Source organism: Prevotella sp. Sow4_E9_plate (assembly GCF_052116205.1).
GTDB lineage: Bacteria > Bacteroidota > Bacteroidia > Bacteroidales > Bacteroidaceae > Prevotella.
The window spans coordinates 1-57,671 of the sequence record NZ_JBQKLN010000022.1 but is presented as its reverse complement, the minus strand read 5'-3'; the positions used below and the strand labels follow the sequence as shown (position 1 = coordinate 57,671).

The following is a 57,671-nucleotide window of genomic DNA, read 5'->3' as shown; positions in this document are numbered from 1 at the left end:
CGAACTTCAAACTCTCATTGACTATTACAAGAAGGAAGTTGAGAAACTTAAAATAGAAAAGAACTATGATGAATGGAAGTGAAATCATTAAGAATGAAACAATGACCTCGCTAGAGATAGCCGAGGTAACGGGTAGAAATCACAAGGATGTGATGCGTTCTATAAGAGAAATGGAAGACGCATGGGTTAAAGTCAACGGGCGCAAGTTTGCGCTGGTTGAGTATAAGGATGCTAAAGGTGAAATGAGACCATGCTATTCACTCAGCAAGACCGAATGTCTGTATATTGCCACCAAGTTTAACGATGAGGCAAGGGCAAAGCTGATTCTCCGATGGGAAGAGCTGGAAACCAAAGAAGTATCCCTCATCAAGGTACCTAAAACATTCGCTGAAGCATTGAGACTGGCAGCAGACCAAGCAGAGAAACTTGAAGCGCAAGAGAAAATGCTTGAAGCCAGTTCAAAGGAGATTGTTGAACTTAGTGGTACAATTGCTACCATGCAGCCAAAGGTCACCTATGTTGATAAGATTCTTGCCAGTAAGGAGACCGTAACTACTACTCAGATAGCGCAAGACTACGGACAATCTGCAAAGGCATTCAATATTCTTCTCAGAAACTTTGGCATTCAACATAAGGTTGGCGGTCAGTGGATTCTTTATGCAAAATACCTTCCAAATGGATATGTTCAGTCAGATACCATCCCAATTGAACACAAAGATGGTTCTTCCGGCTCTGTTATGCACACTAAGTGGACTCAGAAAGGAAGACTATTTCTGTATGAGGAGCTGAAGAAGCATAACGTATTGCCAATAATCGAGAGATAAATCAATAAACATAATATATAATGAGTAAATTAGGCACAAGAATTAATGTGGATGCAGAACTTAACTGCTTCCCGACCAAAGCGCATCCTACAGATGCAGCTTATGATCTCTTTGTTCGACAGAGTGTTGAGGTCTATCCTCACAGCCGTTTCTTTGTTCCGCTAGGTTTCAGAATACAGCTTCCTTCCAACATGAAAATGCTGATTCAGCCAAGAAGCGGACAGTCTGGCAAGGGAATGCTACTGGAAGTATATTTCCCGAAATGGCTAGGGCATGATTACTTAGGCAAGGTAAGAGAAAACCTTGATGTAATTCTAGGTTTGATTGATTGCGGCTATGGCGAAGAATCCCATGCTATTGTCAAGTCGGGCAGATGGAAATTGAAGCACCGCATCATGCGACTGCTTGGCTTCAAGTTCTATATCGCATCTGGCTCACGTATCTGCCAAGGCGCTTTCACCTACGTTCCCGATACTAACCTGGAAGCAGGAACAGTCAACGGAACTCGCATCGGTCTAGGCTCTACAGATTAGCTTATGGACGAGCAGTATATCATCGGTAAAATCGTAGAAATGATGCCAGATGAACACCATAAGCCGTGCGGAGTGCTTTATACAAGGTTGAAGCTGGCAATACTGCAGGACGTGTCTTCTATTCTTTCCCGTCTGTTCAAGGAAGGAAAGATAAAGTACAACAGAACGCTAAACGATATTTTAATAAACATAAACGACAATGAGCAGAAAGAATATCAGACAGAATCACTTCAACCGAATCAAGAAGGAACTTGATGAAGTTGATAAGGCAGGAGACAACTCCAAGCACTTCCGGTGCATTGTCTTGATGGGTGACAAAAACGTTCCGAAGGCTTACTCATTCCTTCATGCGTCACCCGAAGACCTTAAAAACCTTATCTTGAACGCCATGCGAAACAGTGACCAATTCACTTACGCAACTGCAATGGCATTCGAACAGTACGATAAGGAGTTAAGAGAAAAAGAAACTTTAAAAGTAAATAAAGATGGAGAAAATACAGTTCAAGAAGCTTAGACTTCTCAACTTTTGCGGAATCCGCAATTCGGAATATGAGTTCGGTGAAGACATCACCGTCATATCGGGCAAAAACGGATTAGGAAAGAGCACGATAGTCAACGCTATCATGTATGCGCTATTCGGAAAGGACATCAGCGGCAATTCGCTCGACATCAAGACATTCGACAAGGACCACAACATCATCAAGGAGATTCCTCATGAGGTGGAGCTTACGGTTAAAATATTCTACACTGGCACTGAGCCAGCAGGGCAAGACAATATTGTCTTGAAGCGTACACTTACGGATTCATGGAAGGGCGACGAGTGCAGAAACACCTTCAAGTATTATGTGAATGATGAAGTTGTTACTGCTGGCGAGTATAAGAAAACGGTGGATGCCATCTGTCCGGAAGACGTTTTCCGTCTCTGCTCTTCAACAAAGGATTTCGTTTACCGCCCTTGGCAGGAGCAGCGCAATAAGCTGCAGGCACTTGTAGGCGATATTACCACCGATGATATTACGGAAGGCAACAGAAAATATGATTTTGTTGTTGAAGCCTTGAAGAAGCAGGATATTGACAAGCTGGTCCACCACATCAAGTACAAGCGAAAAGAGGTGCAGGAGCAGTTGGATGCCGTGCCTATCCGATTGGAAGAGCTGAATAAGTCACTGCCCGAAGCACAGAACTGGGAAGCCCTATCCAACGAGAAGGCTCAGCTCAACGATAAGCTTGTGAAACTTGCCAACAAGATTCAGGACATTCGTACTGGTGGAGCTGACAAGGCAAGACTTGATGGCATCCGTAAGAAGATAGAATTTTCCGAGAAGCGCAAGCGAAACATGGAGACGAGCGCCATGAATCTCGCTACCGAGCAGGCTACCAAGCATCAGAGTGATGTGATCACATCGGACGTTGCCATCAAGAAGGCTCAGAGCACAGTGGACGAGTTGAAACAGAAGATGAGCGGTTACAGCGAGACTGATATACACGCCAAGCAGCAGAAGGAAGAATGCGAGAAGAAGGCAGATGAAATCAACGATAAGATAGATGAAGCTACAAAACGCTCATGGGTTTGGAACGCAGAAGATGGAATCTGTCCTCATTGCGGTCAGGCTCTCCCTGCAGAAGACGTTGAGAGAATCAAGCACGAATCAGAGAAGCGCTTCAATGACAGAAAGGCTGACGATTTGAAGGCTCTTGATGAAGACTTCAACAAGCTTCAGCACACCTACACGGAGTTGAAGAATCTGCTGGAGAAGACCGAAGAGGAGCGCAAGATAACTACCAACCAGTTAGTGGAAGCTCACAAGGTTCTCAAAGAAGCTGAATATCACAAGCTGGAGGTTGATGCTGAGGTTCCGGATACCTACGAGCAGATCCTTGCCAAGAAGGAAGAATATCAGAAGGTCGTTAAGGAACTTGCAGACTTGCAGGCTGAACTCGACAAGCCATCCGATACAAGTTCGGAAGAAACCGCAAAGATGCTATCCGAACTCGAAAAGGAGCGTGAGCCCATCGGAATCAGATACAATGAGGTGTTGGAACTCCTTGCTACAAAGGAAACGTTTGACCGTATCAGCACCCGCATTGAGGATATAAACAAGGATAAGGAGACCTATCAGAATCAGCTTGACGAACTAGATGAGAAACTTGAAATCGCCAACGAATACAATCAGAAATCTTGTCAGTTGCTCGAAGACCGTGTAAACGGACATTTCGATTATGTGAAGTGGAGTCTGTTTAAGACTACGCTTGATGGAGAGAAGAAGCCGTCCTGTGAGTGCTACCATGTTGGTGTACCATACAGCCGACTCAACACCGCTGCAAAGGTGAATGCTGGAATCGACATTGCCTACACCTTCGCAAGATACAATGAAGTCTCAGTTCCAATGCTGCTCGATGAATGCGAGAGCGTGAACAGACCACTGTATCATGGCGGTCAGCAGATTCGGTTGAACGTGACAACAGACGATGAGTTGAAGTTTGAATATCCATCCATTGCGGTTATGGAATAATACTTTAGTAAATAAAAAAATAAATTTACAATCATGACAGAAACAGCAGTAGCAAAGCAGCCTTCACAGAAGGCGCTGGCAGTTAAGAATTTCAAGGCAGTACTCGATAATAGTTACTACCAAGAGCAGTTGAAGAACGTAATGAAGGAGAATGCAGGAACCTTTGCGGCATCACTTCTCGAACTTGTCACATCAGACGAGAAGCTCCTCGCATGTGATGGTCGTCTGTTGATGGCAGAGGCAATGAAGGCTGCATCCCTACACCTTCCTCTCAACAAGCAGTTGGGATATGCTTACATAGTACCTTACGGAAATACCCCAACGATGATTATAGGTTACAAGGGTCTCTATCAGCTTGCCATCCGATCTGGACTCTATAAGAACATCAATGCAGATGTAGTTTATGAAGGAGAGTATCAAGGCTACGATAAGATTTCGGGTGAGCTTCATCTTGATGGGGTGAAGAGTTCCAACAAGATTGTCGGATATTTCGCATTCTTGGAATTGACAAATGGATTCCGTAAGATGATGTATATGTCACTTGATGACATGTGCTCATACGCTAAGAAGTATTCCGCAACTCTTCGCAACTGCAAAATGACAAATCAGCAGTTGGCAGAAATGGCTCAGAAGCAAGCCGAGTCTGGACCAGGAAATACTGTTGGATGGTATGGCAATTTCAATGACATGGCAACAAAAACGGTCCTTCGTCGCCTTCTTTCTAAGTATGGCTACCTTTCCATCGAAATGCAGACCGCAATGACAGTCGATGATGTTCCTACCGCAGAAGAACAGCGTGATTCTGAGTTTGCAGAGGATAAGAAGGTAATCGTAGTTGATGCTGAGACAGGTGAGATTAATCAGCCGGCAAATGACGCCAGCGCTGCCCCTGCAGAACCTCAGACCAGTAGTCATAGAAAGTTAGTCTAGTATAAAGATAATCATTATCGGTTCTTCATCGCAAGGCAATTCGTATGCCATTCAATCAGATTCAGGTGAAATCCTGCTGATTGAAGCAGGAAGGAGGTTATATTTGGAAATTTAAAAATGAAACTATACATAATTAATTCCGGGTCTCTTGGTAATGGATATTTACTAGAGGCATCAGACGGTGAACAGCTACTTATAGAAGCAGGCAGACCTCTGAAAGAGTTTTCTAAGTATGGTAATCTTAAAAGAAGTCGTGCTCGTGGTATGTTGATCAGCCACGAGCATGGCTAACAAAGGTGACCATTGTAAATACGCCAAAGAATTTATCAAGGCAGGTATTGATGTTTACTCATGCAATTCCGTTGCCGACAAAATCTCTGGTATCAGTCGAGTTGAGTCAGGCAAAACATATAGCATAGGAAAATTTAGAGTAACCCCTTTTGAAGTATCACACGATTGCGAGGACTATGGGTATATTATATATCATCCAGAGGTTGGAAGCATATTTTTTGCAAGTGATTGTTATAATTTAAAACAAGCAATAAGAGGTTGTGCTGTTTATCTTATGGAATGCAACTATGAAGATGAGCTTTTACGAAAGGCTGTAAATGAAGGTAGAACTATTGCTAGTCAAGCTGACCGCATCCGTCTATCTCACATGAGTCAGTCTCATGCTATAGAGTTTCTTCAATGTTGTGAGGCAGATAAATCTGCCCGCAAAATCATTCTCATCCACGGTTCTGCACGCCACCTCTTCCCGAATGCAGCAGTAAGTAAATTCCAGCAAGTTCTAGGCGTTCCAACCTATTACGCCAAGGCAGGACTTGTAGTAAATCTAACGTAATTATTAGAATAAATATGAGTGTATACAATCTCAACAATCCAAACGACTATCTACGTTTCTTCAAGGACATTGAAAGATACAAGGACAACAAGCAGGTTATCGAAGTAAAGAAGTTCCATCCTCAGCAATCTGACAAACAAGCCCGATACATTCACTTCATGATAAGCTATTGGGCATGGAAGAATGGGGAAACCTTCTATGATACTTTGCATAAGATTCAGCTTCACATATCGCCAGTACCTTTCTATACAGGGGAAAAAGACAAGCATGGAAACGATGTCTTCAAGCCGCTTTCTTCCCTTACTACAGCAGAAGCAAGCAGCGTTATCCGCAACTTTCTCGACTTTGCTGGCATGAACGGAACTCCTATTCCTGAAATTGACGACAAGGTTGGCTTGGCTTACTGCAAGAAGGAACTGGAAAGTGCAGATGGTTGGGTATAACTATTTAAAACTTGAAAGCTTATGAAAACATTTATTGAAATAATCAAAGCGGCGAAAGTATATTCTGACCAGATACCGCTGCAAGATGCTTTCCGAGAAGGTGCACGTTATGCTGTTACTGGAAAGTATTACAAGCCTTCCGAACTGTTTGATGAATCAAAGAAGGCTCTTACAGAAGCCGATCCTATTTTTGAGGTACATAACGATTCCTTTGAAGATTGGTGGAACATGTATAACAAAAAGCGTGGCAAGAAGAAAGCAAAGCAGAAATGGGATAGACTCACCGTAGACCAAAAGGTCGCTTGTTTGAAAGCAACTCCTAACTACGTAGCCTCCACTCCCGACCCAGTATACAGAAAAGACCCACTCACTTATCTCAATGGCGAGTGCTGGAATGACGAAATAATCCAAAAGCAGAACAATGAACAGCAAAGAGCTATCAACCTCACAGCCAAGGCAGCAAGAATCCTTGGTTCCGATTATCAAGGATAAGCCGGGTTACGTTCGCCCAGTCTCATACACAGATGCTATCACAAAGAGTAAAGCCACCTTGCTTGACATTCAGAAGCAGGGTGGGCTACGCTCTCTGGTCGGATGGGTTAAGGGCAGACTGATAGAACTCTTCACCTTCCTTGGAGTCTTCGACATCGTTACAGAGTTTCAGATACAGATGCTTGCCACAAGAATCTGTGTAAAGTATCACTATTGGACCACAGCAGAACTTGACTACGCTTTCGTTCAGTTCATGGAAGGTAAGTACGGTAAGCTCTATCAGCACAAGCATGATGAGGGCAATACTACAATCAATCCGCAAGAGATACTGGTTGCCCTAGACTCTTACGAAAAGGAGCTGCTTTCAGAGCGTGGTAGGGTAGAGGACGAACTAAAGAAGCAGGAAGAAGCAAGGAAAGCAGCAAAGGAAGCGCATATCCCACATGGAATAGAAGGTTTCAAGGCATATTGCGCAAAGAATGGTTTGAATCCTGCTACTCATCGTATAGCATCGGTCAACATGAAGGAGCATGACATCAATCAGATTCTCTACAAGACCGATGCAGAAAGGGAAATAGCGGAAAGAAAGTTCTACCGGGAAGATAGACAATAGTAATTCATCTAAAAAAGAAGAAATCATGAATGCAAATAACATCACAGTTTTCACGCTGGCAGTATTGTGGCTGGCAGCAATAGCAGTCGTAGTCTACGACCGCATCAAGTATAATAAATATTATTCAAGCCAAGGTAAGCTGATCGTCCTTCGCTTCAACGACTCTACCGCAAGAAAGGCATTGGAAGAGCAAGGTTTTAATCTATGCCACTGTGCCTACTTCAACACAAACCGTTATCTCTTCACCACCGAAGGTGACCGTATCTGCGGTTTCACGGAAGAATGCACTCATCTTATTGAGGATTCCATCAAGCATCATCAGGAAGTGATAGAGTGTGATAATGTCGGCATGTTTATCAGTGAAGTTAAGAAACTCAAGCAGGAGTATGGAATTAATGAGTAGGGATAATTATGAAAACATTTGTATTTGATGTAATGCTCAACGGAAGATTCATCTGCACATTAAAGTATAAATATTGTGCACTCTTCCGATTGACTTTGAAGATTTAGAGAAGTTCGTCCTTAAAAAGAGACCTACTTTGAAAGGTAAGGATTTTAGAATTGCGTTTTAATAGGGAATAATTTTAAAGATATGACAAGAGAAGAAGTTAAAGAAATGTTGCCAGTTTTGCAAGCTTTTGCAGATGGCAAAACAATAGAAAGCAGATGTATCAAAGGTGAAAAGTCATTATGGTATGATGAGGAAGACCCAAGCTTTGATAATGACTTTGAGTACCGAATAAAGCCAGAGATAAATTACAGACCATTCAAGAATGCAGAAGAGTGCTGGGATGAGATGAAAAAGCACCAGCCGTTTGGATGGATAAAATGCAAAGAAGGTTATTTCAATATCGTTTATGTCGATGATGACTATGCCGGCTTGGCAGATCCAGATGGTAGCTCCATCTTGCTGGAATCAAAAAACAGCTATCAAGACAACACATTTGCAGATGGCACTCCCTTCGGTATGAAAGTGGAGGAATAGTATGGCATGGGTAGAAGTTGATAAAATTTGGCTTGAAGCTATCTATGAAGGAAAGCCTTATAGAGCTAATGATTGTATATGTATATCAACGCTCTCTTATGTATGTCTCCAATCATGTAGCATCAAGAAGCTCATCGAGAAGAAAATCAAGGATATTCTTGGCGATTAACCCACAATCCCCACCCAGCTATCACAGCCGAGTGGGGATTTTTTCGTCGAAGACAATTAATATAATAAATTTAAACCCTATGAAAAACTAAAAAAGTAAAATTAAATCAACTTATCTATGTATTCGTCCAAATCCTTTTCATACCAAACCAGTTCGGTCCATCCTTTGCGCTTCTGCCCTTTTGGAAGTCTTCCTTCCTTGACTAACCGGTCAAAGGTAGCCCTGGAAACACGGACATAACTGCAAGCCTCAGCCTTGCTGATCGGTTCATCCTTATTGGCGATTTCGTGCAAGAACTTCAACATCATTTTGGATTGAAGCTTGTTTGTCAAGCATCTTCCACTCTGAATGCGCTCATGAAATTCCATCAGGAGCGAATCAATCATCTTGAGTTCTTCGCTAATCTCAGCCATACGCTAGCATTTTTTATTATGATACCAGAATGCAAATCCAATTCCGACAACAACCACTAAGAAGAGAAAGGCAATATAGAACCTTCCTAGCGTCATTAACCTCTGCTCGCTTTTGGTAAGCGTCCGCTCACATGGCACAGGAACCTCAATAGAATCATTCCTAAAGATAGTGTCAAGCTTCACCTTATATATATTATGGTAGCTGTCACGATAAGCAATCTTGCTAATCATAACCGTATCACCCTTCTGATGAACAAACACCGAATCCATTAAGTATACGCTGTCCGTCTTGGCAACAGTGTCGGTTCTAACAATGTATTCCGTGTGATATTCGGGAACCTTGATGTATTCCTTCGTCTTGCAGCCAGTAAAGGCTAGCAGGATAACACCAATAACCAAGGCTATACACGCCCATTTCCAAAACCTAATATCATACAATTTCATGCGCATAACTCCTTTTTCCAAATTCTTAGCCATCTTCCTCGGTCTTCCAGACCGTTTGTTCCACCGTTCACTCTTCTCGTGATCGCCTCGAAAGCATCCTTGTCGGCAAGAGCATTCAGTTTATGCTTCATCCACCACCACATACCGCTCTTGATAGCACCAATCGGTTGTTCCAGTAATTCCGGATTCTCCATGATGTCGCCCTTGCAATATCCAGACTTCTGATAAGCCTTGTAGTTGGCTCTGCCGGTAAGGTGCAGCAAGCCGCGACCCTTGTATTTATCACCGTCTCCATCCTGAGTATTGCCAAGCATCTTGCCGAGTTTTCCCTGCTCATATTTCTTGAAATACTTGGAATTTCCCTTCTCTTTCAGGAATTTCAGACCGCCAGTTTCGTGACAGCATTGTGCCATAAAGTGTGCAGCCCTCATAGGAGTATTGATTTCAAAGACATCAAGATAGATGTTGATATAATGTAGGAGAATGTCAACTTTATCAACATTTCCTACAGCATTCACCATTTGTTTTCTAGTTATCTTCATACTTTTGCCTCCTTGTCTGCTTCCTTCATTATCTCCAAAAACGCCCTAGCCAAGTCTTCCTTGTTCTCCAGAAGTATACTTACCGTCTTCTCCTGCTTCCGTATCTCAGCCTTCTGCCAGCTCTTCTCTCTTACGCTTACAAATTCACAGAACACGCAATAGCCAACCCAAATCATTGAGAAAATCGGGAATGGGAGAACCGTACAGGCTATCAGGTCTATGCAGACCGTCACCATGAAAGGAGAGAAGTACTTCCTTGCCTTGTCGCAAGTCTTCTTGAATCCTGTACTTGTCGTAGCCAGTCCGTTCTCTTTCGCTTTCTTGATGCCGAAGAACAGGTCCACGCCCATAGAAATGATAAGAGCACCCATACAGATGGCAATGATTAATGCCGACCTATACAGGTGCTCTTGCAAGAATGTATGAATTATTTCAGCCATATATCATTTATTTTTGATTAATGGCTACAAAGTTACATGACTTCCAAATACGTTTTGCGGTGTTCCAAACTAGCTATTCATGTACCACCAGATTTTATCAGTAGGATGGTTTGTTGACTCATCGCAAAGGAAACTGACAGACAGTTCAGAAATCCTTTTTCTTGTCATTTCCTTGCTTTTGGACCATCTACCTACTACATCAATGTGGTCAGCGTACATATTATTCATCGTTTTGTAGCATGCGGAATGCAGATTTTGCTACGTGATAGAGCGATTTTGATAAATCCATAAGCGTATAGCATTAAAGTGAATATAATGAACACATGGTGCATTTCCAGCTGCTCTGGAGTGATGAGCCAGTGATGGTAATAAAGTCTGATGGCATTTATGCCAAAGAAATAGAAGAACGGAATGCGATAGATCCAGCAGTATCTGAAAAAGAAACTCACGGGAATCATAGATAAAGGCATATAGATATACGCCATCACGTAAATCCAGATGATGCAGTTACCGTTATATGCAGTATCTGTGATGGTAGGTCTAGGGATAATGCCCATAGTCCCATACTCCATACCAATGACCAAGCATCAACAGTATTGGAGCCCACTTAGACAGGAGTTCGTAAAATCTCCAAATCTTTCTACTCAATAATCCTTCCATCACGAAGGCTCTCTCCTCTTCCGAAAGAGGCTCTACTTCTTTAGTCTTCATTTCCTTATAAATTTTAGATTAACTAAGTTATTTTCTTACAGTTTATAGATAAATTCTTCAAGTTTAGAATAATTCGGTTGCAAAGTTACTATTTTTCTTTGTTTTCCGATAAAAAATACCCATAATATTAAACTTCTTTAAATCTTTATACGCTTATTTGGTAAGAATCTAAATAAATAGTATATTTGCACCATCTTAACTAGCGTGTTTATGACGAAGACAAATTTCGAACTGATTGAAAGACAGAGGGATGACCTGATGAAGGCGTATCGGGCTATAGCCCCTACCTGCCATTCACAGCAGGAAGCATACGAGAAGGTGGTGAAGTCGCCAGCTCCGAGGTATTATGTATCTCCAAAGCAGGCGTACAGAAAGCTTCAAAAAATGGTTGTTGGTGATTTCTCAACCGTTGACAACATGAAGCCCAACAAGAGGAGAATGTATTACTCCTTATATGATAAGCTTATGGAAATGTCACAGAAAAAAGAGTTCCTTGGGAAATCGCTCTGGTTCATCTGTCAGTTCTTGGTGAGTGAGCCGGCACCGGAATTCTTCATCAAGCCAAAGAACATGATGTTCATCTTCAATTATTGCAAAAGATATGGAAAGAGTTATAGGGAAATGGAACTTCGTAAGAAGAAACTTTCTGATCAAGCTGATTCTTAGTCTCGTATGCCTGGTTCTATGCACTTGACAGAATCACATCTTATTATAAAAATCAATAACATGGAAGAAATTTGGAAAGATATAAAAGGATTTGAAGGATTGTATCAAGTAAGTAATTTTGGCAGAGTTCGAAGCATGAAGGCTTGGAACTCAGAGAAAGCTATGCACTTAAAGCATGCAAGTATAAACAAAAACAGTGGCTACCCATTTGTGACTTTATATGATGGTAAAAGGAAGACTTATGCGATGTTACATAGACTGGTTGCGGAGGCTTTTATACCTAATCCAGAAAACAAACCGCAAGTCAGCCATTTAGATGAAACCAGGACAAATTGTAGAGTAGATAACTTAGCATGGGCTACAGCTAAGGAAAATTGCAATATGCCTCTTTTCTTAAAGAGAAATGGGGACTCACACAGAGGAAAGAAATATGGTTCAAAAGGTAAATACAATCACATGTACAAAACTATTATACAAATGGACATGTCTGGAAAAGAGATAGCAAGATACGAATCTATTAAGGATGCAGAAGTGCATTTGGGCGTAAAGAGAGGAAATATTAGTGCGTGTGCAAATGGAAAAACGAATCATGCTTATGGGTATAAATGGAAATTTGCAGAAGAAAATTAAGGAAAACATAAAGGACAAGGTTATTGTCTTCATTATGAGTTTATTGGCTTATCCATTTAGTGCGATTATTGGATTTTGCAATAATGGGAGCTGGTATAATCATTTCCTTTATATGTTTGGACACGCAAATATATTTCATTTAATAATTAATGCAAGTGTGCTTTTTTCGCTACAGAATAAGATTAGAATATTCCCATCTTACATTATATCTGTTCTAGCAAGTTTTCTACCCATGTACGTGCAAGATCCAACAGTTGGGCTTTCTGCATTTTTGTTTTCTTCAATGGGGCAAATGTGGGGAAAGACCGGAAGGTGGAAAGAGGCTGCTAAGAAGGCAATGCCGTTCATTCTCTTTACCATGCTGTTGAATGATGTCAACGGACTTCTGCATTTTTGGTGCTTCTGGTTAGGATATTTTATAGGATTTCTTCGTAAAATGTTTCATAGGTTTAGTTGATTTTTTAGTTAACTGCAAAGGCGACTGCTCATCACGAGTAGCCGCCTTCTTTTATGTTATCAACTTATGGAAGAAGAATTTTATCTTATTTTGTCTTCTCTTCTGTTCTGCACTTCAACGATGCTTCCTGCAAAGGAATCTGTTGCCTTGAAGTTCTGCAGCGTATACTTGAAAGTAAAATACTTCCAAGGCTTACCTGCCAAGCTTGGCAGCTTGCACCAGTGCTTGCAGTCGTTGCTTCCATATATCTCCAGCCCAATCGTACCTTCGTCCGAATCAAACAGATGCTTCACTGCCCTGAGTGATTTCAAGGTCATGCTACCGCCCAGCTTCAATGGTCGGGTAGTGAATGATCCTCTGTAGTTGTCCGTATCATCGTTGATGTCTGGCTTAGCCATGAGCGAATATACATTTCCGTCGATGTCTTGAATCAGGTTGTCGGGATAATCATTCACTACCGCCTTTGCCATTATTCCGCTGTTCGCTATAGAGAAAGTCTTGTCTACCATATTATATATATATTGGTAGTCCTTGTCTTGGCTGAATATTCTCAGCAGGGAATCCCGATAATCGTAGGCAATAAGGCAATTCGCCAAAAACTCCAGGAACTTTCCTTCACCCACGGATATGAAGTTTCTTGGTGTTCGTCCTCTCAGCTGTTCGCTCATGCACGCTACCTGACCACCGCTAGAAGCCATCAATCCTCTCTTTGACGTAAAGTATACCAGTCTGTCTGTAGGCACAAATGGTGAATCTTCATTACATACTTCTCTTGAAATTGGGTGACTGGCACTATACAAGCCTTCTGAATTTACCGACATACCGTAGATACCTTCGTTCGTAAATACAATCAATGGATATTGGCCAAACTGTCCTTGGCTTACAGCCTCGGTGTTGGCTGCAATGCCCAATATTCTGCCGGTGCCTACTGTATTGTCTCCCGATGCTTCAAACACAAACGGGTTGTTCACGACAGACGTAAATATCTGAGAGTTTAAATCTTCCTGAGCACCGTTGTCAGTTGTAGGAATGCTTATGCTTGTATCCCAACTTACATCATTTTCCAGTTTCCCGAAATGGTAAGCACCGTTCAGGCGAGGATGCTGCTCCAACTCAAATCGGATTCCTCTCTGATGCTGTGTATCATATATGATTACTTCTGACGCATTAGGATCAGGATAATAGAACCAACCGGTCAGCGCACATGTTCTTCCGATGCCTGCCTCAGACTCTACCCATGTTGACATGGAGTTTGCTTCAATCTTCACGTAGTATTTGTATTCGTTTCGAGGTTCTCCGTCTAGAGCAGTGAAATGATTAAACCCATCGAAAGGCTTTCTCTTTGCGCCATAAGAGTTCAGTCTCCCGTTGTATGCAAACATCTTGTCAAAAACGTAGTGTGCCCAGCCGTAGTAATCATCTTTCTGCAGCTGTTCCTGCGTCTCCAGATTAGACAACACGCCATCCTTGATTTCTGCCTTCTGCGTAGTGCCGTCCAGCTTCGAAGAGTTGATTCCTATCTGTTCTATCTTGTAAAACACAGTTTTACCCAGAAGTTCTTCCCTAATATCATCTTCCGTCTTGTATTCGGGCATGATTCTCATACATGGTTCGCCCGTTGAACTATTTCTTGAATATATAGACTTCTCGTATACATCACCACTTAGGGAGTCATGCCAGGCTTTTCCGTATACTTCGTCGGGGTATGCAAACTTCCAGTCTTTATCCAGCTTGAATGGTTGCACCCCTTTTGTAGCAAACAGACTGATTTCCTTGACAATATCATTCCAATCTTCCTTGTTAGGTATTGATATGGAATATTGCAGCCTGTAGCCATACATCGTGATGCGTGCAGCCTTTGAGCGAAGCTGCGAATTGCAGTTTGCTGTTACGCATGGATAGCAGATGACCGGGTTCGAAATTCGCGCATACGTTCCATCAAACAGTTTGAGCGCACTCCTTACGAAAAATGGAAATAGGAAAATGTTGTCTTCTGCAGCTTTATTGATGATGGAAGAAACATGACCTACTACAGCTGTCTGAAATAGGTCCTTGTTGTTAGCGTTATCTACCGTAACGCTGTACCCCATGAATTTTTCAGTTTTTGCTGCCGGGTTTGTCGTAACAGTGACTTTGCTCACTGCGTTATCACCATTGTTCATGATGTATCTTATCTTTTCGATATAACACACATCACCATTCGCATCATATCGGATTTCAAGTTCTTTGCTATTCACGAACCCTTCGTATTTAATACTGCTGTCAGCCTCAACGTTCCCAGCGTAAAACATATAGAAATGCACTTCCGGCTTAGGCAACTCCGTTCCAAGGTCCTTGTATTTGTTACCTTTATATTTAAGGTAATGCAATCCATCCTCTGTAGCAACAATCAGCGTATTGCCTGTACTCTTGATGTCCTTTACTTTTCCAACTTCAAAACTTGCAGAAACTCCATTAGGAGGCATTTCGATTCCGTTGCTTCCCCTTACATACCAGTATATGGTCCGGTCTTCATCGTAGGCAATGATGTTCTCATAATCTGCCATCTTGTGAACGTACATGATCTTCTGCCCAGCAATCTCACCAATCTTGACAGGATTCTGAATAGGCTTCATTTCCCCATCACGAAAGATAAAGCCGTCAGATTCCAGTAATTCTGAATCGTCTGAAAGCAAGTCACTCGGTACGTTCGTCATACCCTTGCCAAAACTCAAAGTCTTTCTTTCCAAGTTTCTCTCCATAGCTCTTTTGTTTATATTTTTGCAGCAGTATATACACCGTCACCACCGCTTCTTGTTTTTTCTTTCTTTTTCCATTGAGGCTTATCCATGTCGTTGGCACTCACCCAAAGACCGATTGCCGTACTCATCAGAACGTCATCATGGTTTCCGTTGCCAACGATATTACCGAGACTTCCATCATCATGTCGCTCATATATTCTCAGCTCATGATACATTTCCTTGTCTGGCTCATCCCAAAGCATATCATCCACAAACTGCTCCAAGTTGTCAATTATCCATCCCTTTGTCAGTTTGTTGGTCTGGAAACCGTACTTTGCAAGTACATCATCAGTCACGTCTTCCGGGCTTGTGGTTCGCTGATAAAGATTATCGTAGTAGTCGGCAATCTCGTTCAGGATACTTCCGAAGTGGTCACCTTCCGTATTGTTGTTCTTCTCTCTATCTGCCGTATTACTCTCAATCACCAGCAGGGCATCATCATAATAATGGGCTAGGGCAGCAGCCATCCACGCCAGCTTGTCGTGTCTTACATGACCTCTGTATCTAGCTACTACCTTCGGTTTTCCCTTGACGGTCGGAATCATCCCGAATCGGTCTATCACCGTCATGACTGTATAGTCAGAAGTGGCACTCTTACCGCCAATATCCACGCTCACCAAGTATCTGTTATCAACCTGCAGAACGTTAGGAACAGCCCAAATCTTCAAGTCTCCGTCACCATCTGTCCTGATGCTCACCTTCGATTTCTCAATGGTTGAGTCATTCTTGTTTCCGTCAACTATGATGTCTGCCGTATAGAGAGGTTCACGCTTGTACTTTTTCTGCAAATCATCAATACTGTACGGATTGAATACCAGATTACCTGAGTTTCTGAAAGCGTCCTCTTCGTCCACTGGCGCCTCTGTAGCACAGAAGGAATGGGTGGTAAACTTGTTGCGGAAGTTCCTGTACCATTCAATGGCTTGGAAGCAAGCACCCTTTTCCCACATTCGCCAGAAGAACTTACCAGTCTCTCGGTAGCCCTTCGGGTTGCTACTCTTGTCTCTGTTCTCCAATAGCCATCTTGCAAATGCTCGCTCATTCTTCACCTCTTCCATATCATGCTCGATAAAGAAGCAAGGAATGAACAGAAACGAATAGGCATCATTGTTCTTCGGGTCCATCGCCAACTGGCATTTCTCATAGAAAAAACCAGAGTTACCTTTTCCGGTACTCTCGAATACCTCTAGGTTATCCTCTTGGTTTCTGATACCACCAGATATTGACGAAATCACACCCTCTGGGTCATGCTCGGGAGTCTTCTTCCAATAAGCAACCTCGGAATAGTGGGCGCAGTGGAAGTTGCTACCTCGCACGGAATCGAAGTTCTCGAAAGAAGCCACGGTCAGTGTACTTCTTCGAATTGCCCTCATTCCGTCTGTAACTTGGAAATCGTCTGGTGAGTTCTCGTAAGGAGAGAATTGAAGCTTCGCTCCAGGTCTGCCAATCGTCCATCCCGGTTGGTTCTCCAAAGCCTTTCGATACATAGCCTTGATTTTCTTTGCCGTATTCTTCTGCTGGGCTAGTACAATAGCATTCCAACCGTCCTTACGGAAATCCTGCAACCATTTGATGTAAAGCTGGGTGAGGGTAGAACCGCCCCATTGTCTGGCTTTCAGGATAACTACACGGATAGCCCTGCCGCTGGTTCTCAAATCCTCAAATATCTTCAAGAGTTTTCGCTGAGGATAGTTCAGCTTGAAAGGAATCATGTCACCGCTTACCTTATCCTCAATCTTGTCGGTAGCATAAAGGGCAAATTCAGGGTCTTCTCTGAATCTGACTTTCATGATTTCGAAGGTGAGCACCATTTTAAGCTGTCTGGTGTAATAGCTTTTCTCTTCATACTGCTTACCCCATGCCTCGATGATATATTTCTTCATGCTGCCAAGCTGTTTCAGCCCCCTATATAATAAGGTTCGCATACATTCTTTGGGGACCCACATCTTCGGAATCATGAAGTCGGGAAGTTCCAGGAGTTCACGATGCTCGAAATCATAGCAGCCTTCGCCCGTCCAAGGGTCGTAAGTGCCATAAATCTCATCGTATCGCCTTTTGTTCTCGGCAACGAGTTCGTCAATATCTACTTCTCTAACTAATGCCATCGCCCAACTCTTTTATTTCTTCAAAATCCGCATCCGTTATCTGCGGCACTTGCGTAACGTCCAAGGCATTGTTGTCTGTCTTGGTCTGTGCCAGTGCTGCCAGCTGCTTGAAGTCTTCGTCAAGTCCATGAGTCACGCTTACCTCGCTCTGTTTAGGAATCATGTGTTTGGTCAGGTCCTTGTAGATGGTGACGTATGTCTTAGGATCATATTCTGCCAGCTGATCCATGCACTCTTCAAACTTTTCCTGATTCCTTGCCAAGAAATCTCTGATATATTCTTTCTGCGCACTCTTCCTTGCAGGAAGAATGGTCTTGGCTTTTTCCTTCTTCTCCTTCTGAAATTCCCTTACCGATTTAAAATCGTCATATTCCAAATCTTCCATAAGCCTTCCTTTCCTTTTTATCCAAATGGCTTCAATGTATGAATCATTCCACCTGGCTTGCTGGCATTGGCTGCTTCTAGAATCTCCAGCTCGTCGTCTTCCAGCTGTGTAGCCTTGTCAACGGTCAGCGGGTCTTTACTTGTCAATGTCAGCAGGAAGTATTCATACAGAGCACCGGTTGATATATAATGATGTATTGCCTGCACCAGTTCGTCCAGTCTTGCATCGTCCCAGTAATCTGGCATTCTCAGCCACATTTCCTTCTCATCCCATTCCTTCAAGGCATTGTCTCTTACCACGCCCTGCGGTTTCATGACGTAGGCAGAAAGCAGACCTTCTACCTTTTTCAGGTATTTGTCGAACCATCTATAGAAAAGTGGTCTTTCCTGCGTGTTCTCACTTGTCGGAACGGTATTCGCAATGTTCGGGTCGCTCTCCTGTCTTACTCTGCCCATCATGTGGGTTGTTGCATCTATATCATACCAAAGTTGATTGGAATAGATAAAGATATGCTTGTCGAAATACACATGGGCAGGACGTGGAGGCTTCGGAAGGAAAGGATTTGGCTCAGGCTTCCATCCTTTCTCTCTTAGGAAATGCGTAGGGTGTAATGAATTGAACTCCATCTTATACCTCCTTTGCTATGGTTACTTCTATTTCCGTTTTCAGGTTGTCGCTGTGGCGTGAGAATAATGTCACGTAAGCCACTCCGGTGTTCAACGGTCTCAGCCAGAAGGTATGAGGCTCCTGAGTTCTGTGAACTTCCAAGATACAAGGGTCGCTGCTTCTTGCCTCAATATCGTCAATAGCACCATCGTCAATAGAGTAGGATAGGGTCACTTCATAGTTCTCTACTGCTATTGTAACGCCACCGTCAGTGTCGCTTCCGTCAACCTTGGCGGTCAATGTGGAAGAATAAGGAACCTTTGGGACCAGAGGACCACTCATCACGAAGCACTTTCTGATGGCTATCTCATCTGATGCAAGTGTAGCTTGGTATGGCTCCGCTTGTTTCAGGTTTGTTGTTTTTAGCCACCACTGGTATATCATGTAGTCCTCCACGTATCTTGCTGACAGCCTTGCTAGTGCATCGGTCAGCGTTCCGTTATAACGTCTTGATACTGATAGGGTGAACTCCACTATATCATCCGTTCTGCTTCCATAGTAGATGGAGTTGTCGCCAATAGTTTGAGGCGTTGGCACAAGATAGTCTACGAAGATGGTCTTCAATACTTCCAATGCTGTATCAAAGTCGTGGGTCAGCGTTCTTTCGTGAACCTCATCGTCGCCTGCAGCCTCGTTAAAGCTTATTTTCGCTGCTTTTTCGTCTGCCGCAGTATCTATCTTTGCTTTCAGGTAGGTTGTCGACTTTACTGCCTCCATCACTACCGATTTGATAATTTGAAATTTTATGATCATAACTTATCCTTTTTAGTCAATTATTATTTCGCCTGTCATGTCTGTCAGACTTGTGTTGCTGCTTGCCGGTGGGGTCTTGTGAAAAACCAGCTTGATGGCGGCATTCAGATGATTGGTCATGTCGCTCTCATACTTCTTTGCCAGCTCCGGATAATTCATTCCCAGTACGGCGTTTGCCACGTAAGCCACAACATAGCCTATCAGATTCCCTTCGAATGGAACCGTTACGCTCGTCTCTGTCCCTGCCCAGCGTGAATTGTTTATCTTAAATATCAGAAAATCACCGCTATCATAATAGGTTACCAGCTGCGCCATTTCTCCCACAAAGGTTTCCACGGCAGCATTGATATATTGCTTCATCACGTCCTCTTCCGCACTTGATAGTGTGATTCCAGCAAAGGCAGTGTTCCCTTCCTGGTTCTTCTGCCTTTTGCCCATGATGGAAAGATGCTTCTTTACCGCATTCTTGACATGACTCCAGTCTATCGTTATCTGTAATTCCATACATTATGCTGCTTGATTGTTATACAAATTCATAGCCTGTGCTACAGCGTTCTGGTCTGCGCCCTGTACTATTCCGTCTACTACCTGACCTCCTCCTTGCTGTTTAGCTATTGCCTGTTGCTGCTGATACATCTGTTCAAGCTGCGCCTGCTGTTCCTGCACGCTGGCAAGCAACTTGTCTGCATAAGGCTTGTTTACGTTCTGCAAGTACTGGATCAGGTTGATTGCACCCATCTGCAGCAACTCCTTCAAGTCGTCATTCTGCAAAGTGTTGAAGGCAGCAGATGCAGCCGCATTCTTGATGCTTATCTTGAAATGAATGTCTCTTGCAGATAGCCTGTCATAGCTGTAGGTGTTCAGACCGTCCTTGTTGAAAATCTTTCTTCCGTCCTCGTAGAACTGCTGAATGATTGAGCATTTCTTCATCGCCAGCTTCTCCGTAAAAATCTCCATATCGGATAGGATTGTGTAAAGCGAAGTAGTTGCGTTCTGGCTCTCCTGGGCGTATCTTGCAGCAGACGTACCAGCCGAAGGAGTCTTTCCCTGCAAGGCACCGCTCACGTTTGTCACCTCTCTGATAAGGTTCAGCTCTATCTGCAATAGTTCGTTTGTTCCGATGTTCACAGCATTCGAAGTGATAATCTCTGGTTTCACATTAGGCATTGTTCTCTTTGGCGTATAGAATATCCATCCATCGTATTCTATTGCCTCTTCCATGAACTGCTCTGGTGTTCTTCCACCCAGTACGGTTGTAGGAATCATCTTGAATCCCTTGAAGCTGCTTCTGATACTCATGTCGTTCATTACGATGAGGCGGTTGATGTAGCGCTGCTGGTCTATCACGTTGGTCATGAAAGGATGAATCTCTCCGTTGATGAACGGATAAAGCTTCATGGTGTATGGGTGACTCTTGAAATCGTATGGAGATTCTCCACGACATAGGACCGTACCGTCAGGAGCCATGAAGGTGTAGTACCAGTATTTATCAGAAAGCTCTTCCGATGTGATGTAGGCACGGTCTTCTTCCGGCACACCGTATTCATCATACTGCTTCTTTCGCTTCTCGTTTTCCTGAATCAGCTTGTTTATCATAGCCGTGTCTTCCAAATCCACACGGAACCAAGCATTGTTCATATTCTTGGCAATAGGGTCGAAGCATTGTAGTCTAGGCTTGGTTTCCGTACTCCATACCTCTATAACTCTTACGTAGTGTCTGCCCTTGTTGGTGTAATCGAAGCTGAGATTGTCCAAAGCCTTTTCCTCGTTGAACTCGTAGCCATAACTGCTATCGTCTACATCATGAATGTCAAAAATCCTATTCAGATCATCAACCGTCAGTCCGTATTCCCTTCTGGAAAACTTCTGATACAGGTCTTCCTTGCTTACGTCATGCAGACAGCCTATCAGACAAACGTCATTGTGTCTTGGGTCACTTCCGCACTCAAAGAACATGTGGTCCGGTTCCATTGCGTCCGTCCAAGCGTCAGGCATTTCAAGTTCCCGGTCTTCCCAGCTCTCCCTTACGAACATCTGACCGCCCTGCAGATAATCCTTGATGAGGTGATTCAGCAAATCCTGCATGCCGGTTGTCTGCCAGTTGCATTGCATCGTAGCACTCATCATGTCGCTCAGTTGTCTGGAGTCATTATCTCTTGCAAAGCAGACGGGTTCCGTTCCCTGCTTGGCGTAGAGACCGGCAATAGATTCCAAGATACTTATCATGATGTTGTTGCTCATTGGTGTCTGATTGCGCTTCTGCATGTAGGTCTTTTCTGACATTTCTTCCCAATAGCCACGATGATAAACTCTGATGGTGTCGCTCCATTGTTCACCGTTACAGTATCTCATGGTTCTTGCTCTCGTCTCCCTTACGCCACTCAGGTTATTCCAGTCGTTCCTACATCGGGTAAGAAGCTCCCAGTCCTTTCCGTGCTCCTGTCTCCGCTTTCGATCCTTGACCGAATCATATTTGTTATGCCGAGGCATCACTCTACTAAGTGTTAATAAATTTGCCTTTGCCATATTTCTTTACACATTATTAATTATAGGCGCAAAAATAGGTAAAATCATTGCTTTCTTTGCGGTGTTCCAATCGACTGATATATACTGGTTTGGAACACCGCAAAACTTCTTTGTTTTCTTTGCATTTTTGCCGAAAAGTTTTCAAACAGTTATAACTATGACAAAAGAAGAATTAGAAAAAATGAACGCAGAGGATGCTACGCAGCAGGAAGCTCCAGCAGAGCAGGAGACTCCACCTGTTGACGAGCGACCTAATCGTACAGCCTTCTCCAAGCGTTTCTCGCAGCGCCATTCTGACATCGACTTCGAAGACAAGGAAGCCCGTTATGCTGCCATGAATGATGATGCTGACAGACTCGGCGAGTATGAAAAGAACGGTCAGGCATTGAGTAAGATGCTTGACAACAACAAGTGGCTTGGCGCCATGGTTCTTGATGCTACACGCAAGGGCATGCACCCATTGGAGTGGATGGCTTCGCAGGGTATCGACATCAAGGCTGCTCTTGAAGACGAAGAGCTTTCCAAGAAGGTTGCAGATCAGATTACCAAGTTCCAAGAGAAGGTAGCCGAGCAGGAGAAGCACAGCCAGCAGTTGGATGAAAACCTTAGAAAGTCTTATGAGGCTTTGCTGAAGTTAGGTCTTTCCGATGATGAGGCAAACGATCTTTACGGTAAGGTTTGGGGCGTCATTCAGGATGCCGAGGAAGGCAATATCTCTTCCGAGACATGGAATCTCTTCAAGAATGCCTACAACTACGATTCTGATATTTCTTCCGCACGTGAGGAGGCTGCCATGCAAGCCCGAAATGAGAAGATTCAGAATAAGGTCCGCTCTTCTGCAACAGAGGGCATTCCTCCTTCGCTGTCTAGTTCTGGTGCAGGAAACAAGCCTGTCATAAAACAGAAACGTGAAAGTTTCTTTGATGATATTAGAAGTAATTAATCCATAAATATAAGTATAAAATGAAGAAAGTAATTAATTATTTTTCTACTCAGTTCATCTGTAAGATGATTCTGATGATTCTTGCAGTAGTTACAGGCGGTGGCGCAATGGCTGTGGCAGATCTCGTTGAACCTCAGATTGGTGACGAAGGTCCTAATCCTGCAAGCGATGCAACAGTTAAGGCTACCGAACCAGTAGAGGCAGGAAAGTCTGATCGCCTTAGTCCAGGCGGCAAGAAAGATGGTCAAGACCTTACAGGCTCTCAGGCTTCTTCTACTCAGCTTAAAGAGGGCGGTTTGCTTGAGAAGGAATGGGATAATGAGATTGTTAAGTTCTATCCTTATAAGACACCGCTCCTTTCAATCGTTCGCCGTATGGCTAAGACCGTCACAATCAGAAACTGGTCAATTTCTCACATGCGTGTTGGTGGTGATACTCTTGATGGTCAGGTTACTGTCAAAATCAATACTGGAGACACCATTGAGATTAACTCAACCAATTTCTCTGGTTCTATCCGTCCATTCTACAAGGGCACTACTGTTATAGTTCCAGAAGTAGCTGGTTACGCAGAAGGCTCTCAGGAAAAGCGAGAGGGTTATCTTATGCTCTTTGTTATCGAAGCTAACGGTAAGAAGGCTACTCTTCAGGCGATTAATGGTAAGCCAAAGAATTCCGGCGATACACGCTTGAATCTTGACAACATGACCTGTCCTGAGATTCCTGTTGGCTCCACATTCCTTGCTGCATCTTCTGCTGCATCCGAGTCTCAGCTTACAATTACACCAGAGAACTATCAGCCACGTGAGAAGGAAGTATATGTTCAGAAGAAGCTTTTGAACATTGTCTTCACCGATGATTACGAGAAGGTTAAGAAGGAGCAGCCTATCACTGTTGCCGACCTTAAAACAGACGCAATCATCAAGTATAATCTTCGTGCAGAGCGTACTTACCTCTTAGGCTGTAAGTCTCGTTTCAAGGTAGAAACTGGTGATGGTCAGATAGAGGACGTTTATACCTCTGAGGGTATCATTAACCAGTTGACTAATACCTACGGTATTGACGATACCTATACATTGGCTGACCTTATCGCAATTTCTAAGCTCCAGTTCACTGAGTTCTCAGAGAATAACCGCTGCTTCGCATTCTGCGGAAAGAATGCTATTGAGCGTTTGGAGAATATCAAGCTAGAGGGTAGCCACCAGAATGACTTCATCAATCATAACGAGTTTGATCTTAACTTCAAACGTTTCAAGGATACTTTCGGCTCGATTGATTTCGTCTGGTGTCAGACTCTCGACCTTATGGGTATGTCAGACTTTATGGTAATCTTTGACCCTAAGGCTTCTCGACGTTACGTAAAGATTGGCAAGAAGGAACAGACCAACGACATGTCTAAGGGTGGTGGCGAAGTTCGTGATGCTAAGCGTTGGATTCATCAGGAGGCAGATTCTGTTGCACTTCGTGGCTTCAACTCTATCTTGGTTGGTCCAAAGGACAGAATTGCAAAGATTGCAACTGAATCGCTCAATGCTATCATTTCAATGGGTGAACTTCCTGGTACTCCTGCAAAGGGCATGAAGGTTGCTCTTACAAAGGACTACGTAAAGAAGGGTTCTAATTCTCCTACTGATGATGTTACGTACGAGGCTGGTACTGTATACTATTATACCGGCAGCGCTTGGACTATCTATACAGGTCAGGATGTAGCTCAGTAACAGGAGTCTCTATCATCCAAATATATATCCACGGGGGCAGAGGTTCAAATGCCCTGCCTCCGTTTTAAAATTAGAAAACATGATTAAGACATATAAAGCAAGAGTAAACAATAACAATATTAGCTACCTGCTTCTTGGTAAGCACGGTAATCAAATGCGATACAATTTTACGAATGGAAATGTGGTAACTAACAAATATCCATCAATTACGCTTCGTAATCGTTACGCACAGGATTTACTCGAGTCTAGCTTGCTTTTTGCCAACAACACCATTGTTCTCGACCATGAGGAAGAAGAGTACCCTGGCGAAAAGGCAAAACTTGAAGAGGAGAAGGAAGCGGCATTAGATCCGAATGTTGAGCAGGGAATAGTTAATGAGCATGTCAAGAAGGTAGCTCAGCCTCCAATGAACGAAGAGATAAGAGACATTCGCACAGCAGACGAGGTTATCAATTACGTAAATAATCGTTTTGACAAGGAATGCAAGACCCTTGCTACTGCCATGAAGCATGCTTCTAAGGCTGGTCTTATTTTCCCAGACTTTAACGAGTAACATATATAATAAGGTGTAATGAGTGTAGAAGAAATCATAAAGGCAGTACGTTGGTGCATAGACGAGGAATCCAACAACACATCGGAAATCACCGATGAGAAGGAAGATTTGTATATGGATAATATCATCAAGTCGAAGATTAACGATGCTTTGCATTGGCTTACCATCACGGCATCCTCTTCCGCTGTCTTGGCTGATTCCAAGAAGATTGGCGCTACCACTTCTACCTTGCAGGTTTCAACATACAATGAGCAACTGGGCATTGGAGTAGTCTCAATGGATGCCGGCACAGAGATTATCAATGTCTCTCGCATTCGCGGCAAGGACTGGTTCAAGGCTGTTGTCCCAGTAGAAGATACTTCTGATGAAGCACTCATGATGTTCGATGATACCGCCAAGGGAACAAAAGACCGTCCTCAGGCTACAATCCTTCGGGAAAATCCTATCCGGATTCTCTTGCAGCCAATGGCAGACGAGGCAACCGTTTCTTTTGTCGGCGTTCCAAAGAACATCAATACTGAGTCTTCAACTGATATTGCCGTTCCGGATATGCTGAAAAATGCTTTCATCTACTACATCGCTTATCTGTTGCTCTCTGCATACGATGATACAAAAGCCACTCAGATGTACGCTATTGCCTTACAGCAGCTTGGAGCACAAACTTCTAAAAGCTAGAAAATATGAAAAGAATTCGCATTCATAATGACATTCACGTCAGTTGGGGAATCACAACAAACGGCAAGCAGGAATCACTTGAAACAAAGACCTTGCAAGTGCAGCTTGTCGTATATAATAAGGTGATAGCCATCCCCGATTTCTCCATCAAGGGAAATGTTATTTCTTTCGAGTTTTCTGGTTCTCAGCAGAAGTATTGTGGAGTCTATACCTTGGTGTGCCGTGATACGACTAACGGAAATCTGAGCACCATTGATAAGACCGAAGCTTTCGAGTTGGTTCCTCATAGCGAGGAAGAGCAGGGCACGGACAATCCTAACGTTGCTCTTGAAGTCGTAGCTATCAATACTGATCGTGATTCATCCACCATCGGAAAGGCTGCAACTATTCGTGTTGGCAAGGTCTATACACTCCCTGCTGGCTCCCAAGGATATGTCATTAACGTTGGCACCATTAACGATGCTGTCTTGGAGTTTGGTATCCCTTGTGGCTCTGACGGAAACAATGGATACGATGGAATGGGCGTGATAGCATCTCCTTCATCTGTCATATTCAATGTGCAGAAGGATGGCATCATACCTTCTGCCCAAGACAAGCTGATCCGAATGAAGCTTCTCGTTGGCGGGCATGTGATGAATGATGCAGAGATTGTCAGTATCACGACCACAAACATGGTGTCTGACATTCCGATTGAGTCCGATGGGTGCTCTTTCTACATACGAGGGAGTAATATCTCCACAGTTAATACAACCGACTTGAACGGAAAGCCTATTGTCATACCTTGCACGCAGGCTGAGGCTTATGTCGTTTGCCGTATTCCGGACAGCGATGTTAAGTATGCCGTCACCGTAAGAGCTTACACCAATGTGCAAAGCTTCTATTCTACACTCGTAAGTAATCAGCGTGAGTTCAAGCAGACCTTCACGGAGCTTCGAAACACCGTGAGCGACCAAGGAACAAAGCTGGAGAGATACCACTCTGAGTTTCGTCAGACAGCCGAGAACATTTCCTTGTCAGTCTCAAAGGTCAAGCAAGATGTTGATGGTTCCCTGGAGGATACTAACTCCCGTCTGGATTTTACCGCCTACAGCATCACGTCAACCGTAGAGAAAAACAAAACGGAGCTGAACGACAAGATTGAGAAGGCTAAGAGCGAAATCAAGCAGACTACCGACAGCATTACTGCTAAAGTAGAGGAGTATAAGGCAGATACTGATGGTAAGATAGAAGCAGCGAATTCTAAAATCGAGCAGACCGCTGATAAAATCACCGCTACAGTGGAGTCCAACAAGGAATATACTGACGGGCAGATTGAGAAGGCTAAGAGCGAAATCAAGCAGACTACCGACAGCATTACTGCAACCGTTGCAAAGAACAAGCAAGATGCTGATGGTAAGGTCGAGAACCTAAAGTCCCAGCTTACGCAAACCGCCAACTCATTGTCTTCGGCAATACAGTCAAACAAGGAATACGCCGATGGCAGGATTGACGATTGTAACTCTCGCATCACACAGACCTCTAACAGCATTTCGTCAACGGTCGAGTCTTTACGTAAGTCTGTAGATGGTGATGTGGAGCACCTCCAATCGTTAATCTCACAGAATGCCAGCAGCCTTGCTGTTGTCGGAAATCGCTTCAATTCCGATGGCACACTCAAAAACACCTCTGGACTTCTCACCACTGCCGACAAAGCATCCCTCGTTTCCAAGGAATATGTTGATGGTAAGGTCGTGTCTGCTGCAGAAATCTCCACGATGATTATGAACGGAATTTCAACGGCAAAGATAGACGCAGATAACATCAACATAACAGGCAAGACAATGCGATTTAAAACTGGTGAAATATCCATAGAATCCAATAATTTTACTCTTGATGAAAATGGAAACATAAAGATAAGCGGTGACCTTATTGCAAGAACAGTTCGTTTGAATGTCTCTAATAGCAATGATGTACTGAGTGGTTCGCTACTTTTAGGTTCGTCAATATACACAATGCCAGAATTGGATAACAATGAATTTGTCAATCTAAAGTTAGTTGCTCCATTGGAAACAAGGGTAGGTGTTACTCCACGTTTGTATCCTACAAATAGTAATGTGTTTTTTTGGTGCAATGGTTGGACGAGTGCGCCTATATCAGAGGTGCTAGTACTCGATAATGGAATATTTGATATTGTTGGGTATGGAGCTCCTAACGGAAAAACATATTGGATAATCTCTAAATAAGTTTTTGTCATGAAAATAATCAGAAACAGCATCATCCCTCCAAAGGGATTCATTGCGATAAACCTCTTCGGAGTGTTGTTTGTCAGAGGAAACAAAACCCTCTCGCATCAAACGGTAGTTCATGAACAAATCCATACCAAGCAGATGCAGGAAATGTTATACGTCTTTTTCTACCTCTGGTATGTGTTGGAATGGTTCATTCGCCTCTTGGTTATCCACAACCCTCACAAGGCGTATCGGGCAATCTCTTTCGAACAGGAAGCACGTGTGTATCAGCAATACACCGGCTATCCTTCAAGCAGGACTCATTACAGTTGGACGAAATATCTTACAAAGCAATGGAATACGTAGTTTCAACATACAGCGAAGAGGAACGTGCGTGGATAACCCGGGAGATCCCCTTGCAGCGAGACATCTATTTGATGATTGAACTCAAGCGCCCAGGCAAGCTAGTCATCCGTCAGGATTCTGTCGATGGGAAAAAGCCAAGAGTACCTATCCAAGCACACAAAGATATGGATAAGTTCTATCTCAGAATGAGAATTATCCCAGAGAATGTTAAAATCCAAATATTCACTTCATCAGAACCAAAAGAAATTAAATATGCCTACATTCAGAAAAGACATAAAGTTGGGAACCATGGTTCCTCTTGTCAAGACAGATGATATTGATGATAAGACTTTTCGCAAGTTTCAGGAATCTTTAGCTGAGACGGATGAAGCTCTTGCCAAGGTCAACGGTGTCATTGAAGATGCCAAGTCAGCGACCAAGGACGCAAACAAAGCCTCGCAGGATGCAATCAGTGCAACGCAGGGTGCCAATACTGCAACCAGTAATGCCAACGCCGCCACGGCAAAGGCTAACGAGGCTGCAAACGAGGCTACAGAGAATGCTTCCGCTGCAAACGAGTCTGCAGGCAATGCCAATTCTGCAGCGACAAAGGCTAACGATGCAGCCAATGCGGCGCTTTCTGCTGCAAACAACGTGTCTGAAAGCGTCACAGCCGCCAATGCGGCGGCGAAAGAAGCCCTCTCTGCTTCCGAGCGTGCCAACGATACAGCCCGCCATGCACCTTACGTAGATTCAGATGGCTATTATTACCGGTGGAATCCGGACACAAAGACATACAACAAGACTGATGTCAACCTAACAGGTAAGTCTTTCTCCATCAAGAAGGTGTTCTCTTCCATTGAAGAGATGAACCAGACTGACGTGAACACATTCGCAGAGAACGATTTTATCCTCATCAATACAGTCGATATTGAGGATGAGGACAATGCCAAACTTTATGTCGTGGCTACCAACAGCAAAGGCAAGAAGTTCTACAGCTACCTCGTTGACATGTCGGGCTTCAGGGGCTTCACCGGTAAGACGCCGCAAATCACGATTGGCACTGTTACAACCCTCCCACAAGGCTCGCAAGCAACAGCTTCACTTTCTGCCAACGGAACTGATTCCGATGGCAACCCTATCTACAACCTTAGCTTTGCCATCCCAAGGGGAGATAAGTTCACATTCGATGATTTCACCGAGGAGCAAATCAAACAGTTACAGAAGCCAGCTTTGGATGCTGTGGAGAAGTGTGATACAGCAACAGAGCAAGCTAAGGACGCAACCGCCAAGGCGAACACCGCAGCCGAAAATGCCAATTCTGCAGCAGAGGATGCTACGCAGAAGGCAAATGCCGCAAAGTCAATCAGCGACAGCGTACAGAATGCTGAAGACGACCGTGTAGCAAGCGAGAATACCAGAATTTCTAACGAGTCCAGTCGCATTTCTGCTGAGACTGCTAGGGTGGATGCAGAGAAGAAACGTGAGAGCGATGCCGCTTCATCCATCGGAAAGGTGAATGATGCCGTTAACAATGCCAACGATACCGCCAGCCATCCTACCAAGGTTGGTCCAGACAACTATGTTTATACATGGAACTCTACTACCAAGGAATACGACAAGACCGACATTTTTGTCAAGGGTGACAAGGGTGATCAAGGTGAGAAAGGCGACCAAGGTATCCAAGGCATCCAAGGTATCAAAGGCGACAAGGGCGACCAAGGTATTCAAGGAGAGCGAGGTAATACTGGCGACAAGGGTGATCAAGGCGAAAAAGGTGACAAGGGAGATAATGGTATGTCACCAAAGATTATTGAAGGCAACTGGTGGCTTTACGATGACGCCAGGGGTGACTATTACAATAGTGGCGTTTCTGTATCCTCAGCCTACGAGCTGACAAAGACGAACGTGGAGAATGTGCTCACCGGAAACATCACCACCCACACGCACGACCAGTACGCACTGGAGTCTGCGCTGGCAAGCTATGCCCTCGCTTCCGACCTTGCAAGCGAGGCTGACCGTGCCAAGGTTGAGGAAAAGGCTTTGCGTGACATCATCAACATCATCAACGGCTCTTCCGAGGTGGAAGGTTCGTTCCGAAAGGCTCTCTCTGACCTGATTGGTGGAGCACCAGAGGCTCTGGATACTTTAAATGAGATTGCTGATAAGCTTGCAGCGGACGATACCTTGCACGCCACCATCCAAGATGCCATCACGAAGAAGGCAGACAGGGCTACCACTTTGGCAGGATATGGCATCATAGACGGATATACCAAGAAGCAAATTGACACTATACTCGCCGATTACCTCAAATCCGCAGATGGCAAGGCTGCAGATGCCGACAAGTTAGACGGTGTTCACTTGGATGGGATCTTCACCAGCCTCACAAACACCGACAGCAACCAGATTTCCCTCGCCATTGGTGGGGTGACGAAACTTCTCACCGTGGCTTTCGCTAGCTCGGCAGGCTCTATTGCTTGGGAAAACATCACAGGAAAGCCTGATGCTTATACCCCTAGTGCGCACAAGCATAGTGCAGAGGACATTAATTCTGGTGTGCTCGCAGTTGAGCGTGGTGGTACAGGAAAGGCTACATTGAATGATGCTTCAAATGCACTCGTCAACGCATTAAGTACTGCTTCTTCTGACAGTATTCCTGAGGATGGGGATTACTATGTGTCACAGTTCGCAGGAGGTGGAACTACTACCGTTACTTACCATCGACGCCCGATGAGCCAGCTCTTTGCCTACGTCAGGGGAAAGCTTGGTACGCTTGCTCTAAAGAGCGCCATCGATTGGACCGAGATTCAGAACCACCCGACAAAGGTAAGCGAGTTCACGAATGATGCTGGCTACCTTACCGAGCATCAATCCCTCGCCTCTTACCTCACCAAGACGGATGCAGAGAACACTTATCAGCCAAGGGGAAACTACATCACCTCTCACCAGTCACTCGATGGGTACGTCAACGATATATCCGTTACAGGCACAGGTAACGCCGTGACGGACATCACCAAGACAGATAAAACTATCGCCATCACAAAGGGAGCGACTTTCTTAACCTCCCACCAAGACCTCTCTGCATACGCCAAGACCTCGCAAATACCAACTAAGGTATCACAGCTCACTAACGACAGTGGATTCCTCACATCTCATCAAAGTTTGGCGGCATACATGAAAACAGTCGATGCCGACAAAAAGTATCTCGGCAAGACGGAGAAGGCTGCAAGCGCATCAAATGCGGACAATGCGGCAATGGTGAATAATCACACCGTCAATGCAAATGTACCTGCAAATGCTAAGTTTACAGATACAGAATATGTAATTCCTACGCTCTCATCTGCTCCTACATCAAGTACGCTCACATTTACAGACAATGGAGTGACACGCTCGTTCAAGGTAGGATATATGTGCCGAGTAGCGGACAGTTCCGCAGAGCATGGGTATAAGTTCTATCAGCTCTACGACATCTCAGGCAATAATGCCGTATGGGGAGAGATTGCTGGAGGTGGAGGTGATTACAATGAAACTGTGACAGTGACACTTAAAAGTACAGTATCATCATCAGATAGCAAGCTGAATGGTGCTGTTGTGACTGTAAAGAATACAATGACTAACGAAACTCAGACACAGACTTGGAATGGAACACCTCTTGTATTCAAGATTCCTTCGGTTAATACGTATACTGTAAGTGCAAGTAGCGTAAGTGGATACACTACACCAGTAGAACTATCCTATACTGCTGGCGTAGGTACAAGTAGAGCTGTTGTGATGACATATAAATATATCTATGTCGGTGTATATATATATGATACGGATGGTAATTTCACCAAGCCTGATGATTGGAATACCGCTAATAACGGAAAGGCAGTAGGTGTATATGTAGGCACAGAGAATAGTAAGTTCGTGATTTCGCCTACTTATCCTACTTCTGGAAGTGGCTCTAGATGGGGCAATAATAATACGACTGTCCCTGAAATTATAACTACTGAAAACGTTAATATAGCTAGAAAAGACTATGCTGGCGAAGAAAATACAAATAAGATTATTTCTAAGTTCGGAGCAACTTCACAAATAGCTGCAACTTACTGCCGTAATTATACCTTTAAGAACGGAAAGAAAGGATATTTGTGGTCATTAGGTGAAGCCTATGATGCTTTTAATAATATAGATGCAATAGAAGGGGCACTGCAAAAAATTGGCGGTGATATTATTGAGTTAAGTGATCATTGGACGTCTACTCAGCATTCCGTTAACTATGCGTGGGTGCAGGATATGATTGGTGGTGGTAGTCCATACCGCCAAAAGAACGAAACAGGCAGATTTTCACGTCCAGTGTGCTCTTTATAATCATTTAAAACTTTACCCCTTTCTGCAAGCAAGCAGGAAGGGGCGTGTAAGGGAAATATAATTATTGTTAGAATTATGGTAAAAACGTTTGGAGAATCAGCCGATTTTGCGGCTTTTAAGGTTGTGGATGGAGACATCTACAGAGTTGCATGGGCTAAGACCATGCAGATTGATAAAACAGAGGATGGGCAGGAAAAGGAGTCCTCGCTCTGTGATTATATGCTTGAGCGGTATGACTACAAGCCGAGCATGGATTTGGTGTTGAACGACATCTTGGCGAGTGGAGAGCAAGCAAGCATGGAGGAGATTAGAGAGATTAGTGAGGGTCTTGGCGCAGAGCCATTGGAGTATATGAAGAAGACGATGCTTGCCTACATCGAGAAGTACGATGCTTCTTCGTCCGTCAACTCTTTCCTGCTTAACGGAATGGAGGTATGGCTCGACAAGGTTACACGTATGGGGCTGATGAACTCTACCACCATTGCCAAAGCATCAGGGCAGAAAACAACAACATTGTGGCTTGGTGGACTGAAACTAGTTGTGGATTGTGACAAGGCAATCCAGCTACTATCAGCCCTTGAAATGTATGCACTGGAGTGCTTCAATGTCACAGCAAGCCACAAGGCAACAGTAGGAGAATTGAAGACTATTGAAGAAGTGGAAGCCTATAACTATAAGACTGGCTATCCGAAGATGCTTGAGATGAGTGTTTAACTAATTAAAATGAAAAGATTATGTATGTACTAAGTATTATTTCGTTTCTTCTCTTGGGAGGATTTCTACTTCTCGCAGCGATGCGCTTTAGTGTCCCTTCGATGGTGAGCGACGTATATTATCAGCTACAGAACTGTGCTGGTAGTGAGGTAATTGGTGATAAGCGCAAGCGAAATTATGGCTGGGTGTTCACGTTGGTCATGTTTCTGAGTGCTATTCTTATGCTTATTCCTTTGCTCGACTCGGGTAAGGGTATTCAGTTCCTTGCGTTCCTCGGATGCGTAGGGCTGATGTTCGTAGGTTTCGTTCCTCGATACCTTGATAGTACGGAACATATCATTCATAAATCAGCAGCTATTACAGCAGCTATCGGGTGCGTGGGCTGGTGTGCGAGCGTGAGCATCATTCCTACCCTTGTCATACTGACTGCCTATCTCGCTTATGCCTATCACAGTCGCAGGGACAAGGCTAGCCATCCTTGGTATTGGGTTGAAGTCTGTGGTTTTATAGATGTGTTTGCAACGTATGCTATCATTCATTTATAGATTTTATATAATTCTTTTGCAGCAAGCCTGCACCAATCCACCAAGCAAGTAGCAAGCCTCCTCCCCATACATATTTATCAAAAACTGCTCGGAAATATGCTGAACCACATGCAGCATTTCGTGGCAGAGGCTGTTCATGTATTCAGCCTTTGAAGTAGCCCATCCTATAACAACCACCGTTTTTCTAATATTAACATTAGAATATGTTATCCCTTTGTTCGCTTCACATTCGAGCACGAGATTACAGGCATCTTCGAGAGGAATTCCGATGCATCCCAAATCCCGAAGATACCTTCTTACCTTCATGGCATCCTTTGAGTGAACATCATACATCACATGTACCGTCCAGTCGTACCTTTCCAAGTAAATCTCCTGCTCTTTCATATTTTACAATATCTCTTCCCAAGGAATGCCCACACCATTAAATGATGTGTCTGCATAGAAGCGGTTGAAGATAAAACCGTCCTGCTGATCCTCATCATCCACGTAGTCCTTGATGAACTGAGCCATCTGTTTCTCTTCCGTGATAGACGAGCCATAGAAATCGGCTAAGCACATGTGCGCGATGTAGCAAGCGTCATAGCCCACATTATTCTCCAGCACGATATTGTTCTTCTTCAGGATGTCCTCAATATCATCCTTGCTCATCATGCGGATAGGATTACCGTTCTTCCGCATCTGCTTCACTGCCCACTCACACATCTTCTTATTGAAGTGCCAGCCGTTATGTCTCAGGTAAGCCTTCATTTCCTCAGGCTGGTAATCGTAGGCGTTCAAAGGTTGTCTGTATTTTCTTTCCATAATCTCAATCAATTTAAGAAAGGGGTATGCCCACTTTTGAGCACACCCCAAACTAGTTAGTAATCTTCTCCGTAATCACTTCTGTAATCACGTACACGGTCTTCACGTTGGCGCATGTCGTCGTACTCTTCATGCTCTCGCATACCACTTCTACCTCCACGACCTCTATAATCGGGCATGCGGTTGCGCTCGCCGTATCTGTCACGTCTGCCTTCGCGCTTCATTTCATCAAGGCAGCTCATAGCCTTTCCAAAGTAGCGCAAGCCCTTCTCCACGTTCTCATACAAGCCATCAAACTTGTCTTCTGTAATCTCAATCATTACCATAATCATAAGATTTTAAAAGTGAATAGATAGGATAGGAGATTACTTGCTTGCCACCTGTTCGAGCAATCCCATCATTCTGTCAAGCTTGCCCTCCATGCCTGAAACCTTGCCTTCCAGCTTGGAAATCTTCTCAGCCTGTTCCTTCTCCTTGGCTATCTGGGGGTTGAGCTGCAGTAGCATTCCCTCACAAGATTTAACGACTCTCTCATGGTAATCTACGTTCTCCAGTATCGCCTTGGATTGTCTCAACATCGCATCGACCTCCGCACTCATGGCTTCCTTGTTGTCGCTGACCACAAGGTTCTTGTCGTTGGCTATCTGTCCGTTGGCAGGCAACTGTTTGAAATCCACTTCCTCGTCATTGATCTTCACCTTCACATCAACCACTGTTTCCATAGGCTGAGGCGTGAAGCCATTGTTAAAGGTAGGGTATTTCGTCTGAGGGTTGCTCACCGAAACAACCTGACCAATCTGCAAGTTCGGGTTTTCGCCCTTGTCGAGCACATAGAATAAAGAATTTGTTCTTAAACCTTGAAACATAATGTAATCTCCTATTATCTATTCTGTTTGTTAAACAATACCCGTCATCAGCTGAAGGGTGTTAGTATCTCGCTCGAACCAGAGCTGAACAACTCCAGTTCCCGGCACGTCTGCAACCGTCAATGCTTCACCATTGAACTTGGTTACATCCTGTGTTACTCCGTTGGTCTCGAAAAGGATAGGCAGCGTACCAGTCGTTCCAGTCGGAATAGCCTGTTTCAGATTCACGAAAATCGTTCCCCTGTAGTTGGCATTCACGAAGGCGTGGTTTTTAAAGGTGAACACCACATTGGCGGTATTCACCTTCACGCCAGTAGAAGCGATAGCCGCCGAACCGTTACGATTCACCCAAGTAAAAGGTCTTAACCATAACATAGCAGCCTCCTTTCTTTAACCCCAGAATCCTGCACCGTTAGCAGCATTCAAACCATACAGTCCCATCTGTGCCGCAACACAGTTCGGGACTGCTGTTGCTTGCGAATAATTCAGAGTCACGGTCTCAGGCATCTTGCACTTGATACCAGCAACCTCGTTCTGCAGACCAGCCAATACCGCATTAATAGGTGCTACAGCCTGACCAACGATTTGTGAAGTCATTGCGGAAGCCTTGAAGGTACTGTTCTCATCACGCAGAGCATCAATCTTATTCTGCATTTCCCTAAACTCAGCGGCGGTTTGACCAGCCTTCAATTCTGCTGTTGCTTCCTTAATGGCGTTATGCAAATCGCAAGTCTGGTCCTTGGTAGCATAGGCAAGGGAAGAAACCGCACGCTCCTGACTTACAGCCACGTTGTTGATGGCATTCTGCAAAGTACCAGTCTGCTGGCACATTGCCAAGCGGTTCTCGCAGCAGCAGTTTGCAATCTGCTGAGCAATCTGCATGTTACCCTGCTGCAAAGCATTGATGGTCTGCATACCGCTCATACCAACCTGATTACCTACACTCTGAACCTGTGAAGTCAAGGCAGAAATGGCATTCTGAATCTGTCCATCGGTACAATTGAGCTGAGTAGCGAGATTACTGAGTGCGTTACGATTACCGCCGATGGCATCCATCAAGAGGCTACGACCGTAGTCATTGTTAATCTCGTTAGCAAGACCGCCACGACCGTTATTGCCGAAGCCGCCCCAGCCATTGCCGCCCCAACCCATAAGGAAGAAGAGGAAGATAACCCACATGAACCAACCACCTTCACCGCACATTCCGTTGTTACCCTTCATGGCGAGAAGCACATTTGGATCCACACCCTGCTTCTGGAGCAGAGGAGCAAGAAGTCCAAGCATTCCGTTTGAACCTCCGTTTTGGTTTTCACCAAAGATGTATGTCTTAGATTCTGACATATTAAATGATAGATTAATCGTTTCGTCCACTATTGAACTTGGTGCAAAGTTACGAAGAAAGCATGGAGCTTCCTAACTATGCTCAAATATTATTTTCAGCGAGGTAATTTTCTGAGTGCCAGTAATATATACTGAGTAATCTGCTGCTCATACCATAAGCCCAGTCGTACCACGTCTAAAATATTAATTCTCGAAAACAGTTAAATGATGTGAAGTGCCGATAAACAAAGGGGATTCCAAAGATAATGCGTAGAACTGTCGCCGAACTGTTGTTGATAGGTTTACGCTATACTGATTTCTTAACTTTTAAAATTACGCTTATTCCGAAAAATCGTGCTATCTTTGCACTCGTAAGTTCGTGAGGTGAGAGGCACAAACAGACAAAGAATTAATGGATTTTATCATACAATATACAATGCCCTGTCTGCACCTCTCACACTAGCGGATGGGGCATTTCTTATGCCCTTTCATTTGAGGTTGAATTTAAAAATATATATAAGTATGAATGAGATTACATTAATCAGTAAGTCAACTTTCCTTGGTAAGGAGATTGATGTGTATGGGAATGCAGAGAATCCTCTGTTTAAGGCAAAGGATGTTGCAAAATGGTTGGAACTTACAAACGTTTCAGACATGGTTAGTAGAGTTGATAATGATGAGGTGACTAAGTTGAACTTAGGCAGCTTGGAAGGTGAAACATGGTTCCTTACAGAGGATGGTCTTTACGAAGTCTTGATGCAGAGTCGCAAGCCGCAGGCTAAGCAGTTCAAGAAGGGAGTGAAGGAAATCTTGAAGTCTATCCGTCGCACAGGATGCTATTCTGTCACGAATGTAATCAAGGATAGAGTAGAGGCTGGTATGATGTGGGTGGAAGGCTGCAAGCGAATCCTTAACCTCAGCGATTCATCAACGCTTGCATTGATACAGAAGGTAGCAGAACCTCTTGGCTTGCCTTCTCCCGACTACGTAGCCAGCGAGGGCGTGATGCATTCGGCATCCGAACTATTAAAACGCTTCGGCTCTAAAATGTCAGCATTGAAGTTCAACCAACAGATGGTTAAACTCGGTTTCTTGAAAGAAGAAACCCGACAGGGAACCACAAAGATTCACAAGTTCAAGGTAATTACCGAGAAGGGTAAGTCGTATGGAGAGAACCAGGTCTCTCCAAAGAACCAGAGTGAGACGCAGCCACGATGGTATGATGATAAGTTTGAAGAGCTGTTGAAAGCTATATAATTAATAAGGTGGGTGATGGCTGAATAATTAGCCAGAGCACCCACCTTGTCTATTTCTTCTTTTTATCATATTTTTCTATATCCAACAAAACCTTCTTTCTGAATACCGCAGAAGGATGATCGTCCTTTTTGGAAGTCTTTTTATATCCTTCCATTGCTGCAATTTTATCAAGAACGCATATCCAGATTTTTGGGTCGGCTCCAATAAATTGCATAAAGCGATAGGCTGCTATATCTGCCTCAATCTCTTGCTCTCTAGAATAGCGCATCTTATAATTGCTAGTTGCAAGATAAGCATCCCTATCAAAGGCGTGACCGGCAAGCAAAACGTTTTGCTGATATTGTTCATTGTTAGAAGAACTATAAGTTGAGTTGTATGCACCTGAGTATGCAACGGCTGTAGCTGCCAATGCGCCACCAAGTTCTGCCCACATCTTGTTATTGCTCTCTTTCTTGTTTGCGGCGTATATGTGGTTAAGAGAATGCTTGCCAACGAAATGTTGTATTTCATGTGCTAGTACGGCAACAATCTCCATTGTGTCCAGCTTCTCAATTAATCCTGTGTTGAGAAAAATTAATCCAGTAGGGTAGGTGGATGCATTAAACTCGTTGCTAGGATTTATATGAACCTCAATATCGCCATCAATCTTATAGAAATTGAAGATGTTGTTAAGTTTATCTAATAGCCCCTTGTATTTAAGGTCGCAATATTTATTAGGTTTAATCTTACTTTTTATGGTGTTACATGTTAGAACGTACTCTGACATAGATCTTTTGGCAGTCTTTGACTTTGCAGAATATATTCTGTCTATCTTTTTGTCATACCAATGTCTCTTCCACCAAAACTCTGCAACCTTATTTTTCGGAAGACTTTTTAGTTCTGATGGTACATCGTATTGTTTGATATAATTCTCACATTCCCATGAACTTTGAGCATGGCACATAGAAGCCAAAGCTATTATGGTTACTATTGATAATATCCTTTTCATAAGCTTTCATTTAAATAATCAAATTCTCCATATTTAATACTAACCAAGTATCCTGATTTTGGAACTTTTGTAATATATAATTTAAATGCATAATCACCAGAATTGACAGGAGAAGTGCCGCCATAATAACATTTAAATTTATCTCCTTCAATTTCTTCCTGCATTTCGTATTTATTACCCAGGATTCCCTTTAGAAATTCTCGCTTTCTTTTTGCATCATCAGCTGTGTCCGCAAAGAACCCTAAAATACATTCATTAAAATAGCTTCTTACTCCATCGGTTTGGAAAGAAAAGTAGCCAAAATCAAATGTTATGCCAGCATATCTTATATTGTCAAACTCTAGCAAATTTAGCTCATCCATATTTGGATCACCGTATTTTGCCGTAAGAATTGAGCGGGTTGTGGGTCTATCCGACCCAAATTCAACACCACACATTTCTGTCACAACATCATTTTGCGCAAAACAGCTAGTCGATGCGATAGCTAACAGAATGAATAATATAATTTTCTTCATAAGTTTAATATTTATGTTATTGCAAAAGTACAAAAAATAGCGGTAGGTTGTATCGCCTACCGCCACTTTTCTTTGTAGTTTATACGGATTCTAATTTAACTTATCCAAGTCATTCACAGCTTCCTGCATCTTTCGATTGATGTCTTCGTTAATCGACTTGATTACGTCTGGATTAGATACCTTGTTTAATTGTCTCTTCTTCTTAGAGATATAACTATCAGCAGCTTTCCAGATGTTATACGCCTTTCCTTCCTTGCCATGAGTAAAGTTGAACTTCTTGGCATTGTTCTCCATGTTCTTCAAAACATCAGGCGTATTAGTCTTCAACTGCTTGATATTATATTCAGTCTGCTTCAACTCGTCGGAATAGTTATACCATTTCGATCTAGTTCGCTGCATATCCTGACCCTCTTTTGGAGTATAGTTAAACACTCTGTAAAGAGGGATTTGATTTTTATCAAACTTTTCAAATTCATCAGAGAATCCCTTGCTGAATCCTTCTTCGTTCTTTGCTCCAGATACAACGCCCTTACCAATAGCTTCTAACGTTTTGTAAGTTCTGCCAATAGTTGAACCCATACCACCGGTGTAACTATCTATCAAATGTTGCCAAGCGTAAGGTGCAGTAAGATAATCAAGGGTTTCATTTCCCTTCATGTCTGCATTAGAACTATCAATACCATTTGTGCCTTGGTTAGCCCATTTATTAATACTCATATAAATATCATTGGTATTATCGTATGCCCTCTTCCATCTTGGAGCCTTATCTAGATAGTCGTAATCACGATAGAAAGGTCTGCCTGTCCAATCTCGATTGAAGGCAAGTTCCATGGCAGGAGAAATAGTTGTTGGCGTTACTGCAAGTAGCGCATCCTCTCCAAGTTCCTTAATGCTGCTGCTTGGCGAATGGTGTCCAAGGAAATCCGAGGCTGGTACTAATTGCGCCATCTGTCCCAAAATATCATAACCGATAGGTGTACTACTCTTCAACTTATCATTCACAACATATCCAGCCGCAATATCACCCAACCCGAAGAACGCTCTTAACTCGATGGCAATAGGAATAGTCTTAAAGTTTCCGTGTCCAGTATAGATACAGATGTTGTTTCTGCGTTTCCATTCTGGCAACTCTGCGTATGGGTCCTTCACGCCATTTCTGTCCTTCTCGTCCTCATTGTTAATCAGGAATTGATTGATTAAAGCTTGCGCAATGCCAAGTCCTAAAGGCAACATTCCGAATGATACGGCTGTGGTCTTCCATGCACTCTTGTAATTCTTGAAAAATAGGTTTGCACCTTGCACGCCAGCGTTATAGAACTGCGTATGATTCTTCATCCAGCTATTGAAGAAACCAAGAGATCTACGGAATATCTTATCAATATTACTATCTGTCGAAGTTTTCAATTTCCTGATGGCATCTCCAGAACCGTGCCGGTTGAAGTTTGTTGAAACCTCCTTGGCATCATATATGCTTCGACCGACGCTACGCCCGTGCTTCCGTGAAGTACAGTAAGTTGAGTAACGAGCTACGTTTTCGATGATCTCGTTGGCAGTCTCAATAAAGGTTCCACCTTCCTTAATTTTCTTGACAAACCAGCCATCTGCATCCTTGCTTCCTTTCTTGATCAAGTTATCATATTCATCTATAAGGCTTTCCAGTTTCTTGATTTGAACAAAACCAGTCTGACCGCCATTATCCATAAACTCCTTGAACATTCTTTCACGTTCATTATTTATATCAAGCTTACCGTCTCTATATTTACGGAACATAGTAAGATAGTTTCCGCTACCTTTTCCATTTTTGATAGAGATTATGTTTCCTGCATATTCTTTCAGGAAATCCTTGGTGTAGGCAAAGCCTTCCTTGGTAACATTGGCTGATGCAAATGTTAAGTCACGGAGCATATTAGACATCATGAAATCCGGATTCAGCGATGTGTTGAATTGTGCAATCTTTCTCGTAATCTTAGCATCAAATCGCGTTGCCACATTTCTGGTTCCTGAATCTTTCACAAGACCGTTGAGAGCTTGAGCTGCTCTTGGGTTGCCTTGGCAGACAAAGCTCCTTTTCTTACCTGCTATATACACATCTACAATATGTTCAGACTTATCCTTGGCACGCTGGAATTTAAAGCCAATGTTAGGATTTCTGCGTGAAATTTTTGCATCACCAGTAGCTTTCTTCGCTTGCATTGTGTCCTCAAAGTTTTGTAGGATATTGCTTATTTGCTGCTGTGTGGCGTTCTCTGGGATTTGAGGTGTAGCCTCTTCCCAAACTTCGTTTCCATCTACCACGTGCTTCTCTAGCCAAGGATTCACTTCAACAAAGATTTTATCTTTTGTATTACCAGTTTCATAGGCAGAAACAAATCTGGCAAAGTGTTGCTTTACTACATTCTTTCCTCCATTGATAAGCGAAGACTTTGCCATGGCAGATATTTGAGCCATAACATTAATGTCGCTCAAACTGCTTCTTCCCTTTGCTTGTGCTAACACAGGACCTACAAAGTTAGATGGGTCTCCCTTTTCTCCAATATAACCATACACATCTTCTGCAGTTGTATCATCAAACTTTCTGAGAGGCACGTACCATTGGAACATACCCTTTAGATAGTCTCTGTCAGAGTTATCAATAAAGCCGTTGTAGTATTCTTGATCGATAACGTAATCTGTTGCAGCCTTCTTCTTTGTCCAGAAGTCTTTCGCCAAATCGCTACCCATCTGGCTTTCTGCGCTCATCACGTTGTCAATGGCAAGCTTGTCGTCGTATGGGTCAGAGGTCTTGGCTATATTTTGCATACCATGGAATCCTGAATAATCGTGTTCGTCAGCTACAAAGTTAACGTCCACGTTGCTACGAATCCATTCGTCCATTTGTTCCAGGTACTCATCAAATCTGATGTTGCCTTTCTCTAGTTCGTCAGCCAAATCCTTCTGCTTGTCGTTCCAGTCCTTCATCAATGTCTTTGCTTTCGTAACATCGTCATTCATCAAATCACGAATTGCGTCACGAACAAAGAATACACGGTTACGCTCCAAACCGTGCTTGGTAATCATGTAGAGTTGTGCGTTTCTTAACTGCTCATCCTTATCGCTACCGCTCATGGTAGATACTACTTTCTTAAAAGAATCATCAAGAGGCTTCGTGTATTTTCGGTCATATTCTTCTGCCTTTTGCTGTACGATACTGTCAATGCGGTTCTGCGCCTGCAATGGATTGAAGGCAGAAGGAATATCCGTCCACGCATTCTTTTCACCAGAGATTATTTCCATAGCTTCTTGCAAAGACTGCATGTGATCAACAGTACTTTCCTTGAAAGCATAGAGTTTTGTTCCGAGTCTTCGGTTGTATTCCTCAATTTTAGATGCTGCCATAGGAGAGGTACGGAAATGCACCTTTCCATCTGTAGCCTCCTCGAAGTCCTTATGATTCAAGTCAAGCAGATAATCATGGTTCTTACCATCATTATCAAAGAACATTCCGTTTTTCTCCACGATGCTAGGCGTATTGTCTCTTTCCAGCTTATACAGCAAAGCATTTCTTCTGATAGCAAAGTAACCGTCACTCTCAGGATGCTTGGAGTAATTCTTGGCGAGCCACAAGAGATACTTGATATCCTTCGTGTTCGGCGCCACACGGTAGCCGATTTCTCTAAAGATATTTGCTACCTTGTTTTTCAGGTTATTCCAAAGACCATGCTCACCATGTCCATCTTCTGCCATTCTTGCAATAGCCTCTTCGATAGCATTTCTGTAATCGAATGGATTGTACTGCAGTTCCTTCATGACGAGCTTTTTTAGGTCGGCGTATTCCGGCTTATCAAGATTGAAATAAATATCATCAAGGAATTTGTCGTAGTTGTCGTTCCCGAACAGTTCACGCATTCCTTTATGACCCACGATTTCGTGCCATACTGTTTTCTCAGCTGTGTAGCTGTCATGTACGTTTGGCATATACAGCACAACTTCACCTGTGCGTTCATCGTACCATCCTTCTACCTTTTCACCATTTTCAAGTCTTGCCTTTGCCTCGGCATTGGTTACCTCTTCGACACTTTGCAACATCTTTACTTTGCCGCCTGTAGCCTTTGCAACCTTTGCAACATGCTTAACTACAGCAGGAGCATCCTTAGAAATTGATACGGGTGAATCGTTATCATTTCTAAAATAAGTCTCTTCATCTGTTAAATTTTTGCTTTCTTCAAGCAATTTCTTCCCAGAATCGTATGATTTCTCAACTCCATTTAGTAACTTTGCAACAGAAATAGAGTTGCTTGGTGTCATGTCCAAATGGGAACTGTCGGGTAATACCGCTGTGCCAGGAGTGTCAAGTAACTCATTTTCAGAGTTGTTGGTTGCACTGCTCAAAGGGAGACTGTCGGATTCGTTCGCTGTCTTGGAGCCTTCCAGCAACTCTATTTTTGTCACCTCATAACTATGAGGCTTGTTTTCTTCACCACCTCTGAACTCTTGCATGGTTGTTTTTACTCGGTACGTCTTTCCGTCCAATCGTACAGCACCATACAAACGATGAACCAAAATATTGTCACCGTATCCATTTTCTATGCTGCGATTTTCATTTTCATCCTTGTTGTAGTCTGGATGAATCTCTGCTTCGATACTCTCATGAATAACATCTGTAAGCTTTGGCAGAACAGATAAATGAACACCGAGATCATCACTCTTGCTAACCGCACTTGAAGATAGGTATTTATCAACAGCTTTCTTGCTAATAGTGTAAGGAGTTCCATCACGCATTGTTGGCAACTCAGATTTCCCTGTAGTTACAAGATTTTCTTTAGCCCATTTTCTTGCGTTTTCGATAGCACCTTCATTATTGCCCTTAAAGCTATGTTTTTCCACCGGCACAACATTAACGCTTTCCTTATTCAGGTTAGGCATAACAATGCCTTTTTCCTCTACTGCTCTGTCTCTTACTCCATCAAAGTTATCCTTGGAGTCTGAGAATGTCTTGCCTAGTTCCATACGGAAGTGAGTGCTGCTGTTATTCTTCGATTCTATGTATCTCTGCATTTCATCCTCAGTCATACCGGCAAGCTTGCAAGACAGTTTCTTCAACTCATCAAACACCGACTGCTTGTTTTCCTGATACTCCAGCTTTTGAAGCTCATCATATTTGGTATAATAGTTTGCCATCTTGTCTCTCCAGTAGTTCGGTTTGTCACTACCAGTGAAAGATATTCCGTAGTTCATCCAAGAACCAGTCAAAGAAACATCAATACCAGTCTTACCATAAGAAACGTTTTTCACGCCCTTGATTTCCATAATATCCTTGACAGCAGCCTTGGCTTTCTTCTGCATTTTGAGATTCGTATCAATGATACGATCAGGCATTTCAATATCTCGGAGGTCATTAAAGAAATCTTCAATCTTATCGTAATGACCGCTCAGATCAATCTTTTCAGGATAACCTGCCTTGCTTCTCAAAGCGGCATCGGAAATCTTATCCAATACAACTACTCGGCATGAAACTCTGGTTCCTGCCTGCTGGAAAAGGATATCAGGCAGATTTACCTCAGCACGCATGGCAACGTTCTTCTGCTCGTTATACCACTTGTCAAACTTCTTGTCTGTTGAGCCTCTAGGTATGATTGCTACGATACGACCACCTTCATCCAAGTGCTTGAAAGCCTTGTCAACATGCTGGATAGCCAATGCGCCAGCCTTGCCGAAAGGAGGATTCATTACAATTACATCGTGCTTGTTGTTCAGCGCATAATTCTCAAATGTATTATTCATGAATTTTCTGCCCAAGCCGCCAGCCATCAACTGCAACTTCGTGAAGAGACTTTGACTAGGTTCGATGCTTACCATTTCGTTAGTCTTAGGCACGTATCTTGCGATGGCTCCATGACCGGCACTAGGCTCCAATACAGAGTCACCTTCACCCAATCCTGCCCATTCTACCATCTTGTAACCAAGAGGCTCTGGGGTAGGGAAGTAGTCGCTACCTTCACGATTGTTCTTGTTTAGTTTCTGATTGCTGTAATAATCAAGCACCGCATTATCGAATGGATCATTCTCACTTGGTGTTGCTGCATCAAATTCCTTTCCACCTACACCCTGGTTCTCTACCGGTACAATACCGCTATGTTCCAAGATACCTTTAGCGAAACTGTCACGCAAGTTTCTTGCCTGACTGCCCAATGCAAGGTTCTCGGTAGTACTTACCTGATTATTGAACTTTTCTCCAAAAAGCATCATTTCAGAGTTGAGACCCAAGATAGGGTACTCGAAGATGGCATTACTCATGTTACCGATACGGTAAATGCGACCTTCAATCTGTAAGGCTGTGATAGGACTCTGAGGCAATGCGAGGGTGATACAGACACGCTGGTGCTTGCTTGTGGTATCATGAAGTGATATTCCTTCCTTTCCAGAAGCTTCCTGAATCACGATGATATTCTTTCCGCTATCGTCATCATTAAAGGTATCAACCGCCTTATCCTTCACCTTCTTGCTTTCCTTTCCGCTGAAGAACAACACATTTTTCTCGCCAAACACCTTGGCAATCTGTTCTCTTGGCATACTGTAGTCAAGAGTCTTCTCCCATTCCAGAAGGTCTGCATACTTGTTTCGGAACTCGGTGCATTCCTCGATGTATTCATCACGCTCCTTTCCTGGTTTCATCATCTTGATCTGCTCGTTTGCAACTCTAAGCATGTAAGCAAATGGAGCCTCCAAAGGTTCCTTGCTCTCTACACGGCGATGGAAGATAACAACCTTTCTGCCCAAATCCAAGTGCTGTTTGATTCTGTCAATGGCAGCAGACACTTTCATAGTCTCGAAAAGGGCACTGCCATAGTTGTAATCACCAATGGTCTTGCTGTACGCATCATGCAGATACTTTGTCTTCAATGTGTCCTGCACTGCATGATTGAAATCCTCGGCATGATCAGGAGCCACGGTAGGGAAGTCTCTAGAGTAATCGTAAGGGCTATCAATGATTCTTCCGCTCATTGTTCCAAGTGTGTTCTGCAAGTAATCAGAGAAGGCAACTTCCTGCTTGGCTACGGCATCCGGGTTACTGATGCTCTGCTCCAGACGATGGTAGCGGAACTTGTATGCTGCGCCAAAGTGATTAAGATAGAACTGGGTTCTTCCACCCATTCCTCTCTCGTCCGTTTCTGGGTACTTAAAGATGTATCCCTCAACATAATCAAGATTCTCTCTGGTATTGAAAGGTGTAGCAGACAGGAATATGGTCTTTGTGTTTTTCCACGAGTCCTTTGCCTGCTCTTTCAGTTTAGGCTCTACCTTATTATATGCATCTCTTGCCTTGATGAAATCCTGATATGCTTTTCCAAGCTTAGGGAAAGTCATTCCGTCTGCTGGAGCGAAGTTGTTCAATTCCCTTGGAAGACTCTTCAATGTAGCATTCACTACATCCTTATCTGTTGCACTTGGGTGACTGTCCTTATATTCCTTTTTTATGCGGTCGATTTCTTTCTGTCTCAAAGCATTGAATTTTTCAGCAGCACCATTCATTTTCTGAAACTCAGGGTTGATGCTCTGCAATCTCCGAAAACAATGATTCTCGTCACGATTGGTAACCATGTAGTGCTGCATACTTCTAGCCGTTTCAGTACCCTTCTTGTTTTCCATAATACGGTGACACTCGTCATAGATAACTGCATCCCATTCTGTTTCAAGAAGTTTCTTATTCAGACCAAAGTTTGCAAATGTAGTGATTACCATTCCTTCTCCATTCTCGGTAGTAGCGGTTGTTCCACGTTCCTTCGCCCAGGAGTCAAGATCTTTAATATCCAATCCAAGATTTTTTCCGTCCTTTATCCAGTCGGAAACCTTCTTCTGGCTAGGCGTAATAAAGAGTATTCTTCCTTTACCCTGCTTAGCCAATCGCTTAGCAATGCCAAGACCTGTGTATGTTTTTCCTGTACCAGTACCATTGGTAAACAGATAGCCCTTACCGTAAGCGTGTTCACGGTCAGTATGTTCCTTTCCGAAGAACTGAGTTTCAGCCTTCAATACGTCTTCCTGCTGCTGAGGCAAGAGATAAGGCAAAGTCTCCTCAATGTTCTTCATGTTGCCCACCTTCACTTCGATTGGCTCGGCTTCCATCTGTCTCTTATACTTCTCTTCAAGAGGCTCTTTGAGCTTCTTTTTCAGCTGCTGGTTTCCATAGATGCTGCTCCACTCTCTGATTGTATGGGTCTCGCCATCCATTTCGTAAGGAGTATTCCAATAGTCTTCAATGAATCTGTCAATATCATCATCACTAAGACCTATCATTTTCAGCTCCTCGCCTTCCTCGGCAAGCATGGCAGCTTTCCACTCGTTGAACTTGTAGATACCCTCCTTAATCTTCAAGACGGCACCATTAAGGTGCATCTTGAACAACTCTGGCAGCATTTCTATCTGCTCAGGTGTGAGGTTGAGCTTCTTGAAAGGAGTCAGGGCAATCTTGGCATAGCCTTGCCCTGCCTTCTTCCATCTATCCCAGAAGTCTTTCTTCTTCTTCTCGTAGTCAGCTCTTTCCTGCTTTAGCCGTTCTGCTGTGCTATCTGGGAAAGTAGTTCCTTGCTTGGCTGTAGGCTTCCGTCCTGCATTCGTGTCAGCAGGTCTTTTGCTGCTTTCACGTCCACTTCCTCCAGATACATGTCCATTTCCGCTAGCTGAACCGCCTCCGTTGGTGTCAGAACTTCCGGCAGGTACTGCGCCCATTCCGGATGAATTTCCTTCACCTTGCTTATTGCCTTGTTCTCCAGCAGATAGAGTAGTGTCGTTCTGATCACCCTCTCTGCCATTTCGCTCTCCGGGTGCAGCTTCGTTGCCTGCTCCTCTATCCACTGGTCCATCAGGTCTTCCGCTTTCTCGTCCTCGTCCCAGTCCCAATCCTTCGCCGCCTGTAGTATCGGAAGCATCCAACTGTGTTCCGTTTTCTGTTCCGCTATTGCCGGAAACATTCTCATGTCGATTTCTAACATCGTTCCAAATTTTAAAGTAAGATATTGCGTTAATGATATTGCCCTTGTCGCCACGCAAATATGCGAGTGCGGCAGGTATCAATTCTTTATTTTCCTCAGAGGTCAGTTCATTAATCTCTGATTCTGTGAGAGGGTTCTTTGAAGAAACAGCTTCTCGTTCCTCCAAATCCATCTGTTCCCAAGGCTTGTCGATTATCTCAGCTTCTGCCTTTCCGATTTCCTCGGCAATCTTCTTGCGTCTCTGTTCAAATCCCATACCCTGCGCCTTGTACTTCTCGTTCAAGAGGTTTCTCAGCTTGCCCGCTGCGTGCTTGATTTCGTCAGTGTTTCCTTTCTTCTTGGCTTCCTCGTATTCCTGTCGAGCCTTGCCGATTTCAAGGTTTCGCTTAAACTCGGTCTTCTGCTTCTGCTCTTCATGAAATGCGTTAGCTGCATTCTCTAAAGCTTCCATAGGGTCAGCGGACAATTTCTTGGAATCTTTCTTGACGGAATCCTTTGCTGATTCAAGTTCATTTTTCCACATATCAGCCACAGATGCCTCGTCAAGAACACCGGTCATGTTCTGATGATCTTTATACGTAAATTCAAATTCATCTTCCGCTGCTTTGATTTCCTTTTCGCTCTTAGCTTCGCTTAAAGCCTTTATGTATTTCTCCTTAGCCCTACCAAGCTTTTCCTGATGATCTCTAATTTCCTTTGGGGTAAAGCCTACAGAATTTGGCTTGTCTTCATCCTCAGATTTTACTCTTCCTTCTCCTGCTTCTGCTGGTTCATTTCCTCCTGATGCTTCCTGTTTAGGTTCTTCAACGCCTGAAACATCATTGCCTCTTTCATTTTCTGAATGTCCTGTTCCATAATCTTGCCATTTTTTAAAGTCCAAAAATTCTTTTATCAACTCTGGTTTGGTAGGTGCTTCACCGAATACATTTCCCTCGCCAGTATTTCTTGCTGCAGCGATACGGTTATACTCATCAAGCAAATCCCTGAAATCTGCGACCTTTCCTTCCAGAGCCAAAGCCATCATCTGAGAGATAGAAGGGTAGCGCTTAGCTGCATCCTCAACGAACATAGATGGTGTTCTAAGCAACGTATCAACCTTATTGCCACCCTGTCTTGCTTCATAGAGCAATTGGACAGCCTGATCTATCTCATCACGAAGAGAGAACTCGCCCAGCTTCATGTTATCCATTACCGAGCGGATAGCGTTGATAGCCTTGTTCTTCACCGTAGAGTCGATGCCCAGCATTCTGATAGTCTCAGGCTTGAAGATAGAAACCAGAAGAAGGTTCTTCACATACTCCCTGCCTTGTGCTGAAAGTCGCTCAGGACTATCCATCATCTGTGCTACCTCGTTCTGTCCGATGATACCTTTATCTACTAACGTCTTTACCAAGTCATTTATTGCCTTGGAATTGTTAAAGAATGCTTCAAGAGAACCATTTCCCTCAATCTCTGCAACAATCGCTCCTACCTCGTCAGAAGTCAAGGTCTTAGCATTCTTAACAGCCTGTTCTGTATTACTTTCGCTCTTTGTCTCTTTCTTGTTAAACAAGTCGAATGTCTTACTGTTGAGTGGAAGCTTCTCGTCAGGAACAAAGTAAACAATACCTTTGAATCCAGCTCCATTAATCTGTTCTGTAGTCCAACCGAAACCTTCTGCATTATCCTCCAAATCCTCATAGTACTTACTGTCTTTTCCGGCTTGCTCTGCCAGTTTCTTACCCATTACAGTACCGTTACCGCTAAGAGTAATACCTTCCTGTACGACTGGAACGTTCTTCAAGGCAAGTCCATTGAAATCATTTCCTATCTTCTGCGTAAACAGACGTGACTCCTTATCCCGGTAAGAACGAGAATTGGAAGATGTTCCATCTTCGTTAACAGGGAATCCCTCGCTTTGTTTGAAGTCGTTGAATGGATCATGCGAAGTGGTAAGACCAGAAGTTTCACCATAATAATATGTACCACGAATCTTCGTTCCATCTGCTAAGGTTATAGAACCTCTTCTACCTTTAATCTTTTTGGAAGCCTCGAATCTTTCTTTTACTTTAGGTGAAACCACACCAGCTTCCTGCGCTACACCATCAGCAGCTCTTTCTGGTTCAACTGGTCTTTCCACAGTCTCAGCAACCTTCTTGGCAGTCATAGCCTTCTTGATATTCTGAGCGTGGTCCAGCTGCTTCTTGGCAGCTTCAACGGTCTTTTTCTTCAAAGCCTCCTGCTCCATGATGTCGTTAGGCTCGGCTGTATAGTCCACCTTCATCTTCTCGGCATCCTTCAAAGCCTTCTCCGCTTTCTGAATCTGTCCGTCCACAACCTTCTCGGCATTCTCACCGAAGTCCTCAGTAAGAATCTCAGCACTCTGCTCAGGAGTCATACTAGCATAGTCTGGCGTAGGTCTTCCCTTGCTGTCCGTATTCATAGGAACCTCTGTGCCATCGGTAAACTTTCGGGTCTGCTGAGGCTGCTCTTGTGGTGCTAAGTCCTCATTTGTGGTATTATTTTCGCCAGATGTGGTATAAACTTTTGTTAAAGTGGTATTATCTTTTGTTAAATCACCCTCTTTTGTGGTACTATCTTCCGATTTTGTGGTATTATCTTGTGGTGCCTCTTGCTTATTTGGCTGAGGATTTGCAGCATCCAACATAGCCTGCTCCTGTGCCGACTGATTGTACGGCTCAGAGTTCTTCATCTGCAATCTCTGACGATATTCTGCAGTAAACTGGTCGATAGGCTGGTTTTGGAATAGAGTAACCTCATCTGCCTTCACATATACCATTTCATTTGTATTAGGGTCGAAGCAGACAAGCATATCACCGCTTCCTTCCTTGGCTCTACCTGTAGTCTGGTCGAATGCAACATCACCCGAACCAACAAGAAGTGTTCTTCCGTTGCTGTCCTTCACATACAAAGCCTGCTCGCCATTCATCGCCTGACCGTTCAAGGTTCCATGATAGCTCCAATCCTGAGCAAAGACTGATACGGTCTCCTCAATCTTCTGCTTGGTAGCTTCCTGCATACCCTGCACTCTAGCGTTCGCATTAATATAATGGGCAAATGGTTCAAGCTGCTCTACGGTCAAACCACCCTGCTGAACCATCCAATCATAAATCTGAGGATTCGTTAAGCCTTGGCTCTGCAACTTCTTAAAGTTCTGGCTGAATATATCGTTGTCTCGGATCAGCGCATCCATTTCAGCCTCAGCCTGTCTCAGTCCGTTCAGTTCCTGCTTAACTGCATCACCATTCGGATGCTCGGTTCCAAGACTGTTATCCTCGGCAACATCCTTTCCGTTGAGATTACTCTGCTCAGCATGAACCTTACCATCAGGAAAAGCTTTTGATTCCAATGCACGGCGAAGCTCTACACATACATTCTGCTCGAAATCTGTTCGTTTCATAGGATTCTTTTTCATGGCTTTGATGAGGTCCTCACTTTTCATTCCGTTACGGACGGCTACAGAATCAATGGTTTTCAGAACAGTTCCTTTTTCTGAGTTCAAGGCAAAGAGTGAAAAATCTCTGAAAACATGAGAACCTTCATTGCCCATATTTGTTACCAGACTGTTGACATCTGGGCCTAGCTTCTTCATGTTTTCCATAAAGAAGTCGTTCTGTAGCTCATAGTTGTTTCTGTCCTGTCTAGCAAGCAAGCCCATTGCGTTATACAGACGTTGATTTTCCCTTACGATATTGTGCTTATAGACTACATTGTCTCTATCTACTTTACTATCATAAGGAATCTTCGACAAGAGTTCACCTTTGGCAGAATACTCGTTCACGTACTTGCGCTTTCCTCTCAGCAATCCGTCCTTCACATAATCCTCGCTAGAGTATGTGATATAGTCCATCATCGGGCGAGCCGATGGCATGATTCCGGTAACCATGGCTGAGAACTTAGCCTTGGCATCCCAAGAAACCTTAGGGTCTGCCATAATTTGGTCATAAGTATTCTTGATCATGGAAGCATCTGTTTCCAGATATGGATCATCATAGCTTACCTTCTTATTCTTTGTTCTTTTTGCGTAGCTGACAATATTCTCTCCGTCAGGCATCAAACCATTCATAGCGCCGGAAGAAAATATCTGATTTCTCTCATCCTCCGTCATGAGGAATCTTGATTCCTTAGCCTTGTCTGATGTAACGAAATCCTTGAAGTTTGCAATGGTAGAACCAAACCATCCCATATCTTCTCCCTTCTCGTTCTTTCTTCCACCTTTCAAACCACCGATGGCATGCTGCAATCTGAAACCTATAGCTGTAGGAAGACTCTCCATAGTTCCATTCCACAAATCAAACTCGATAGGTTTTCCGTTGGCATCCGTTCTTCCTTCAAGTTTTCCTGATACATATCCACCAAGATACATACCCATAGCTTCCATATAGGTCTTTCCTGACTCCAAGCCGATTTTTGCAGTAGCTCTTCCTGTATTTCCCCAGAATGAGCCTCCCTTTACAGCTTTCAGACCTATGCTTCTTCCTACTTCACTTAGAGGAATACCTGCCAGACTCATAGTAGCAAAGTTTACTGCTCCAGTCGTACCGCCCTTTACTGCAACCTTCAAGGTGTTTCCAAGAGAAGTGTCTTCGCCAGTAGAATAGTTCTGAATAACAGAGCCTGTAGAATCGAACACAAAACCGGTAACGCCGCCGCTTGTCACAACCTGCGCTCCCTTTGCCATCAATCTCTGTGCAAGGTTTCCGTTAGCCATCAATGCCGATAGCTTGGTACTGTTACCAATCAGCTTTCCTGCAACCTTTCCACCTGCGCCAGCTGCGCCCTTAAATACAGGGTCGGAAACCATACCTGCCACATCAGCAACCACGTTTTCTACGGTGCTACCTTTATAATAAGGATTCTCGCCAGCTGCCGTTGCAGCAGAAGCACGTTCATGCATAACTCTCTGTCCACGTGTCTGTGTAGCGAGCCTAAGCAATTGTCCTGTTAAGTTTGAATCAATAAACCTATTTGCCACATTGTCAAGCATGTTCTTTGGTAGAGCTTTCTGATATTCAGATTGCTGCAAAGTTGCTGCCAGCCTGTCCTTCAAGTGTGGTATGATAGATTCTATGTAGGCTTCTGGTGTTACTCCAAGACGAGCAGCTTCGTTATCGAGCTTTGCCACGAAGCTAGGATTTTGAAACAGCTTTAGAAAACCATTCCTTGCGTTGTCTGTCAAGTTCTTTGTCATTGCATCAGGGTCAACTTCCTTATTGTAAGCCATTCCCTTAACCATCAAGCCCATTCCACCACCTGCTCCAGCTTGCAAAGGAACACGATTAGCAGCATCCAAGCCTCTCTGTGCAGCCGCATTCTGCTCGCCAAGCACAGCATTATTGATATAATCTCCCAAGTTTGCATCAACAAACCTGCTTGCGGAATCGCTCATTTCCTGCTCAATCTCACCCATAGGCTTCATCACTCCGACGGTTCCGTTGTCTATCATCGGCTGACTCTGTCTGCGGTACTCATCATTTGCAATATGGTCGCTCGCCGTCTGAGCAGCCTGCCTTCTTACATGCTGATTCTGCTGATACACCTGCTGTGTAGCCTTTGGTGAAGTATAATCAACTGAATAGTCTGGTCCCTTCTGTGCATTGTCAATTTCATAGAGAGAACGAACGAAAGGAGATGCCTTTGCCGGCACGTTTCTCAGTGGTCTACCCATCTGGCTCTGCGGTCTGTGAAGATAATCAACAGGCTGCTTCGTCTGCTTTCCCTTCTGATACTGAGCCGCCACTTCCTGCGCTCTCTGCTTTATAGTCTTTGGCTTCTCGTAATGCTCTTTCTGGTAAGCCTTCATAGTGAAAAGATTAAATCCTTCCTTCTGGGCAGCGCCAACATCCTTTACAGATACGTGGCCACGATCACCTGTCTTTCGGTTTACAACTTCAAACCTCGCATCAGGATAAGCTTTTGCGAATCCTTGTGGGTCTGCGTCATAATCACTCTTCCAAACCGTATGCTTGGCACCCGATTTGTCTCTAAAGATATACTTTAATATATTATCTGGCATAAGTTAATAATTAATCTACGTGAAACTTATTCTTTGTCGTATGACTCTTTGTAGTCTTGTCCTTGTTGCCCTTCTGAGTAATAGTAACAACGCTACCTCTTGTTGCCTTTGGAGCCGATGTCGTACTTGTCTCATTATACATATAATGATTCTTTAGCATAGTTCTGAAAGCATCGCCCTTCTTGCCAGGCATATTTGCAGCATAGGCAATCCAGTAGTTCTGTAAGTCGTTGGCATTCTTTGTGTCACCAGTACTTACGTAGTTAGTCCAAGCATCAAGATTCGTCTTATTGATATAGCCGTTCTTGATCAAGTGCTGAGTAATCTGCTTCTTCTCGATAGCGTTTAGATCATACGTTCTGTTCAAGTGTCCTGTTGGAGAGGAGAGATTGGTAAGCTTGCCGCTCTTTCCACCGCCGCCACCAGAAGCAATAGAATGAGCCAATCTTGTTCTAGCCATGTTATTCCTCTCCTGAGCAAGAGCGATACGAATAGCACCTTGAGACTCAGAAACTTTATTATGTCTTGCAGTCTCATTGAACTTTTTGGTAGAAAGTTCGTGATTGAACTTGTCATTATCAAGCTGTCTCTGCAATCCTGCGGTCTTGAAGTTTCTATTGAACTCATCGTTTTTTGCCGCACGCTCTTCCGCTTTCTGCTTGTAGACGAGTGTAGCCTGCTGGTAAGCTCTCTGTGCTTCTGCAGCTCGTTCCTTCAAGCTGAGATTAGCCTGCTTGTAAGCCGCATCTGCATCAAGTGCAGCCTGCTTCTGTCTCTGAGCCTTACGGTTCTGATAACCCTGTTCCATCATGGCAGTAGGGTCGTTGAACTGCTGCAAAGGAGCACCCTTGGAAGTATTCACGATATTTCCTATGTGACGGATGGCATCGGCTAGTGTAGCCATCATTTCCATGTTTCTGGTTCTGCGTCTGTCATACTCATCAGGGGTTTCTCCTTCTCTCATTCCCGGTCTCTTCTTTGGTATGAGACTGCCAAGCCACCCGAAGAAACCACCGTCCTTCTTGGATGGGTCAGACTGGAATGCCGGCGCTTCATGCTTCTGGGATGCTGCTGCACCTGAAAGGGCAGAAGAAAGGGAATCATATCTTGGTGTTCCGTCTGCATTCCAACCGGTAGGTTGCTGAGGCATATTCGTGAAGTCTGTAACAGGATCTTCCCCAGTCTGTACTGGCTGAACAGGCTGCGCTGGCTTAGGAAGAACCGAAGGTGCTTCATACTTTCCTACAGCGCCACCATTCGGCTGAAAGAAATTCATACTCGTTGGCTGAGGGGCAACTGCAGGAATCTGCCCGTTAGGAGCTCCCTGCATAGTCTGGTTCATAACCTGATCGTAATCAGGATGCTTCGTCCTCATCATGTCCTGAACAGCCTGAGAATACCCACTAATCGTAATGGGTGTATTCTTAGGCTGCTGTGTATTCTGATTAGTTACTGGCATATCTTACTTCTCTGATTTAATAATAATTACACCTGTAAGGTCAGCGCCTTCCTCTGCAATATCAACCCCAACCATCTGGTCGCTGAATTTCTTATCAGGATGCTTGGATGCGTAATCTGCAATGGTATTGAGAATCTGCTGGGCAGCATCGTATGCGCCTTTGTACCACACATATTTCTTGTGCTTTTCCTTCAACTCCTTGCCCAAGTCTGCAATCACCTCGTCCTTCTCTGCAATCACCTTCTCTTTGTAAGCGAGAGCACTCTCGGCACTCTTCAAAGCCTGAGCATCAATCTTGTCAACAATCTTATTGGCAAGCTTCTCTCTCAACTCCTCGTTCTCCTTCATGTACTTCTGGCATACCTCGGTCAGATTCTTCTCACGAATCTTTGAAAGGCGAAGTTCCTCTGCAACGTCAGACAAAACAGCGTTCTTATCCTTTAACATCTTTTCCAAATCCACATTCTCGTAGAACACCTTAATCTTTCCTCTTAGGTGTCTAGAACTTTCCTTTCTCAACTCCTCAATATTCATGTTCTTCTTGTGGATAGCCTTGTTGAGTCGGGTAATCTCCTTGCCGAGACGCTTAATCTGTTTTAGGTTGTATTTCTCGTTATTCTCTTTGCACTCATATAAAACCGCAACCTGGTCCTTCAGGCGCTCGTTCTCATCGGTAAGCTCTACAATCTTCTTGTATTTTTCTTTCAGCTCTCTAGTAGCGTGAGCCAACCCTTCAAGATTCAAATCGGAATTTTTGATTCTTCTATTCTCTGCTTTCAATTCACGAAGTTTGTCTCCTACAGAATCAAGAATATCTGCATACTTTTTGCATTTATCCCTCAAACTTTCAATCTCCTTTGCCTGTTCATCCAACAAAGCATCGTTGAACTGGGAGGCTGATTCTTCAAGGGCAGGGTTTTCACTTATATTTTGGTTATATTTCCGATTAAATTTTATGCCTCCTGCTGAGATAAAAATAGGACCAGGAATAAGCTCGCCGCAATGTTCAATGGATTTATTTCCAGATAAATCGCCTTTGATGCTGTTCTCAGCAGAACCTGGAGCCTTGGTATTCTCTTCGTGCTCCTTCTTCAAGCGAGCCTTACGTGCATCAAATCGGTTTGCTTCCATATAAATGTCGTAACCGGCAGTACTAACAACCTGCATGGCTTCACAAATGTCAGGAGCTTCGTTTTCGATAAAGAAATCAAAAACAGTTTGAGGTTTTCCGATTTTATCAACGATGAAACCTTCCTTCTTCAATATCTTCTTTGCTTCTTTTAATGTCATAATCTATCTTGTTTTAATATTTAATCTTTTTAACACTTTCCGAAAATTTAGGGGTGGGGGAAATCGGAAAACCGAAATCCAAAATGAGGGAGATTGTCTGAAAACCCATAGCAGCCAAAATGTCTCCTAATATTTCTTATTGTTAACACTTTATCTTTGCTTTTCTCGAAATATTTTCGTAACTTTGTAGCTATCAAACATTTATCGCTTATGAAGTACATTAAAGGTGAAGATAGAAGACAATACGTATTGTTTCCGGCTTGTCTGGACGAGTACATC

The 57,671-nt window shown here is 43.7% G+C and carries 52 protein-coding genes (1 of these 52 running past the window's edge); 27 read left to right on the top strand and 25 right to left on the bottom strand.

Going from position 1 to position 57,671, the window contains the following annotated elements:
- The 13 genes from ACTQ53_RS10155 to ACTQ53_RS10095 form a co-directional block, all read left to right on the top strand.
- On the top strand, nucleotides 1-82 hold the final stretch of the coding sequence (locus ACTQ53_RS10155; protein WP_441932942.1) for a recombination protein NinG. It extends 431 nt beyond the left edge of the window; only the last 82 of its 513 coding nucleotides appear in the window; the start codon falls outside the window, past its left edge; the stop codon is at nucleotides 80-82.
- Nucleotides 66-824 (top strand): phage antirepressor KilAC domain-containing protein, encoded by a 759-nt coding sequence (locus ACTQ53_RS10150; RefSeq protein ID WP_441932941.1) that lies wholly within the window; start codon nucleotides 66-68, stop codon nucleotides 822-824. Before ACTQ53_RS10155 ends, ACTQ53_RS10150 begins: the two co-directional genes overlap by 17 nt.
- 20 nt (nucleotides 825-844) lie before the next feature.
- Nucleotides 845-1,357, top strand: coding sequence for a hypothetical protein (locus ACTQ53_RS10145; protein ID WP_441932940.1), 513 nt, complete (start codon nucleotides 845-847; stop codon nucleotides 1,355-1,357).
- Nucleotides 1,358-1,556: 199 nt separating this feature from the next.
- Nucleotides 1,557-1,871: a hypothetical protein gene (locus ACTQ53_RS10140; RefSeq protein ID WP_441932939.1), complete on the top strand. Its 315-nt coding sequence runs from the start codon at nucleotides 1,557-1,559 to the stop codon at nucleotides 1,869-1,871.
- Nucleotides 1,843-3,870 (top strand): hypothetical protein, encoded by a 2,028-nt coding sequence (locus ACTQ53_RS10135; protein WP_441932938.1) that lies wholly within the window; start codon nucleotides 1,843-1,845, stop codon nucleotides 3,868-3,870. The genes ACTQ53_RS10140 and ACTQ53_RS10135 overlap by 29 nt, the downstream gene beginning before the upstream one ends.
- Before the next feature lie 33 nt (nucleotides 3,871-3,903).
- Nucleotides 3,904-4,800 carry a recombinase RecT gene (locus ACTQ53_RS10130; protein ID WP_441932937.1) on the top strand — a complete coding sequence of 299 codons (897 nt, stop codon included), beginning with the start codon at nucleotides 3,904-3,906 and terminating at the stop codon, nucleotides 4,798-4,800.
- A gap of 283 nt (nucleotides 4,801-5,083) precedes the next feature.
- Nucleotides 5,084-5,644: an MBL fold metallo-hydrolase gene (locus tag ACTQ53_RS10125; protein ID WP_441932936.1), complete on the top strand. Its 561-nt coding sequence runs from the start codon at nucleotides 5,084-5,086 to the stop codon at nucleotides 5,642-5,644.
- Between the two features lie 14 nt (nucleotides 5,645-5,658).
- Nucleotides 5,659-6,087: a hypothetical protein gene (locus tag ACTQ53_RS10120; protein WP_441932935.1), complete on the top strand. Its 429-nt coding sequence runs from the start codon at nucleotides 5,659-5,661 to the stop codon at nucleotides 6,085-6,087.
- Nucleotides 6,088-6,108: 21 nt separating this feature from the next.
- On the top strand, nucleotides 6,109-6,579 hold the full coding sequence (locus tag ACTQ53_RS10115; RefSeq protein WP_441932934.1) for a hypothetical protein: 471 nt from the start codon (nucleotides 6,109-6,111) through the stop codon (nucleotides 6,577-6,579).
- Nucleotides 6,509-7,192, top strand: a complete 684-nt coding sequence (locus ACTQ53_RS10110) for a hypothetical protein (RefSeq protein WP_441932933.1) — start codon at nucleotides 6,509-6,511, stop codon at nucleotides 7,190-7,192. Before ACTQ53_RS10115 ends, ACTQ53_RS10110 begins: the two co-directional genes overlap by 71 nt.
- 25 nt (nucleotides 7,193-7,217) lie before the next feature.
- Nucleotides 7,218-7,595: a hypothetical protein gene (locus ACTQ53_RS10105; RefSeq protein WP_441932932.1), complete on the top strand. Its 378-nt coding sequence runs from the start codon at nucleotides 7,218-7,220 to the stop codon at nucleotides 7,593-7,595.
- 189 nt (nucleotides 7,596-7,784) lie between these two features.
- A complete protein-coding gene (locus tag ACTQ53_RS10100) occupies nucleotides 7,785-8,177 on the top strand; it encodes a hypothetical protein (RefSeq protein WP_441932931.1) in 393 nt (130 codons plus the stop codon).
- A 1-nt stretch (nucleotide 8,178) separates the two neighbouring features.
- Nucleotides 8,179-8,346: a hypothetical protein gene (locus ACTQ53_RS10095; RefSeq protein ID WP_441932930.1), complete on the top strand. Its 168-nt coding sequence runs from the start codon at nucleotides 8,179-8,181 to the stop codon at nucleotides 8,344-8,346.
- Between the two features lie 101 nt (nucleotides 8,347-8,447).
- On the opposite strand, the gene ACTQ53_RS10090 is transcribed toward ACTQ53_RS10095, so the two are convergent.
- The 7 genes from ACTQ53_RS10090 to ACTQ53_RS10060 form a co-directional block, all read right to left on the bottom strand.
- On the bottom strand, nucleotides 8,448-8,759 hold the full coding sequence (locus ACTQ53_RS10090) for a helix-turn-helix transcriptional regulator (RefSeq protein WP_441932929.1): 312 nt from the start codon (nucleotides 8,757-8,759) through the stop codon (nucleotides 8,448-8,450).
- A gap of 3 nt (nucleotides 8,760-8,762) precedes the next feature.
- Nucleotides 8,763-9,236, bottom strand: a complete 474-nt coding sequence (locus tag ACTQ53_RS10085) for a hypothetical protein (RefSeq protein WP_441932928.1) — start codon at nucleotides 9,234-9,236, stop codon at nucleotides 8,763-8,765.
- Nucleotides 9,200-9,745 (bottom strand): glycoside hydrolase family 19 protein, encoded by a 546-nt coding sequence (locus ACTQ53_RS10080; protein WP_441932927.1) that lies wholly within the window; start codon nucleotides 9,743-9,745, stop codon nucleotides 9,200-9,202. The genes ACTQ53_RS10085 and ACTQ53_RS10080 overlap by 37 nt, the downstream gene beginning before the upstream one ends.
- A complete protein-coding gene (locus tag ACTQ53_RS10075) occupies nucleotides 9,742-10,185 on the bottom strand; it encodes a hypothetical protein (protein WP_441932926.1) in 444 nt (147 codons plus the stop codon). The genes ACTQ53_RS10080 and ACTQ53_RS10075 overlap by 4 nt, the downstream gene beginning before the upstream one ends.
- Before the next feature lie 69 nt (nucleotides 10,186-10,254).
- Nucleotides 10,255-10,413, bottom strand: a complete 159-nt coding sequence (locus ACTQ53_RS10070) for a hypothetical protein (RefSeq protein WP_441932925.1) — start codon at nucleotides 10,411-10,413, stop codon at nucleotides 10,255-10,257.
- Nucleotides 10,410-10,757: a hypothetical protein gene (locus ACTQ53_RS10065; protein ID WP_441932924.1), complete on the bottom strand. Its 348-nt coding sequence runs from the start codon at nucleotides 10,755-10,757 to the stop codon at nucleotides 10,410-10,412. The genes ACTQ53_RS10070 and ACTQ53_RS10065 overlap by 4 nt, the downstream gene beginning before the upstream one ends.
- Nucleotides 10,726-10,896: a hypothetical protein gene (locus ACTQ53_RS10060; protein ID WP_441932923.1), complete on the bottom strand. Its 171-nt coding sequence runs from the start codon at nucleotides 10,894-10,896 to the stop codon at nucleotides 10,726-10,728. The genes ACTQ53_RS10065 and ACTQ53_RS10060 overlap by 32 nt, the downstream gene beginning before the upstream one ends.
- A gap of 210 nt (nucleotides 10,897-11,106) precedes the next feature.
- On the opposite strand from ACTQ53_RS10060, the gene ACTQ53_RS10055 reads away from it, so the two are divergent.
- The 3 genes from ACTQ53_RS10055 to ACTQ53_RS10045 are packed head-to-tail and all read left to right on the top strand — an operon-like array spanning nucleotide 11,107 to nucleotide 12,649.
- On the top strand, nucleotides 11,107-11,562 hold the full coding sequence (locus ACTQ53_RS10055) for a hypothetical protein (RefSeq protein WP_441932922.1): 456 nt from the start codon (nucleotides 11,107-11,109) through the stop codon (nucleotides 11,560-11,562).
- 60 nt (nucleotides 11,563-11,622) lie between these two features.
- Entirely contained in the window at nucleotides 11,623-12,192 is a 570-nt protein-coding gene (locus tag ACTQ53_RS10050; protein WP_441932921.1) for an NUMOD4 domain-containing protein, read from the top strand.
- Entirely contained in the window at nucleotides 12,158-12,649 is a 492-nt protein-coding gene (locus ACTQ53_RS10045; protein WP_441932920.1) for a rhomboid family intramembrane serine protease, read from the top strand. Before ACTQ53_RS10050 ends, ACTQ53_RS10045 begins: the two co-directional genes overlap by 35 nt.
- 80 nt (nucleotides 12,650-12,729) lie before the next feature.
- On the opposite strand, the gene ACTQ53_RS10040 is transcribed toward ACTQ53_RS10045, so the two are convergent.
- The 7 genes from ACTQ53_RS10040 to ACTQ53_RS10010 are packed head-to-tail and all read right to left on the bottom strand — an operon-like array spanning nucleotide 12,730 to nucleotide 21,864.
- Complete coding sequence (locus tag ACTQ53_RS10040) at nucleotides 12,730-15,390, bottom strand: hypothetical protein (protein WP_441932919.1); 2,661 nt, start codon at nucleotides 15,388-15,390, stop codon at nucleotides 12,730-12,732.
- An 11-nt stretch (nucleotides 15,391-15,401) separates the two neighbouring features.
- Nucleotides 15,402-17,534, bottom strand: coding sequence for a hypothetical protein (locus ACTQ53_RS10035; protein ID WP_441932918.1), 2,133 nt, complete (start codon nucleotides 17,532-17,534; stop codon nucleotides 15,402-15,404).
- Nucleotides 17,521-17,919 (bottom strand): hypothetical protein, encoded by a 399-nt coding sequence (locus ACTQ53_RS10030; protein WP_441932917.1) that lies wholly within the window; start codon nucleotides 17,917-17,919, stop codon nucleotides 17,521-17,523. Before ACTQ53_RS10030 ends, ACTQ53_RS10035 begins: the two co-directional genes overlap by 14 nt.
- Nucleotides 17,920-17,936: 17 nt before the next feature.
- A complete protein-coding gene (locus ACTQ53_RS10025) occupies nucleotides 17,937-18,545 on the bottom strand; it encodes a hypothetical protein (RefSeq protein WP_441932916.1) in 609 nt (202 codons plus the stop codon).
- A 1-nt stretch (nucleotide 18,546) separates the two neighbouring features.
- Nucleotides 18,547-19,338 carry a hypothetical protein gene (locus ACTQ53_RS10020; RefSeq protein ID WP_441932915.1) on the bottom strand — a complete coding sequence of 264 codons (792 nt, stop codon included), beginning with the start codon at nucleotides 19,336-19,338 and terminating at the stop codon, nucleotides 18,547-18,549.
- A gap of 12 nt (nucleotides 19,339-19,350) precedes the next feature.
- Entirely contained in the window at nucleotides 19,351-19,842 is a 492-nt protein-coding gene (locus tag ACTQ53_RS10015; RefSeq protein ID WP_441932914.1) for a hypothetical protein, read from the bottom strand.
- Nucleotides 19,843-19,845: 3 nt separating this feature from the next.
- Nucleotides 19,846-21,864, bottom strand: coding sequence for a portal protein (locus ACTQ53_RS10010; protein WP_441932913.1), 2,019 nt, complete (start codon nucleotides 21,862-21,864; stop codon nucleotides 19,846-19,848).
- 157 nt (nucleotides 21,865-22,021) lie between these two features.
- Here ACTQ53_RS10010 and ACTQ53_RS10005 point away from each other — a divergent pair, with 157 nt between their 5' ends.
- From ACTQ53_RS10005 to ACTQ53_RS09960, 10 genes are all read left to right on the top strand, one after another.
- The gene (locus tag ACTQ53_RS10005) at nucleotides 22,022-22,807 is read left to right on the top strand and encodes a hypothetical protein (protein WP_441932912.1); all 786 of its coding nucleotides are present in this window, start codon (nucleotides 22,022-22,024) and stop codon (nucleotides 22,805-22,807) included.
- 20 nt (nucleotides 22,808-22,827) lie between these two features.
- Nucleotides 22,828-24,522: an SU10 major capsid protein gene (locus tag ACTQ53_RS10000; protein WP_441932911.1), complete on the top strand. Its 1,695-nt coding sequence runs from the start codon at nucleotides 22,828-22,830 to the stop codon at nucleotides 24,520-24,522.
- 79 nt (nucleotides 24,523-24,601) lie between these two features.
- Complete coding sequence (locus tag ACTQ53_RS09995) at nucleotides 24,602-25,075, top strand: hypothetical protein (RefSeq protein WP_441932910.1); 474 nt, start codon at nucleotides 24,602-24,604, stop codon at nucleotides 25,073-25,075.
- An 18-nt stretch (nucleotides 25,076-25,093) separates the two neighbouring features.
- Nucleotides 25,094-25,750 (top strand): hypothetical protein, encoded by a 657-nt coding sequence (locus ACTQ53_RS09990; RefSeq protein WP_441932909.1) that lies wholly within the window; start codon nucleotides 25,094-25,096, stop codon nucleotides 25,748-25,750.
- A gap of 5 nt (nucleotides 25,751-25,755) precedes the next feature.
- A complete protein-coding gene (locus tag ACTQ53_RS09985) occupies nucleotides 25,756-27,972 on the top strand; it encodes a hypothetical protein (protein ID WP_441932908.1) in 2,217 nt (738 codons plus the stop codon).
- A gap of 9 nt (nucleotides 27,973-27,981) precedes the next feature.
- Nucleotides 27,982-28,323: a hypothetical protein gene (locus ACTQ53_RS09980; RefSeq protein ID WP_441932907.1), complete on the top strand. Its 342-nt coding sequence runs from the start codon at nucleotides 27,982-27,984 to the stop codon at nucleotides 28,321-28,323.
- On the top strand, nucleotides 28,311-28,637 hold the full coding sequence (locus ACTQ53_RS09975) for a hypothetical protein (RefSeq protein ID WP_441932906.1): 327 nt from the start codon (nucleotides 28,311-28,313) through the stop codon (nucleotides 28,635-28,637). The genes ACTQ53_RS09980 and ACTQ53_RS09975 overlap by 13 nt, the downstream gene beginning before the upstream one ends.
- Nucleotides 28,576-32,652, top strand: a complete 4,077-nt coding sequence (locus ACTQ53_RS09970) for a hypothetical protein (RefSeq protein ID WP_441932905.1) — start codon at nucleotides 28,576-28,578, stop codon at nucleotides 32,650-32,652. The genes ACTQ53_RS09975 and ACTQ53_RS09970 overlap by 62 nt, the downstream gene beginning before the upstream one ends.
- 75 nt (nucleotides 32,653-32,727) lie before the next feature.
- Nucleotides 32,728-33,366: a hypothetical protein gene (locus ACTQ53_RS09965; protein WP_441932904.1), complete on the top strand. Its 639-nt coding sequence runs from the start codon at nucleotides 32,728-32,730 to the stop codon at nucleotides 33,364-33,366.
- Between the two features lie 20 nt (nucleotides 33,367-33,386).
- Nucleotides 33,387-33,911 carry a hypothetical protein gene (locus tag ACTQ53_RS09960; protein ID WP_441932903.1) on the top strand — a complete coding sequence of 175 codons (525 nt, stop codon included), beginning with the start codon at nucleotides 33,387-33,389 and terminating at the stop codon, nucleotides 33,909-33,911.
- 3 nt (nucleotides 33,912-33,914) lie between these two features.
- Here ACTQ53_RS09960 and ACTQ53_RS09955 read toward each other — a convergent pair whose 3' ends face one another.
- Genes ACTQ53_RS09955 through ACTQ53_RS09930 form a run of 6 tightly spaced genes read right to left on the bottom strand, consistent with a single transcriptional unit; the run spans nucleotide 33,915 to nucleotide 36,919 of the window.
- Nucleotides 33,915-34,295, bottom strand: coding sequence for a hypothetical protein (locus ACTQ53_RS09955; protein WP_441932902.1), 381 nt, complete (start codon nucleotides 34,293-34,295; stop codon nucleotides 33,915-33,917).
- 3 nt (nucleotides 34,296-34,298) lie between these two features.
- Nucleotides 34,299-34,712 carry a DUF7841 family protein gene (locus ACTQ53_RS09950; protein WP_441932901.1) on the bottom strand — a complete coding sequence of 138 codons (414 nt, stop codon included), beginning with the start codon at nucleotides 34,710-34,712 and terminating at the stop codon, nucleotides 34,299-34,301.
- Between the two features lie 56 nt (nucleotides 34,713-34,768).
- On the bottom strand, nucleotides 34,769-35,044 hold the full coding sequence (locus ACTQ53_RS09945) for a hypothetical protein (RefSeq protein ID WP_441932900.1): 276 nt from the start codon (nucleotides 35,042-35,044) through the stop codon (nucleotides 34,769-34,771).
- A 33-nt stretch (nucleotides 35,045-35,077) separates the two neighbouring features.
- Nucleotides 35,078-35,578: a hypothetical protein gene (locus ACTQ53_RS09940; protein ID WP_441932899.1), complete on the bottom strand. Its 501-nt coding sequence runs from the start codon at nucleotides 35,576-35,578 to the stop codon at nucleotides 35,078-35,080.
- A gap of 30 nt (nucleotides 35,579-35,608) precedes the next feature.
- Entirely contained in the window at nucleotides 35,609-35,953 is a 345-nt protein-coding gene (locus ACTQ53_RS09935) for a hypothetical protein (protein ID WP_441932898.1), read from the bottom strand.
- Nucleotides 35,954-35,968: 15 nt separating this feature from the next.
- Nucleotides 35,969-36,919 carry a hypothetical protein gene (locus ACTQ53_RS09930; RefSeq protein WP_441932897.1) on the bottom strand — a complete coding sequence of 317 codons (951 nt, stop codon included), beginning with the start codon at nucleotides 36,917-36,919 and terminating at the stop codon, nucleotides 35,969-35,971.
- 501 nt (nucleotides 36,920-37,420) lie between these two features.
- Here ACTQ53_RS09930 and ACTQ53_RS09925 point away from each other — a divergent pair.
- On the top strand, nucleotides 37,421-38,155 hold the full coding sequence (locus ACTQ53_RS09925) for a BRO-N domain-containing protein (protein ID WP_441932896.1): 735 nt from the start codon (nucleotides 37,421-37,423) through the stop codon (nucleotides 38,153-38,155).
- A gap of 49 nt (nucleotides 38,156-38,204) precedes the next feature.
- Here the strand turns inward: ACTQ53_RS09925 and ACTQ53_RS09920 are convergent, their stop codons facing one another.
- The 5 genes from ACTQ53_RS09920 to ACTQ53_RS09900 form a co-directional block, all read right to left on the bottom strand.
- Nucleotides 38,205-39,143: a M48 family metalloprotease gene (locus ACTQ53_RS09920; protein WP_441932895.1), complete on the bottom strand. Its 939-nt coding sequence runs from the start codon at nucleotides 39,141-39,143 to the stop codon at nucleotides 38,205-38,207.
- Nucleotides 39,140-39,658 carry a hypothetical protein gene (locus tag ACTQ53_RS09915; protein ID WP_441932894.1) on the bottom strand — a complete coding sequence of 173 codons (519 nt, stop codon included), beginning with the start codon at nucleotides 39,656-39,658 and terminating at the stop codon, nucleotides 39,140-39,142. The genes ACTQ53_RS09920 and ACTQ53_RS09915 overlap by 4 nt, the downstream gene beginning before the upstream one ends.
- A 90-nt stretch (nucleotides 39,659-39,748) precedes the next feature.
- The gene (locus ACTQ53_RS09910; protein WP_441932893.1) at nucleotides 39,749-54,643 is read right to left on the bottom strand and encodes an LPD38 domain-containing protein; all 14,895 of its coding nucleotides are present in this window, start codon (nucleotides 54,641-54,643) and stop codon (nucleotides 39,749-39,751) included.
- A 10-nt stretch (nucleotides 54,644-54,653) separates the two neighbouring features.
- A complete protein-coding gene (locus tag ACTQ53_RS09905) occupies nucleotides 54,654-56,102 on the bottom strand; it encodes a hypothetical protein (protein ID WP_441932892.1) in 1,449 nt (482 codons plus the stop codon).
- A 3-nt stretch (nucleotides 56,103-56,105) separates the two neighbouring features.
- Nucleotides 56,106-57,392, bottom strand: a complete 1,287-nt coding sequence (locus ACTQ53_RS09900) for a coiled-coil domain-containing protein (protein ID WP_441932891.1) — start codon at nucleotides 57,390-57,392, stop codon at nucleotides 56,106-56,108.
- Nucleotides 57,393-57,671: the final 279 nt, after the last annotated feature.

Excerpts from the sequence above, each read along its gene's own strand:
- ACTQ53_RS10150 (WP_441932941.1), top strand. The coding sequence starts at position 66 with ATGATGAATGGAAGTGAAATCATTAAGAATGAAACAATGACCTCGCTA.
- ACTQ53_RS10145 (WP_441932940.1), top strand. The coding sequence starts at position 845 with ATGAGTAAATTAGGCACAAGAATTAATGTGGATGCAGAACTTAACTGC.
- ACTQ53_RS10140 (WP_441932939.1), top strand. The coding sequence starts at position 1,557 with ATGAGCAGAAAGAATATCAGACAGAATCACTTCAACCGAATCAAGAAG.
- ACTQ53_RS10135 (WP_441932938.1), top strand. The coding sequence starts at position 1,843 with ATGGAGAAAATACAGTTCAAGAAGCTTAGACTTCTCAACTTTTGCGGA.
- ACTQ53_RS10130 (WP_441932937.1), top strand. The coding sequence starts at position 3,904 with ATGACAGAAACAGCAGTAGCAAAGCAGCCTTCACAGAAGGCGCTGGCA.
- ACTQ53_RS10125 (WP_441932936.1), top strand. The coding sequence starts at position 5,084 with ATGGCTAACAAAGGTGACCATTGTAAATACGCCAAAGAATTTATCAAG.
- ACTQ53_RS10120 (WP_441932935.1), top strand. The coding sequence starts at position 5,659 with ATGAGTGTATACAATCTCAACAATCCAAACGACTATCTACGTTTCTTC.
- ACTQ53_RS10115 (WP_441932934.1), top strand. The coding sequence starts at position 6,109 with ATGAAAACATTTATTGAAATAATCAAAGCGGCGAAAGTATATTCTGAC.
- ACTQ53_RS10110 (WP_441932933.1), top strand. The coding sequence starts at position 6,509 with ATGAACAGCAAAGAGCTATCAACCTCACAGCCAAGGCAGCAAGAATCC.
- ACTQ53_RS10105 (WP_441932932.1), top strand. The coding sequence starts at position 7,218 with ATGAATGCAAATAACATCACAGTTTTCACGCTGGCAGTATTGTGGCTG.
- ACTQ53_RS10100 (WP_441932931.1), top strand. The coding sequence starts at position 7,785 with ATGACAAGAGAAGAAGTTAAAGAAATGTTGCCAGTTTTGCAAGCTTTT.
- ACTQ53_RS10095 (WP_441932930.1), top strand. The coding sequence starts at position 8,179 with ATGGCATGGGTAGAAGTTGATAAAATTTGGCTTGAAGCTATCTATGAA.
- ACTQ53_RS10090 (WP_441932929.1), bottom strand. The coding sequence starts at position 8,759 with ATGGCTGAGATTAGCGAAGAACTCAAGATGATTGATTCGCTCCTGATG.
- ACTQ53_RS10085 (WP_441932928.1), bottom strand. The coding sequence starts at position 9,236 with ATGGCTAAGAATTTGGAAAAAGGAGTTATGCGCATGAAATTGTATGAT.
- ACTQ53_RS10080 (WP_441932927.1), bottom strand. The coding sequence starts at position 9,745 with ATGAAGATAACTAGAAAACAAATGGTGAATGCTGTAGGAAATGTTGAT.
- ACTQ53_RS10075 (WP_441932926.1), bottom strand. The coding sequence starts at position 10,185 with ATGGCTGAAATAATTCATACATTCTTGCAAGAGCACCTGTATAGGTCG.
- ACTQ53_RS10070 (WP_441932925.1), bottom strand. The coding sequence starts at position 10,413 with ATGAATAATATGTACGCTGACCACATTGATGTAGTAGGTAGATGGTCC.
- ACTQ53_RS10065 (WP_441932924.1), bottom strand. The coding sequence starts at position 10,757 with ATGGAGTATGGGACTATGGGCATTATCCCTAGACCTACCATCACAGAT.
- ACTQ53_RS10060 (WP_441932923.1), bottom strand. The coding sequence starts at position 10,896 with ATGAAGACTAAAGAAGTAGAGCCTCTTTCGGAAGAGGAGAGAGCCTTC.
- ACTQ53_RS10055 (WP_441932922.1), top strand. The coding sequence starts at position 11,107 with ATGACGAAGACAAATTTCGAACTGATTGAAAGACAGAGGGATGACCTG.
- ACTQ53_RS10050 (WP_441932921.1), top strand. The coding sequence starts at position 11,623 with ATGGAAGAAATTTGGAAAGATATAAAAGGATTTGAAGGATTGTATCAA.
- ACTQ53_RS10045 (WP_441932920.1), top strand. The coding sequence starts at position 12,158 with ATGGGTATAAATGGAAATTTGCAGAAGAAAATTAAGGAAAACATAAAG.
- ACTQ53_RS10040 (WP_441932919.1), bottom strand. The coding sequence starts at position 15,390 with ATGGAGAGAAACTTGGAAAGAAAGACTTTGAGTTTTGGCAAGGGTATG.
- ACTQ53_RS10035 (WP_441932918.1), bottom strand. The coding sequence starts at position 17,534 with ATGGCATTAGTTAGAGAAGTAGATATTGACGAACTCGTTGCCGAGAAC.
- ACTQ53_RS10030 (WP_441932917.1), bottom strand. The coding sequence starts at position 17,919 with ATGGAAGATTTGGAATATGACGATTTTAAATCGGTAAGGGAATTTCAG.
- ACTQ53_RS10025 (WP_441932916.1), bottom strand. The coding sequence starts at position 18,545 with ATGGAGTTCAATTCATTACACCCTACGCATTTCCTAAGAGAGAAAGGA.
- ACTQ53_RS10020 (WP_441932915.1), bottom strand. The coding sequence starts at position 19,338 with ATGATCATAAAATTTCAAATTATCAAATCGGTAGTGATGGAGGCAGTA.
- ACTQ53_RS10015 (WP_441932914.1), bottom strand. The coding sequence starts at position 19,842 with ATGGAATTACAGATAACGATAGACTGGAGTCATGTCAAGAATGCGGTA.
- ACTQ53_RS10010 (WP_441932913.1), bottom strand. The coding sequence starts at position 21,864 with ATGGCAAAGGCAAATTTATTAACACTTAGTAGAGTGATGCCTCGGCAT.
- ACTQ53_RS10005 (WP_441932912.1), top strand. The coding sequence starts at position 22,022 with ATGACAAAAGAAGAATTAGAAAAAATGAACGCAGAGGATGCTACGCAG.
- ACTQ53_RS10000 (WP_441932911.1), top strand. The coding sequence starts at position 22,828 with ATGAAGAAAGTAATTAATTATTTTTCTACTCAGTTCATCTGTAAGATG.
- ACTQ53_RS09995 (WP_441932910.1), top strand. The coding sequence starts at position 24,602 with ATGATTAAGACATATAAAGCAAGAGTAAACAATAACAATATTAGCTAC.
- ACTQ53_RS09990 (WP_441932909.1), top strand. The coding sequence starts at position 25,094 with ATGAGTGTAGAAGAAATCATAAAGGCAGTACGTTGGTGCATAGACGAG.
- ACTQ53_RS09985 (WP_441932908.1), top strand. The coding sequence starts at position 25,756 with ATGAAAAGAATTCGCATTCATAATGACATTCACGTCAGTTGGGGAATC.
- ACTQ53_RS09980 (WP_441932907.1), top strand. The coding sequence starts at position 27,982 with ATGAAAATAATCAGAAACAGCATCATCCCTCCAAAGGGATTCATTGCG.
- ACTQ53_RS09975 (WP_441932906.1), top strand. The coding sequence starts at position 28,311 with ATGGAATACGTAGTTTCAACATACAGCGAAGAGGAACGTGCGTGGATA.
- ACTQ53_RS09970 (WP_441932905.1), top strand. The coding sequence starts at position 28,576 with ATGCCTACATTCAGAAAAGACATAAAGTTGGGAACCATGGTTCCTCTT.
- ACTQ53_RS09965 (WP_441932904.1), top strand. The coding sequence starts at position 32,728 with ATGGTAAAAACGTTTGGAGAATCAGCCGATTTTGCGGCTTTTAAGGTT.
- ACTQ53_RS09960 (WP_441932903.1), top strand. The coding sequence starts at position 33,387 with ATGTATGTACTAAGTATTATTTCGTTTCTTCTCTTGGGAGGATTTCTA.
- ACTQ53_RS09955 (WP_441932902.1), bottom strand. The coding sequence starts at position 34,295 with ATGAAAGAGCAGGAGATTTACTTGGAAAGGTACGACTGGACGGTACAT.
- ACTQ53_RS09950 (WP_441932901.1), bottom strand. The coding sequence starts at position 34,712 with ATGGAAAGAAAATACAGACAACCTTTGAACGCCTACGATTACCAGCCT.
- ACTQ53_RS09945 (WP_441932900.1), bottom strand. The coding sequence starts at position 35,044 with ATGATTATGGTAATGATTGAGATTACAGAAGACAAGTTTGATGGCTTG.
- ACTQ53_RS09940 (WP_441932899.1), bottom strand. The coding sequence starts at position 35,578 with ATGTTTCAAGGTTTAAGAACAAATTCTTTATTCTATGTGCTCGACAAG.
- ACTQ53_RS09935 (WP_441932898.1), bottom strand. The coding sequence starts at position 35,953 with ATGTTATGGTTAAGACCTTTTACTTGGGTGAATCGTAACGGTTCGGCG.
- ACTQ53_RS09930 (WP_441932897.1), bottom strand. The coding sequence starts at position 36,919 with ATGTCAGAATCTAAGACATACATCTTTGGTGAAAACCAAAACGGAGGT.
- ACTQ53_RS09925 (WP_441932896.1), top strand. The coding sequence starts at position 37,421 with ATGAATGAGATTACATTAATCAGTAAGTCAACTTTCCTTGGTAAGGAG.
- ACTQ53_RS09920 (WP_441932895.1), bottom strand. The coding sequence starts at position 39,143 with ATGAAAAGGATATTATCAATAGTAACCATAATAGCTTTGGCTTCTATG.
- ACTQ53_RS09915 (WP_441932894.1), bottom strand. The coding sequence starts at position 39,658 with ATGAAGAAAATTATATTATTCATTCTGTTAGCTATCGCATCGACTAGC.
- ACTQ53_RS09910 (WP_441932893.1), bottom strand. The coding sequence starts at position 54,643 with ATGCCAGATAATATATTAAAGTATATCTTTAGAGACAAATCGGGTGCC.
- ACTQ53_RS09905 (WP_441932892.1), bottom strand. The coding sequence starts at position 56,102 with ATGCCAGTAACTAATCAGAATACACAGCAGCCTAAGAATACACCCATT.
- ACTQ53_RS09900 (WP_441932891.1), bottom strand. The coding sequence starts at position 57,392 with ATGACATTAAAAGAAGCAAAGAAGATATTGAAGAAGGAAGGTTTCATC.